The sequence below is a fragment of the Vibrio sp. 1CM24A genome (assembly GCF_023161725.1).
Classification (GTDB): Bacteria; Pseudomonadota; Gammaproteobacteria; order Enterobacterales; family Vibrionaceae; genus Vibrio; species Vibrio coralliirubri.
Map to the genome: position 1 here is coordinate 304,097 of NZ_JALNTS010000006.1, position 57,671 is coordinate 361,767.

Consider the following 57,671-nt stretch of genomic DNA (forward strand, 5'->3'; position numbering starts at 1 on the left):
GGTGAGTCACTTTATCAGCAGGCTCGTAGTAAACGTCATAGCCAGCCAGTTGGATGGTACGAATACCCAACTTATAAGCCAACGAGATCGCTTTCTCCATATGGATAACCGCTTGTTCACGAATCGCCGGATCTGCTGAACCGAATGGGAACTTACGATGCGCGCTTAAACACATGGACTGCAACGGTACACCGTGCTTTTCACAAAGACGACGCAAGGCATACACTTCTTCGTCATTCCAATCTAATCGGCTGCGACGCTCGTCTGATTCGTCTACCGATATCTCAAGAAAATCAAAGCCGAGTTCTTTGGTTTGCTTAAGTTTATCTTCCCAGCTGAGTTCGTTAGGTAGGGCCTTTTCATAAAGCCCTACACGGTGGCGTAACAGGTTTTGATACATAACGCCTCCTAGTTCCAGTAACGGTCGATCTGAGCTTTTAGCGCTTCTACTGTCTCTTTACCTTTATCGCCTGCAAGTGCGCGGCCTGCGATAAAGGTTTTCGCTTTAATGCCTTCAAATAGGTAAAGGTCTTCAGGCACGATGCCACCTGTGATAGAAAGCTCGATGCCCATTTCAGACAATGCACGCATCTTCACAAGGTCTTCTTCTGTCCAACCCACACCGGCTAATTCAGCGTCACGAGAACGGTGATAGATAGCTTGAGAGATACCTAAATCTACCCATGATTTAGCGTCGTCCATTGTCCAATTGCCGTAAATTTCGATTTGGATTTCACCGTTAAATTCATCAGCGACTTTCTTACATGCACCAATGGTTGCGATGTGTGCAGCAGCAGAAACGGTAATCCAATCAGCGCCCGCTTCGAATGCCATACGAGCCAAAATAGCACCGCCATCTGTTGTTTTCATGTCGCATACAAGGATATGGTCTGGGTGATTCTTACGAAGCGTAGAAACCGCCGTCATCCCTTCTGCAAACGCCAAAATAGTGCCCACTTCAATCACATCAACAAAGCTTTCAACGTTGTTTGCCACTTCAATGGCAGCAGGAAGGTTTGTTTGGTCTAGGGCGATCTGAATCATTGGTTTAGTCATGTTGATATCCTTTAATTTGTTCACGTATTAGACGGGCTAAGCCATCATGGTTGTTATCTGTTGAGCACACGCGTTGAACGTGTGACTTGACGATGTCATCAGCATTGAGCATCGCTACGCCTAACCCGGCGTACTTGAGCATGGATATGTCGTTGTGGTTATCACCGACGGCAATCACGTCATCGGCTTGATAACCCAGTTCTGCGATGTATTCAGCAAGGCGTAGGCCCTTACTGTTACCTTTTGCAGCAAAGTCGATTCGGTTTGACCAAGAACGTTCACCGTTGAAGTTCTCTTCTATCCATGGGTGTTGCATTAAACGGTCTACTGAGTCTTGGCTACCTTCCACCACAAACTTCCAAACGTGTTCGGCTTGCTGAGCCGTTTCAATGAATGATTCCACTTGGTAAATTCGAGGGCGATGTTGCTCTGGTGCCGTTTCTGCCCAACTTTCCAATGCCAACATGTAGGCAAATGGGTTGTAGTGTGAGTACGTCATGGCATGCGTGATGTACATGACCATTTTAAGCTGAAACTCATCTGCCATATCGATGAAGGTCAGCGCTTTGTCTTTATCTATCGAGTTTTGAGTCAGTACCTTTTCAGTTTGATAGTCATAAACATAAGTACCGTTACAGCAGATGATTGGCGTATCTAGCCCCAATTCGTAATAGTAAGGTCGTGCTGCTGTGTGGTGTCGGCCAGTAACAATCACGACGTGACAACTTTGTTTGGCTTCTTGAATCGCCTTTTTTACTTCTGGATGAATCGTGTGATCATCCTTTAACACGGTTCCATCGAGATCTAACGCCAGCACTTTATACATAGATTCCTCTCACTTATTCCCTGAAGTCGGGCCTAATCAATATTGAAGCTACTTCGAATAGAAACGACTTACTTAAACGAAAGCCGATTTACTGTTGGCCGTAATAAGCATTTTCACCGTGCTTACGTAAGTAGTGTTTGTCGGATAGTTCTGGCTGTATTTTGATGCCACTATTCAATGTGCGTGTTGCTAACGCCATTGCCGAAACTTCTTCTAATACCACCGCGTTATGAACCGCATCGTTGGCATCTTTGCCCCAAGAGAACGGCGCATGTCCTGCAACAATCACACTTGGAACGGCCATTGGATCGATGCGACGTTGCTTGAACTCTTCAATGATCACCAAACCAGTGTTTTTTTCGTACTCTTCAGAAATCTCAGAGTGAGACAATCGACGTGTACATGGGATGTCACCATAGAAATAGTCAGCGTGAGTGGTGCCCAAGGCTGGAATATCGATACCCGCTTGCGCCCAAATGGTGGCACTGCGTGAATGCGTGTGAACAATGCCACTCACTTCAGGAAATGCTTTATAAAGCTCTAAGTGCGTTGCGGTATCACTTGAAGGATTAAGTTTCCCTTCAACAATGTTGCCTTCTAGATCGACGACCACCATATCTTCAGCTGTCATATCGCAGTATTCGACACCTGATGGCTTAATCGCTATCACGCCATTAGTACGGTCAAACTCAGAGACATTGCCCCAAGTGAATGTCACCAAACCGTATTTAGGAAGCTGCAAATTGGCTTCTAAGACACGTTGTTTCAATTGGCTATATTTAGACATATCGACTCCTTAAGCCGCTTCCGCTTGCAACAAAGCAGCATCAATTAAACGCGCGACTTCTTCTGGGCTTTTACATGCACGAAGTTTTGAGAAGTCTTCGTCAAATTCAATCAAGTTCGCGACTTGCATCGTCCCTTCGATGTGCTCTTCTGAGTCCTTACCCGCTAGCGTGATCAACACATCAACAGGCTCATCAACACCTTCAAAAGTGATTGGCGTTTCAAGCACGGTTAATGCAAATCCGGTGCGAATAACACCATCTTCAGGGCGACAATGAGGTAGAGCGAACGCATCATGAATACAGATATAAGGGCCTTCTTCGCCAATCGCTTTGGTAATCGCATCGTAGTAACGCTCTTCAGCCACGCCCGCTTTCACCAATGCGTCAGTACCTAGCTTGATCGCCGCTTTCCAGTCGGCTGCTTTTGCATTCAGTAGGATAGAGTTATTCTTGATAAGAGATTCTTTTAAGTTCATGTTATTGCTCACTTATATAATTGTTTTTATTGGCTCAGCAGTGCGACACCACTGAGCCGTTTTTAATTATTTATGGAAGTTGTTCTCGATGATGGAAACAAGTTCGTCGCCGAAAGTTTTCACCATAATCATGTTCTTAACCGCTAACTGTTGCTTACCTTCCGGCAGACCCGTGATCTTCGCTGCAAGAGCAACCGAAGTAACGATGATGTCGAATGAACCAAGGTGTGATTTGTAATCAGTGATGGCGCTGTTAAAGGTCGAGCTTGGGATGCCTTTCTTGTCCAAGTACTCTTTGATTTTCTTAGAGCACATCATTGAAGAACCTTGTCCTGAGCCACAGCACACTAAGACACGAACCGGTTTCTGGTCAGCTGCTGGTGAGATTCGAGTTTCTGATGTTGTAGAAGCAGATGGTGCTTCAGCGGTTGCTGTCGATTGTTGTGGAACCGCGACTTCAACCTCAATGCCTTCAGGCGTTACTGCGGTCATTGTTTCAGCAGCAGCTTCTGCGTCTTCTTCAGCTCGTAGTTGCTTAGAAGCGAAGAACATGTAAACACCAGCCAGAGCCAAAATCACAAAGAAGAACATGCTAGAGCTAGAGATACCTTGCATGATTGGCGGGAACACAAGTGCCCAGTCAGCCATACCCATCCAGCCGTTAAACTCAGTACCAGATTGAGCAAAGATATGAATTGCCCAAGCCGAACCAACCACTTCGATGATGCCCATCACGAAACAGATCTTCATCACCGCTTTCCAACCACCAAAGTGGTTAGCAAACACACCAATAGTTGCGTTCGAGAAGAACATTGGGATAAAGCCAGGAATGATCATGATTGGTGCGTCAAACGCTAGCATTGCAAGAACAGCGGTGAATTGACCCACTGCGCCCCACATGAAACCAAATACCATTGCGTTAGGAGAGTAGGCGTAAATAGCCGCACAATCGATTGCTAAAACAGCGTTAGGAATAAGGCGTTGAGAAATACCGTTAAATGCCTCGGACAGTTCCGCAACGAACATGCGAACACCAGTAACGATGACTTGAATGGCAACAGCGAATTTCAAACCAGTTTCAAAAATGTAGATGAACCAGTGCGTTTTACCTGCCATGTCCTGAAGGTTATCAAGACCAAATGAAAGAAGGATGATGCCGAAGAACGCAGTCATTACAAGTGTGGTCGCTGCAATGCTGTCGTGGAAAATGTGTAACCATTTAGGCAGTTTGATGTGGTCAACACTGTCATTCTTGTCACCAAGTTTCGGTGCAACTTTGGTCGCAACCCATGACGCAAACTGTTGCTGGTGACCAATTGAGAAACCCGCACCGCCAGTCACTTCTTGAGTCGGCTTGAACATGATGTTTGAGGAGATACCCCAGTACAACGCCATCAATATTGCTGAATAAATAATGGTTTCCCACATACCTGCACCAAGCACGAAGTAGAAAACAGCAATGAGGCCAGCTTGCTGGAACATGATATGCCCAGTTAGCATGATGGTTCTGATACCCGTAATACGTCGGAAGGCAACAAGTAGAATGTTTAGCCCAAGAGCCAGTAATACTGCATACCCAACCCAAGAGTAATTGTCGCCCATGGTTTCCATGGTGGACATCATGGAGGTGTAAGGGTCAATTACCGATCCCGTTAATCCATGTATTTCACTCATTTTTTCAATAACCGGTTTAAAACCCGCTACCAATGTTCCTGCACCTACCTGCACTATCATGAAACCAACGATGGTTTTAATAGAGCCGGAGATAACAGTTGTTGCGTCACGTTTTAGAAGGATGTAGCCGAGACAAGTAACAAGACCGAGTAGCAACGGTGCTTTGGTCATTACCTGACTGTAAAAAATATAGAAAATATCGTATAAGAATTCCATATCTTTACCCCTGATTGATTTTTAATTTTAATGATTTATAGGATGTGATGATTCTAGTTTTGCTCACGAACTAGACTTTACCAATCAAAAGTAATCATTCAATGCTCACTTGTGATTACTTTGATTTATATCAATTAACCATACTTAGAATGTGCTTAATTGAGCTTTAGATCACACGTCAAAATAATAAATACAACAAAATCAACAACTTATAAAACATTGTGATTAAGATCTGGTTTTTATAGCGATGTGGTTTGACAATCATGATGGTGATTATTAGAATCAAAACAAATCAAAAGTAATCATTAAATTGTCACAACGACAAAAAGAGTGATAAATATGAATGAAGTACAAAGACATAACGGCATCTTGTCGCTATTAGAAGATATGCAGACAATCAACGTCTCTCATATTATTGATAAATTTAGCGTTTCTCCTGCTACTGCTAGACGCGATATCGCTAAGTTAGATGAAGTTGGCCGACTTAGAAAAATTAGAAATGGTGCGGAACGAGTAGAAACTCAGAAGAGAAAGTGGTCACCACTGAATATCAACAGCACTGAGTTCTATGAAGAGAAATCAGAGATTGCTCAAGCAGCTGCAGGGCTTTGTCAGGCTGGCGATACAGTCGTGATCAACTGTGGTTCGACGGCCTTTCTACTCGGTCAGCAATTATGTGGCGATGACGTTCAAATCGTAACGAACTACTTTCCACTCGCAAGCTACTTGATCAACGAAGATCATGACGATGTCATCATCATTGGTGGTCAATACAACAAAGCGCAGAACATCTTTCTAAACCCTGCCCCTAATTCATTAGGCGGCTATGCGGGAAACTGGATGTTCACCTCAGGTAAAGGCTTAACGGATGCCGGGCTGTACAAGGCCGACATGTTAACGGCCGTAGCCGAACAACAAATGCTCGAACAGGTCGATAAGCTTGTCGTCGTGGTCGATAGTTCAAAAGTTGGACAACGTACCGGAATGCTCTTTTGCAGCACCAAGCAAATAGACATCGTCATCACCGGTAAAGACGCCAATCCCGAAGTCGTAAAACTGATTGAAGCTCAAGGGACGCAAGTCATCCTAGTTTAAATCGCAGGGCTGACTAGCCCACCAATAATAATAAATTTAGCTCAGTGCCTTAATCCAAATTAAGGCGCTCGGCTCCCTACATCCAAAATTAATCAAATTATTGAAATAAAAGGTATTATCATGAGCAATGTAAACGAAATCACTCGCGAGTCTTGGATCCTAAATACATTCCCTGAGTGGGGCACATGGTTAAATGAAGAGATAGAGCAAACTGTTGTTCAACCAGGTACGTTTTCTATGTGGTGGCTTGGCTGTACAGGTATTTGGCTAAAATCAGAAGAGGGTGCAAACCTATCAATGGACTTCTGGTGTGGTACTGGTAAAAAAACACAAGCCGTTCAAAAAATGAAAAACCAGCACCAAATGATGCGTATGGGCGGTGTGGAAGCACTTCAACCAAACCTACGTACTGCGATCTTCCCATTGGACCCTTTCGCTATCAAAGAGATCGATGCAGTTATGGCGTCTCATGACCACGGCGACCACATTGATATCAACGTTGCAGCGGCAGTTCTACAAAACTGCGGCGACCACGTTAAATTCATTGGCCCTAAAGCGTGTGTTGATTTATGGATGAAATGGGGTGTACCAGAAGATCGTTGTGTTATCGCGAAAGTTGGTGACGAAATTAAGATCAAAGACGTCAACATTAAGGTTCTTGATGCATTCGACCGTACTGCTCTAGTGACACTTCCTGAAGGAACATCTTCCCTAGACAAGGAAATTCTAGACGGAATGGACGACCGTGCAGTGAACTACCTAGTAGAAACAACAGGCGGTTCAGTTTACCACTCTGGTGATTCTCACTACTCAAACTACTACGCTAAACACGGTAATGACCACAAGATCGACGTTGCACTGCTTTCTTACGGTGAGAACCCACGTGGCGTAACAGACAAAATGACATCTTCAGACATTCTTCGTGCTGCTGAGTCTTTGAACTGTGAAGTAGTTGTTCCGTTCCACCACGACATTTGGGCTAACTTCCAAAATGACCCGCGTGAAATCGAAATGCTGTGGAACATGAAGAAAGAACGTCTTCAATACGGCTTCGCACCTTTCTTCTGGCAAGTTGGTGGTAAATACACATACCCAACAGATAAAGGCCGCATGCACTACCAGCACTTCCGTGGCTTTGCAGACATCTTCACAAATGACCCAGAACTGCCATACCGCGCATTCTTGTAAACATTAAGAAAAGCACTAACTAGGGAGCAATGCGCTCCCTTTTTTTATCATCGAATAAGGATGTTGATATGGTATTACGTGAGTTCAAAAAGCATTTCAGTCGTGGCGACCTGAAAGCAGCAATTGGTGTCGTGTCCCCTGGAGCTAATGGTTATTACTTAATGGTAAAAAGTCATAAGTGGGGAGTAAACAGCTTTCTTGAATCCGACAGAAAAATGCAACCCAGGGTATTCAAGACTCAACAAGCTTTGTTGAACGCCGCTAAAGCGATCGGTTTTTCCTACCACTCGATTGATATCCAACATTTATAATCAAGATGGTCAGATATTGGGTTGATTAGGTTATCGGTGTCGCTTCGTAAAACAACCCAACATTCAGAGCCTGAATGCCACAACTCCAAAACCATCTATTTATCTACTCGACAAAAATAATTCTTACAATTAAGCGTTTATATTCATTAATAATATTGGCGGCGGGCGGCATAATAGCCGCGAATCCATTCAAAGAGTTAGGTTATGTTCTACAAGCGTCTTTTGGTATTGGCTTTACCGCTTACTTTTGTGTTTCCCACCCATGCTGAAACGTTTGGTGAGCGAATGGCGCGCATCGAACAAGAGAATGTACTGGCGAAAACCATGAGTGAAGAACAAGTAGAATTGATACAAAAAGTCGTACAGACCAACCACTGCGCTAAAGTGGCGTTAACTCATCACCAACGTATTTTGGGTCAATATAAGGTTGAGACATCTTCTTCTGAGTTATTCGTAAAATGGCGTCAACTCGGTAAGCAGTTAGACGCTCAATACGAGACGGATTACCCCGGCTACCCTAAGCACGCTTTTCAAGAATATCCTGCGGCGTCAGGCAAAGTCGATGGCTACCTTTTTGCTCTAATCGACAATGGTTTAAACGAGCAATCGTGGATCGCCAAAGAGTTCAAACAGTGTAAAAAGAATAAGCTCATATCCCGAACCTAAATTCTAGTCTGCTCTGGTTCGAGAGTACTCACTCGCATTGATTCTAATAAAGTAAGAAAAGCCCTTCATAACCGCCAATTTCTATTTCACTCACATACTCACCAACGTTACCGTTAGCATCAACAGGTTTCATTGGAACATCCAGCGCGATGGTGAGTTTTGCCGCGTCATAAAAGCTCGGATTCTTACCGTGGAAATCCGTGCGATACAACACACGACCATTGCTGAACTCTCTCGCTAACACCATGTCCTCAGGACCACCAGCAACCACCTGATTTTCAGATTGATATATAAAGTACGTGAACGTCGGTAGAACGTGAGTCATGCCATTGGGCAGATCAGCATGCACCATTTCGTTCATCGAGGCATCGCCAACGATGGTGTAGTCAGCGGGCTGAGGTGTCGTTGTCGATAGCATCAAAGGAATCGGCTCGAAGCCTTGTGGGATTTGATGACTCGGCTCTCCCAAATCAACGGCCAATAACGAACTTGGTTGGTAGGCGATATTTTTAGGGACACCACTTTGCCAGAAAGTGTCAGCCGTCGTATTGCCACTTCCATAGACGTAACCATTGTTCCACTGATTAAAGTAGCTATGTTGAGCGTGTCGATTGAGGTGGTAGATCGCTAGGGTCGAGTATTGGTCTTGCTTCCAATTCTCTTCACTATTTCCAATATACTGAACTCGCCCATAACGCGTTGTCGCCTGAAAAATAACACTTTGCCCATTGTAGGCGAGCGCAGAGTTATCCCAGAATTTAGAGATTCCCGAGTAACCACTAAACCCAGTAGATGGAAAAATGTAGTGCTCTCGTAAATACAGAGATCCCGCCTCGCTAAGATGAGACTGTCCATTTCGACCCAGTAAGTTCGCCGTTCCGATGTTCAATCCAATCGACGCATCACTTTCTAAAGCAGATAGATTTTTCAGAAACGCTGAAAATTGTTGTTTATAGAGATCATCCGCTTGATTCGAATCCGCAACTGCTCCTAACTCTTGAACATGCCCGCCAGAATGAACATAGAACTGGTTCGAACCAATGAGTTTATTTGTGTCGTCGTTATACGCACCATTCAAACCTTGGCTTGCCCAGCTTTGCTTGTAGTAGCGATGAATAGCAGATAGATAATCCGCGTTTGCGACGTTCGTTAGCGACCAAGATGAGTTAGCGCTCCACATTCGACCAAATGGCACCACTCTTGATTCCCAACGAAAACGCGCTGTCGCGTTCTTATTGGTTCGATTTCGATACTCGCTTGGCGACAAATAATTATCGCCATCTAGGTCTGCAGACACATCAAAGCCGCGGATTTTTCGCCATTGGCTTATAGCATTGCCGTCCGGCGTTGTAATCGGAGCGTCGGTTAACTTGACGGTTGGAAAACTGTTTTTCAGTTTTACTTCTTTTAAACGCGGCCTGTCGTCGGCGTTCTCACTTTGCCAACGAACTCTCACAACGTATAAGCGCCCACCATCTCTCAAAAAGGTGGAGCCAAAATACTGGCCGCCGCCATAACTCGCACCACTGCCATCATGAGTCGTGGCTCTTACCCAGTTATCCGGAAGGTTCCAGATCACCGATTGGTTTTTGGTCATATTGAGCGTTTTGTCTTTCTTTACATCGAGCCTTTCCCACTGTGAAACCCTTCCGTGATAATCAATAGCCGTTGGGTATTCAATCCAGAATTCGCCGTTGCCAGCAAACTGTGAGAATTTAAAGGTCAGCCGTTCGAACTGCTCAGCATGATAGACATACAAAGCCCCACCCTGTTCGAAATTCTCAAACACATCGGCATCCCACGGAGGCTCTTGATACAGCCAAAAGCCAGCATGGTCTTCACTGGCTGTATAACCCAAGAGCATAGGTTTTCGGTTTAAAAGGGTCTTTTCGCCGTGAGTTTTATTAACTTCGGCAATGACAGTATCTTCAGAAAAGTGCAGGAAATAGTCTTCGAAATTGAGGCCTTCTAACTCAGCTTGGTTACGGAGATCGTTCTCCAACCAACCCGAGTTCATCGCCATGACTTGGTTGTACATATAACCAATTGTCGTAGCCCGCTCATTGTCGGCTTTGTCGGCATAAGCTCCGAACACAATATCACTGTTGGAAATTTCCCAATCAATGACGGCATTCGCAGATAGTGGGGAGCCCGAAAGATCGACACCCGCTTCATGTTGCCCTGGCAGCACAACTGCTGTACCAACAGCAAAAGCGTAGCCAGCGATTAAACATGACGGTATGAGTGCGAGCAGCCCAGAAATGTAGGTTTTCATGATTCAAATTTCCTAATCGATACTGTCATGCCTTAAATCGCAAGACGAAAAGTCAGCCAACTTACGTGTCAATTTAGGAATCAAAATACGAAAAAAGTATCGACTACATGGCAGCATTGTTCAAGTGCTCGTCTGTCTTGTTTCATCGGTGGCAAGTAAAACGAGCAAATGCCGATTCAAAATCAATGCATTAAGGAAAAGATAAATTTTTATGATTTTAATTTTATTTGGAAACCAAGTTTATCCGGCTAACGAGAAATCAGCTCAGATTTTCTCAAAATGAGAATAATACGGTTTGGAAGATGGGAAGTTATCAGAGCCTAGAACTCAGAGCATGACTTGGATTTGCTGTATCGAATCTCAGTTTGAGCGCCACAATGTTGAAACTCAATTTGGATAGGCTGTCTAAACAAGAACGATGACAACGCTCCTTAAAGCCTCTTGTTCCACTTCCCTTGATGGTCACGATCGCAGTTTTCTTGCGTATCGTAGCTCACATACTTATCGATATTCTTCAGTTGAATTCCAACTTGATTGAACGCTTGTTGAATAGCCCCTGAGACACTTTGCTTGCCTTCACCACTTAAGAAGTTCGTTCTATCCTGATTGGTATCGAATACACAGACAATTTTCAAACTTTGCGGAAAAGAGGAGAAGTTGACCGAGTGAGTCACCCACAAAAAACCATCGAAGCCTTTCAGCGTGTCTTCACAAACGTCAGTTAACACGTCTCTGATTTGATTCTCGATTTTCTTATCTGATTTACGCATGCGGTAAAGGTCCTATTTAACACCTTAAGAAATAAGGTTTTTCGGTCAGTTTAGTACTACCTGATATTGGACACTGTGGCGGTTTCAAATGCAAAGTATTTATCGGGAGATTCGACTAGAAGATATAGAGGAAACGCCTCATGTTTGATCGCTTACGAGGCAATCAAACATGAGGCGAATATAGAATTTACGAAGATGTTAGCTCGCCGCTTGTTCCCAATCAGTTAATAACTTCATGATCACGCGAGAGTCTTGGTGGGTTGCCATTGGCGCAGCAAGTTGTGTGTCACCTTGCTCAACCGCTTGGCGGATATTACGCACTTGATAATGGAAACCATCGCCTTGCGCTTCGACTTTCACTTCACGTGTCGACGTCTCATAGACCTCTACCGTAAACGTGTTTTCTGCCGTCGGTAACCAAGGGTTAGTATCTAACGTAATGCAGCCTTTGCTACCTAGAATAGTAAAACCATGCTTTAAGCCGTGGTCTTCAGCAGTATGGATTTGCGCGGTAAAGCGGTCATTGAAACGCATCATCGCCGACGATTCACAGATATTGCCATCTTGGCCTCGTCGACCGATTGCTGATATCTGCACATCATCGAACACACTCTCACCAAATTGCTGCTGCGCGACAGAGTGAATCAGCGACATTGGGTAGCAGCCAAGGTTGTACAGCGCGCCTTTACTTGCAGGGTTCACGAACTGATCAATCGCCGCAACGTAGGAACCTTGGATTGAGCGCACTTCGCCAATCTCACCGGTTGCTAATTCTTGATGAAGCTTGGCGATAAGTGGATGGTTTAGATACATCAAACCTTCTGCAAAGAATACGCCCGCTTCTTTCACGGCTTGTAAAGCTTGCTCGGTTTTTTCCATATCTACCGACAGAGACTTCTCACACAAGATCGCTTTGCCTTTTTGAGCCGCTTTAATCACATACTCATGATGGACATGGTTTGGCAGAGCAATGTAGATAATGTCGACCGACTCATCTTCAATCAAGGCTTCATAGCTGTTGAAGGTTCGTGTTGGTTGGTATTGAGCAGCAAACTCGTTAAGTGTTTTTTCAGTACGACCAGCAACGGCATACAACTCGCTTTGAGCATCGCCTTTAATCGCATCCGCCATTACGCCTGAGATAAAGCTGGTTCCTAGGATTCCCCATTTCATGGCTCAAATCTCCTGCTCTTGTGTTTTGATAGGTCCACGTTGCGTTTCAAATGCTTGCACTAATTCCGTAATATCACGCTCAATAAACGCTTGGGTATGAGGCATCACAAAGTGCTGATTGATCGCCTCGCGGTTTACATATTGCTCAAGCAGAATCACACGATCGCTTTGGCTTTGATCATAGGTTGCAATCGCTTGTAGGCAGCCTGGCTCGCTTTGCATGTCTAAACAAAACTGTTCGATAGCTTCGATCGCAACAGATCGCTCTATGTTAGTTTTGATCTTAAGTTCGGCAGTAACAAAGATGGTTTCGTTCATTTGAGGCATTTCACGCTCTTATTTTAGTTAATTATCGGTTTGCCATTAATATAATTAACCCCTAATAATTGATAAACTCACCTTTTGTTTATTATTTATCAACCAAGAGTGTTCAATGGATAAGTTAACCAGCATGAAAGTCTTCGTCTACGTGGTGGAACAAGGCAGCTTTCGTAGCGCCGCAAACCACTTCAACCTGTCGGCGACCATGATCAGTAAGCATATCCATTCCTTAGAAACCAGTCTGAACTCTCAGCTGATCCACCGCACCACGCGTAAGCAATCGTTAACCGACTCAGGGCAGCTTTACTATCGTGAGTGTAAGCGAATTCTCGAAGACATCAGCAATGCAGAGAACCTGATTCAAACCTTGGAAAATCAACCGCAAGGCACGGTAAAAATTAACTGCCCTGTCACCTATGGGAACAAGGTACTTGCCCCTATCGTGGCTAAATTTCTCGCACATCACCCAACCATCAACGTTGAGCTGATGTTGAATAATGACCTTGTCGACCCTTATTCATCCGACATTGACCTGATTGTGCGAATTGGCGACCTGTCCGATTCAAGCTTGGTCGCAAGGTATTTAGGGGATTATGAGATGTGTTATTGCGCGGCGCCCGATTACCTTAACCAACATGCTCAGATCAGAGTATTAGAAGACTTGGCACAACACCCATCGCTTGGGTTCAGTTACAGCAGCCAAGCCCCTCACGCCACTCCGAATAAAGAACGTGTACGCTTGATGTCGAATAATGGTGATGTGTTGCGATATGCCGCCCTACAAGGTGTGGGCGTGTTGTTACAGCCGACTATCTTAGTCGCAGAAGAGATTGATCGTGGAGCGTTATTGGAAATTCTACCCGGTATGGCGCCGTTGCCTAAGCCGATTCACTTACTCTACAAAACCAAACAACTGTCGTTGAAGAACCGAATCTTTGTCGAGTTTTTATTAGCCGCTCTTTCTGAGTAACTAAGCGCTTTCTAAACAACCAAGACCGCTAGACTGTTTGCCAATGGCTCATCAAGCGCTTGCCAAGATCGGAAGGTGTGGTGTTATGGACGATCATCTCATCACATTGGTTAAACGCCATGAAGTGTTTAAGTTCTTCGCATAAGGCATGAATCAATGACTCATGAGTTTTAACGCTGCCTTCAACAACCAAGTTACGAATATTGAGTAAACGGGTCTTCCTGTCGACCTTGCAATCCATTCGCGCCACCAGCTTACCTTGCCACAGAATCGGCAAACTAAAGTAACCAAACTGACGCTTGGCCTCTGGAACATAGCATTCTAGGAGGTAGTCAAAGTTGAACAATGATTGCATTCGCTTTCGTTGAATCAGCAGATTATCAAACGGAGACAGTATCTTTAGCTTCGTTCTGGAAAGGGGCAGATTCAGCAGATCAAAAGCACCTGGCAGGACATAGTAATCAGAGCCTTGAATATCTACTTTCAGAACCTGCTTATCTTCAAGCATCTGTTGGAGTGCTTTCTGAATCAAAGGCTTTGTGTTCTTGAGTAGGTAACTCATTTCCGACGCTATTCCAACTCCGTTAGCCTCTAAATAACGTGTTATCAGATGCTCGATGTACTCTTGTTCTGTCGGCTCAGAGGTATCAATGCCACTCGGAAAAACTCGCTCGGTAAGGTCATACACCTTATGAAAGTTTACTCGACTTGGCACCATTAAGTCGCCTTGCATGAATAAGGTTTCTAGTGCTTGCTTGGCCGGTTTACCGCCCCACCCGCCGGGGTTTGGCCTATCCCCTTCAAAGTCTTTCGCCATCAACGGCCCTTCATTCTCAATTCGCTTGAGAACATGAGCCATCAGTGCGTCGTCTTTTTTATACCAATGCTTGAGCTTACCGCTCGCAAAACCATTCTTGCGATGTAGGCTGAAGCGGTAATCACGCATGGGTAAATAAGCGGCGGCATGCGACCAATACTCAAACACCTCTCGACGCTCTAACAACTTATCAAGATGGTTAAGTTGGTAGTCTTGATTGCGATTCCACAACGTATGATGGTGGGCTCGCTGAATCACGGAAATGGTATCAATTTGCACATAGCCAAGGTTTTCAATCGCAGACAACGTGTTCGCCAAAGCGCCACTATTACGTTGCTTCTTAGGTGGCAACTTCTTAGGAGGCAGCTTTTGCGAAAGCAATACCAGTTTTTGCGCTTGAGCGAGTGACAGTGATTCCATGAAATTCAGACTCTAATTGATAGCAATGATCCGTTTATGATTCAGCAATAAGCTCTTGAAGAATCTGCTTGTAGGTTTCTACCGTCTGCGCGCCCGTTACTGCACTCTTACGGTTGAACACCACAGTAGGAACCGCAGAGATCCCCATGCGTTGCCATTCAAACTCTTGCGCTTCAATTTGCTTCAAGTTGTCGGTGTTCTTTAGGCGCTTCAGTGCCTTCGTTGAGTTTAGCCCAACCGCTTCAAGCTCTTGTGCCATGACTTCAAGGTCAGACAGGTCTTTCTGCTCTGTGAAGTGAGCAGTAAAAAAGCGTAGCTTTAACTCAGTCTGTTTACCGTGCGCTAGAGCAAAATCGAGCAGCACATGTAAGTGGCGTGAATTCACCATTCTCATGCTGTCATAGAAATTGAAATCGAACCCAACCGCTTGGCCACGAGCCGCAAGCTGTTCACGTGAACGTTGGCTCTCTTCTGCGCTAGAACCGTATTTTCTCATGATATGGTCACGCAGGTTTTCGCCCTCTTGCGGCATATCAGGATTAAGCTCAAACGGCTGCCATTCAAGTTCAATCTGTTGTTCTAAGCCAAGTTCCGCAACGGCTTGCTCTAGATTTTTGTAGCCGACCACGCACCAAGGGCACATCACGTCAGAAATAATATCAAGTTGAAGTTTCTTGCTCATCGTCATTCCAAATATCGTTATTAAGGCGTATTCAATTCAAAGTGAATACCCATCTTTCTGATTAGATTACAACAAGCTGAACACTCGTTCAAATTTAACTCAATACAACAGCAGCCAACAAAAAAGCCAACTCATTTTCACGAGTTGGCTTTGATAAAAATCGAATCGAGCTTAAGAGCGTTACGCTAGCAGCTTCTCAAGCACTTGGAATACACCTGCATCAACGTTACTTGGCGCGCCAAAACGAGCGATCTCTTTCAGCTTTGGATGTGCGTTTTCCATCGCGTAAGAGTGGTAGCTCTCTTTAAGCATTTCCAAGTCATTCAGGTAGTCACCAAAACTCATGGTCTGCTCGTAAGTGAAGCCGAGTGTGTTTTGTAGATGTTTAATCGCCGCGCCTTTTGATGCCTCAGCATTCATCACATCCAACCAAATTTTCGCACTGACAACCACTTGGTAGTTCTCACCAAACTTGGCATTAATGCTTGGGTTCACTTTCTCTTGTGAACCGTCGAAGTGGCAGATAGCGACCTTAATAAAATCATCTTCTACCGCCAGTAAATCTTCTACTTGCTCACGACGGTGGTAGTACTTAGAGATCTCCGCTAGAGCACGCTCATCTTTGGTTTCAATGTACGCCGACTTTTTACCACATAGCACCACATGTGCACCTTCAATGGCACGCGCTTCTTTAATGATGTCTTTGATGGCATCAGTATCAAGTAAGCAGCTGTAGAGCTCTTGGCCTTTGTGCATCACTAATGTGCCGTTTTCAGCAACGAACATCATGCGATCTTTTAGCGGGGCAAAGGTTTCCATCAAGCTGTAGTACTGACGACCCGATGCCGCAGCAAAAATAATGTTTTGAGCTTCTAGTTGCTCATAAAGATTGAAGAATTCCGGGTCTAACTTTCCGTGTTCATTAAGCAGAGTGCCGTCCATATCAGCAGCGATAAATTTGATGTTCTGTTGTGGCATTTCAGGGCTTACCTATAAGTAAAGATTAAAGTGTAAATTATGATTTTTCGTTATCTTGTGTAACGGTTATGCGTTCGATTATATCGTTAGAGTAGCCAATGAATGCAATGCTTATTTCTGAGCTCTAATAATTCGCTTCAAATGTGCTTCAAACGCAAAACTGAACGGCCCGACATACCGCTTTGAATGATTGAGTCCTACATACCTGAGGTGAACGAAAGCCCTCAAGACTATACGCTCCTTAAACTCTATCACTCTGTTTTTGACTACTGTAATCATGATTCTAGCTATCACTTCGACCTTGTTTTGCGTCGTTACCATCAAGTTTCTAATCACACTCGCCAATTTAGCGCGCCATCGCGTTCACATTATGCCTAAAATTTCGCTGAACCGAACCAAATGGCCAACCGTGTCCATTATTATCCCTGCGAGAAATGAAGAAGATAATATTGAAACCAGCCTCAGTTCGCTAATGAAGCAAAACTACCCAAGAGACAGGTTTGAAATCATCGTAGTTGATGATTTTTCTACTGATTCGACAAGGGCCATTGTTGATACGCTCATCGACACATCGAGTGTTAACGTTCGTTGCATATCGGGAAGAAAGTTACCGCCCAATTGGCTAGGGAAAAGCAACGCTTGTATGGTGGGATCACAGCAGGCAACGGGTGAATATTTGTATTTTATCGATGCTGATACAAAGTCTGAACCCTTGATGCTACAGAGCGTTATCCATTTCGCCTCAAGACACAAAACGGATTTGCTGTCGTTCAACCCTAGACAAGCATTCACATCAACCGTTGAGAAAATCACCTTACCCGGCATATTTCTTTCAGTCGCGTCTTACATGAACTTCAAAAACGCAAACGACAAGTCAAAAGCAGACGCCATTGCTAACGGCCAAGCCATGTTGTTTACACGAAGGTCATACGATGCGGTAGGTGGACATACTGCGGTAGCCAGCAAGATATCCGAAGACATCGCTTTTGCAAAACTCATGAAGATATGTGGTTTAAAAGCTTTTTGGGCTTTTGCAGACGAGCTCATGAGCACTCATATGTATTCAGACTTTGGTTCGATTTGGGCGGGTTTCTCCAAAAACATGAATCTTATTGTAAATTGCCAATCAAGATTCCAAGTACTTGGTACATTCATCAAAACGAATATCATTGCATGGGCTGTCCCGGTGATGCTGCTGGTATCAACTCACCATTTCATCGGCGACCCTTCATCATTCAACGCCTATTCCTTAGCGATCAATGCTCTGATGTTGTTCGCTTCCATTGTCACTTATCTTATTTTGGTCAAAGAGCTCTTTATACCAGCTCGCTATGCGCTAACCGTGCCTTTGGGGATTTCGTTGCAAAGCTTGTTGCTTCTCAACAGTTATCGCTTATCAAAGAACAATAAAATCACTTGGAAAGGGCGAGCACTGTCATGATCAGTAAGATTCTAACTTTCGTTATGATTGCGACGTCTTTTTCAGTATTGGCGTCGGATGTAAATGAGTGGAAGCTCGTACGTAATAAGAAAGGCATCGAAGTCTACAATCGAAAAATCGAAGGTAACGATTTTAAGGAATTTCGTGCAGAAGCCGATATCCAAGCCAACCTTACCTCAATCATCGCTTTGTTTACGGATACTTCAGTAGGCACTCAATGGGTAGAAAACATTGATGAAATGGAAGAGATAGAACACTTTAGCGAAGTACACACGGTCACTAAAACCTATACAAAAGCGCCTTGGCCCGTCTCGGATCGTGAAGCCATTGTCGAAAACTTTATCGAGCAAGATCCAGACGCATTAACCGTGATGATTACACAACACGGCAGACCCAATTATAAGCCTAATGACGACAAACGCATCGTCAGAGTAGCTCATTTAGAGTCGCGATGGGTTCTCACACCACAGGACAACAATGCAACCCATATTTCTTATCAAGTGTTGAGTGACCCAGGAGGAGCTATCCCATCTTGGTTAATCAATATGGTCGCCGTATCTCAACCTTACAACACGCTTCGTGGGTTATCAAAAATGTTGGATTCTGGTGAATACACCGATCGTCGCCTTGATTTCATCGAAAACTACACGTCGCTTTAACAATACAATGAATATTCTAGAGGTCTATCTTGTGAAACTTCCACTCTCTCCTATCGCAGCAATATTACTTGTAGCATCAAGTTCAGTACTTGCTAATCAAATCATTGTCGATACTAAAGGTGTTGATAAAACACAGTATCACGCCGATCTGTATGAATGTGAGCAATATACTCAACAAGTGAAGCCTGAAGAGGTCGATTCTCTTGGCAGCGATATTGTCGGTTCAACCGCTAAGGGTGCAGCGCTGGGCGCGGTTGGTGGGGCAGTCTCTGGCGGGAGTGGCCATGATGGCGCAAAAATTGGTGCTGGCATCGGTATTATCAGTGGCGCTTTAAAGCACGACGCTCAAAAAAGACAATCCGCCGAGCTATCTGAGCAGCAGAAGTTTCAAGTTAATCGTAACTGCATGATCAATCGAGGCTATACCGTGCTCAACTAGAGCATAATCCAGAAAGTAAAATGGCATTTAATCGACATTAAACGCCATTTTACTTGGTTGAGCCATCACTAAGTTCAACCACCATAACTAAATCGTCCGTTAAAATCGGACCGAATTGACACCGAGCATTGACCCTTATATAAAATGGGCTTACTATTAATCGTCTTTTAACGATTATGGAAAGCGAAACATCAATATGAACGAAACTTGCTCTACAACTGGTGGCTGTGCTCTACCAATCGGACATGGTGATACCGAAGCTGAAAAGCAAATGGCAGCTCTAGCCAAAGCGCTCGCTCACCCGGCAAGAGTTCGTATATTGAGTATCCTTTCAACGCTAGAAAAATCGGGCGGCTGTTTGAACAGCGACTTGGTTAGCGAATTAGGTTTAGCGCAATCGACAGTATCAGAGCACCTAAGAATCTTGAAAACCTCTGGCTTCATCACTGCTGAATCGATACCACCGAAAATGTGCTACCGCATTAATCGAGGTAATATTCAGCAATTTGAATCGCTAATCGACACCATTTTGAAATAGATTCATCGCGCTTAGTTTGTCGAATACAGAATAAACTAAGCGTATTTTTTTGTTTTTTAATATCGCTTTTCGACGATTAACGATATCAACCAAAGAGAAAATATCATGAAGCCAAAATTAGGTTTTCTAGATCGCTACTTAACACTGTGGATCTTTATTGCCATGGGTCTTGGTGTATTGCTTGGCACCCTATTCCCACAGATCGAGCAGTGGAACGAATCTATGTCTATTGGTACCACCAACATTCCGCTTGCGATTGGCCTTATCTTAATGATGTACCCACCTCTGGCTAAGGTTAACTACAACCTGCTAGGCACCGTGGTAAAAGATAAGAAAGCGATCAAACTATCTTTGATCATGAACTGGCTTGTTGGCCCAATTCTAATGTTTGTATTGGCACTGACTTTCTTGGGTGACCACCCAGGTTACATGGTCGGCGTGATTCTGATTGGTCTTGCTCGTTGTGTGGCGATGGTTCTAGTTTGGAACGACATCGGCGGCGGTAACAAAGAGTACGGCGCGGCATTGGTTGCTCTAAACAGTGCATTCCAAGTGGTGAGCTACAGCTTTATGGCGTGGTTGTTCATCAGCGTTCTTCCACCAGTATTTGGTTACGAAGGCATGTTGGTTGATATCTCGATGATCGACATTGCACACAGTGTACTTATCTACCTAGGTATCCCATTCCTAGCGGGCTTCCTAAGCCGTAAGATCCTTGTGTCGATGAAAGGCGAGCAGTGGTACAACGATGTGTTTATTCCACGTATCTCTCCAATCACACTGATTGCGCTACTGGCGACTATCGTTCTGATGTTCAGCCTAAAAGGCGAGATGATTGTAGAACTGCCAATGGACGTATTGTTGATTGCGGTTCCACTGACTATCTACTTCACAGCGATGTTCTTCATCAGCTTCTTCATTGGTAAGAAGATGGGTATTGAATACGACAAGAACGCATCAATTGCATTCACAGCGACAGGTAACAACTTCGAGCTAGCGATTGCCGTTGCTATCTCAGTATTCGGTATCAACTCAGACCAAGCGTTTGCCGGTGTTATCGGTCCACTGATTGAAGTACCTGTGCTGATTTACCTAGTGAACGTGGCGCTTAAGATGAAAGACAAGTACTACAACGGTCAGACGGTTAAACCTAGCGTATAGCATCTACGTCTGCACCTAGAACTAGAACTAACAAAAAGCAGCATCACTTTGAACAGAAAGGCTCACACGTTAAACGGTGAGCCTTTTCTTTATTCAGTTTCGTCTAATAGGCCTTTCAATGCTTGTTCAAGCCAAAGTAATGCAGGACCTTTTGAGCGTGTTTTAGACAGAACAAGATCAACGGGCGGTGACCATGTTTTGTGATCGAATGAGACATTAATCTCCACTAAACGCTGCTTATTCAGTTCCTCTTCGACAAGGTGCTTGGGTAAATATGCCCAGCCAATATCGCTGCCGAGTACCATCTCTTTGATAACAATAAAGCTGTTTGACCACCATACCTTTCCGGCAATCAGTGGAAACTGATCCATCACCTTACCTTTGTCTCCCCTCAACATTAGTTGACGATGCGGGAGTAAATCAGAGAGTTTCGCCACACCTGTTTTTGCGAGCGCATGACTTGGATGACACACAGCAATAAACGGTAAGTGACCGATAAAGCAAGGCTCAGAACCGACATCAAAAGCCAAGTTGGTAAACATTAATCCAATGTCGGCTCTCTCTTCGATAATCAACAGATTGACCTCAGTCGTGGTACACGCAACCAATTCAACTTCCGTCGCTGGGAATTGATGACTGAACTGACTAAGGATCTTAGATAGATTCGGGACCAATAATGAATCATCTAATGCAATTTTGATGAGCCCCTCTTCACCGCTACCCATCGCGTTAACCGTCACATTCAGATCTTCAACCTGCAGCACGATCGCTTTCACCTGTTTAAATAACTGCTCGCCCGCTTTGGTTAGTGAAGGCTTTCGAGTCGAACGATCAAAAAGCTCAACATTAAAATCTATTTCAAGATTGCTGATGCCTTGGCTCACCGCCGACTGTACCTTACCCAGTTGACGAGCACTGGCAGAAAATGACCCTAATTCAACGGCATACACAAACATTTTCAGTTGTTCAATGTTGTACATTCGGTGTCTCCCAAAACTTACTATCACTATATGTGATGCTAACTATCTTTATATTATCACTTAAGAAGATATTATCTAGCCAAGTCATTAGCCCATCGGCGGCTATTTAATCGTAAAGAGAGTTAGAAAAATGTCACATAAAGAACGCATGTTGCACATGGTGCTATTTGAATTGGTTGCTTTGGTTTTGATGGCAGGGCTTGCAACCTATATTACAGGAAACGGCGCAGGTGAAATGGCAGGCTTAGCGCTCGCAATATCATTGATAGCGATGGCTTGGAACTACGTTTACAACTATGGCTACGACAAAATTTACGGAGCTGACCGAAGCAAAAGAACTAAGAAAACACGTGTCTTGCACGGATTAGGTTTTGAACTTGGCTTGATGACAGTGACTCTACCTGTCTTGATGTGGGTTCTACAACTCGACTTCCTAACCGTACTGATCATGGACATCGGCCTAGTGATTTTCTTCGTACTTTACGCGATTGCGTTCAACTGGGCATACGACTCGGTTCGAGATCAATTGGTAGCGAAAGGAAAAGTGGCAGCTCTGGTTTAGAGCTGCACACATTCAAATAAAAAGGGGCTAACTGGTAATCAGTCATCGTAAAAAGGAGAATAAATACGATGACCACATAAGCATAGACGGACGGGTCACATATCAGTTAGCCCATGAGTTTACTCTAACAATCTAAGCTGTCATGCGCCTGACATGACAGCAGTTAAACTTCGATGAATCAGTGAGTGATGTGGGGGAACAAATCACTCACGATTTATTAGCTCACCATGAACAGAGGCACGTTGGTTTTACTTAATAATCTTCTGGTAACGCCACCCAGCATCTGTTGATGCATCTTCTTATGCGCAAGCGCGCCAGCCACTATCAAGTCAGCATGAAACTGCTCTGCATGAGCAAGGATCGCTTGAGGCGTTTTTATTCTGCCCTCTTTAAAAGAAATGCACTCCACTTCGATGTTATGCAGCCCCAAGTAGCGCTTTAAATCTTGTTGGTTAGGCTTTTTGTTGAGTGAACGTTCACTGGTTACCACCACGATGTTCTTTGCTTTTCTAAGCAGTGGCATCGCAGCTTTCACAGCCCTCGCACCCGGATCATCGCCATTCCAAGCAATCATAATGCATTCTGGGTTAAAGATTTTCTGTTCACGGGGCATCAATAAGATTGGGCGACTGCCATGTTCTATCGCCACGTCAAAACTCACGCTACTTTTGCCATTGAGCGGTTTAGGGATAATGATTAAGTCAGACACTTTACCGCGCTCAGAGACTACATCCGCTCGATAACCCGTTAGATTATGCCATTGAGCACTCACGTGTTTATTGGCCTCATTCATCACTAGGTTATCACTGTCACACAACGGTACTTCGAGCTTGTCGCACAAGGTAGTGAACTCAAGTTCAGACTGGTTCATGTCTTCTGCAACGTAGTTATTCACTAACTGGTCGATACGGCTTAACCACTTACTCGGTAACAGTTGTCGCTCTTCTGGCATCAACTGTTGTGGGCTAATTTGAGCGTGTAACACATCCAAATGTGCACCAAAATATTGTGCAATGCTCAGCGCGCCTTCTAACCTTTCAGCGGAGTTTGCCGTAGAAGCGAAGGGCATAATAATCGTTCGAATCGTCATAATTACTTTCCTTCTATTAACCAATTGGCCAAGGCAGGTTAACGGTTTCTTGTAGTAAGCCTATCGGCAAATCCAATACCATTAGGTGAGTCAAACCCAGTAAGAAACCGGTGGCAGCAACGGTAACCGATGCTGAACGCATCAAGCTCAGCCCAGCTTTACTCATCAAGAACAAACAGAAGAACGCACTAATAGAAATCACATAGCCCACAAAGTAGCAACCAAGGATCAATGCGCCTAGCCAATACAGGTAGTGCATCATGCTGATACTGTTGGTATCAAAGGCGTACCCTTGCTCATACTCATTATCGAAATAGACAGCATCGCCTTCTGGTTTGGTCAGCAGTTGGAATAGCACCACAGCAGATAGCACCCACATAATGCTGGCAATGATAATAGTGAACACACCACCTAAGAAGCTCTGTTGGTAGCCGTCATAAATACCATACATAAACGCGATATTAACCAAAGCAGCGAAGATAACTTGAGGCTTGCGGTTACTGATTCTCACTGAAGGTTGAACCGTTTCAGTCGAAGGGTCTTGTGCTTCACTTTGCGTGTTTTTCTTCACGCTTTGACGCCACATGAAGAACAAAGAGAAAATCGTCAACGCACCAATGATCATCACGCCAGGGCGCAGTAAGAACGCAGCACCGTCAAACTGCACGGCTTGATACAGGTAGGTTTCCATACCATTGGCCAGTACAAAACCAATCAAGAATGCAGGGCGAGGCCAGTCGAAACGCTTCATCAACACACCCAGCGTACCGATGCTTAATAGCGTGACTAAGTCGCCAAGGTCGCGTGTTGCTTGGAATGCAGCGAAACAAATCACCATCACCATGAATGGAGCAAGCAAGGTGTAGCGAACCGTGGTCAGCCTAGCGACCCAAGGTGAAATCAGCATACAAGCGCCAGCACCGAACACGTTCGCTAATGCCAAAGACCACACGATAGTGTAAGTAATATCAAGGTCAGTACTCACCATCGCAGGGCCCGGTTCTAAGCCAACCAATACCATGCCACCGAGGAATACCGCCATGCTGCCAGAACCCGGAATACCAAATAACAGCGTAGGGACTAAACCACCACCTTCTTTAGCATTATTCGACGACTCAGGCGCAATCACACCACGCACATCGCCTTTACCGAATTCAGGATCTTTCTTAGTGGTTTGCACCGCATGACCATAAGCGATCCAGTCCACTACGCTGCCACCAAGGCCGGGAAGTGCACCAACAATACAGCCAATCACACTACAACGCAGCGCAAGCCATTTGTTTGCAAGGAAGTCACGAACACCCGCAGACCAACCTGTGCCGAGTTTACTTGCACTGGCGATTGGCTTGTTCTGACGCAGCAGATCGATAATCTCAGGAAGCGCAAAAATGCCTAAGCCAACCACAACCAGAGGAATGCCATCCATTAGGTAGAAGTTGTCAAAGGTCATACGATATTCGCCAGTTGCAGGAGCACTGCCGACACTGCCAAGCAATACGCCCATGCCACACGCCGACAAGCCTTTTACCAAGCTCTTACCTGCCAGTGCACCGACCATGCTCAAACCTAACAAGGTCAGCATGAACAACTCACCGGAACCAAAAGCGAGGATCACCGGTCGAGCTATCAACACAAAACCGGTCAGGATCACCGCGCCAAACAGGCCACCAAATAGCGATGACGTAAACGCAGCAGATAACGCACGAGCCGCCTCGCCTTTTTTCGCCATAGGGAAGCCATCAAGCACGGTTGCTTGCGAGCCACTTGAGCCCGGAATACCCATTAATACCGAGGTAAAAGTGTCAGACGTTGGGATAACCGCAACCAATCCGATAAGCATTGCCAAAGCTGATATTGGATCCATGCCATACAGGAATGGAAGCAGTAGTGATAAGCCGGCAATACCGCCAAGCCCCGGAAAGATACCAATCGCGAGACCCAGTAACACACCACCTAACATAAAGGTAATGTGCTGGACGCTTAATATGGTTTCCAGTGCAGCAAAGAGTTCGTTAAACATCGTTGAATCCTTTCTATCATGAGACTCACTTTCGCTTCGTTTACCACCGCTTACCTATCCATGGATGTCAAAAGCCCTACGGTTCAATCCGTATAAGCCACGTGCTATTGGAGTTTGGCGCTTACTTTTTTACGTAGCGATATAAAAGTTACGTACGATATTGAAATGACGTAACAATATAAAAGTGAGATGAAAAGGCGTGAGCCACGATCTTGCGCCGCGGTCTCACTGCCAGTTAGTACTGAGCGTTGTTAAAACTCATGTTTTCTTGGGCTTCTGGATAGCCTGTTTAGAAACGGGTGTTGTAGTTTGTGGTCAGCCAGTTTCTGACCCATTCAAGGTTGCTTTCATCAAGCGACAAGGCAGCGTTTAGCGCTAACTGTGCTTGTTCGCCAGTCAATTGCGGGTAATCACCCAAAACTTCGACTGCGCGATTTTGAAAATCGGGTTGAGAGACTAATTCAGAAGCCGATGCGCGCCATGCAGCAACTGTTTCTTCTGGCGTCGACTTAGGCACAAAGATCATCTTCTGAGCGGCAAACCCGGCCATAAAGAATGAGCGCCAAACCGCATAGCCTTGTGTTTCTGCTTCTTCAGGGTGGAACATCTGGTACACCTCAGCGAAGTGAGGAAGCTCTGGGAAGTTAGGGTCACGTTTCAACTTGCCGTCTTCGCCCAATACACCGAAGCTAAACAAAGGAATCGCTTTACCTTCATTGACTAACGGTGTCACTTTGTCGATGTAAGATGAGCTGGTTTGAGAATCGATATTCACTTCGCCGCGCTCGAATGCCAGTCGACCCGCACCACGCCCTTGCATGCCGAAAATCGCTTGTACCTCCAAACCAAGTAGATCCATGGCTAGCAGTGGAACCAAGTCAATTGAGGTCGCACCTTGGCTTGCGTATTGAAACTTGATTTGGTCTTTCTTATCGAAAAGATCTTGTACGTTCTCGATGCCCGTTTTAGGCGAAACATACACAACGCCGCCAGTTGGGGATGCGAGAATCACGCTCCAATCGTTGTAGTCGTAACGAACTCGGCGATCTTGAAGAAGATAGGGATATTGGGTTGATGCCGAGCTTGCAAAGATGTTGAGGCCGTTGTCTTTCGCACGGCGAGCAAATTGGTTAGCGCCTTTTGTTGAGCCGCCACCCGGAATATTTTTCACCACCACTACAGGATTGCCCGGTAACGATTGAGACAAGTAAGGTGCATAGAAACGCCCCCATGTATCAGTACCGCCGCCCTCTTTGTAAGGCATCACAAACTCGACACGCTCACCTTTAAACGAAACCTCTTCGGCTTGTGCGTGATGAGATAATGCCCCCACGCCAAGTAGCGTGACCAAGAGTGATTGGCAAACTTTTAACTTAGACAGTTTTTGAGTCATAAGAAAAGAACCGTTCGAGAATAACGAACCCTTAGTAGATAGTTGTGTATTGCCGGGTAGTTGTACGTTCAGCATCGTGCCTCCTAATATCCATTTACTGCGTGTTGCCTGCAGCTGGACTGTTTTTTGTGGTTTCTGACAAATTAGTCGCCGAACCTGTCATCCAACTGACACGCTCCATTTTGATAACAAAAGTGTTACAAAGATCGCCCTTTCAGGCACAAAAACAGAGCAGAGCGCGCTGAAGTGGTGCAGAAAATCTCTCGACTTGAAGGGGCTTAGGGGAACCGTTTAAGGATAAAAAGAATATGAAGGTGAGAATAAAAAATCGCCAGCCCAAAGGTTAGCGACATGAAATAGCTAATAAAGCAGATCAAGATTAGAACGTCGGGTAAACCTGACCTTTGAACAGCGGGCGAGCTGTGCGCACCAACGCCGCTTGACGAACCGCAGGCTCAACGTCCCCCGGCTCTACTTTGATATTGACTTGGATTTGTCCACTAGGGTGCTCAATAACGACCGTTTCAGAGTTAATGCCTTGGCACACTTCATGGGCGATTGTTCCCGGGATCATGCAAGCCGCCGCCACACAAATCCCTCCGGTAACAGCATGACTTGCATGGCAGTTGTGTGGCACAAAGTATCGAGAGGTAATGTGTCCACCATACGTTGGTGGTGATAACAAGGAAACCTTAGGCACCACACTCCCCGTCACATCGCCCATACCCATTAATCGGCCTGCCGCTAATCGGATAGACTCAATGCGCTCTAATAAAGGAGCATTTTCATCGAGTTGTTGCTTGGTTTCATTGCCCGTTAAGCCAAGATCTTGAGCATTAATGTGTACCATAGGCACTGCCGCGTCTAAACACGTCAATTCGACGCCTTCGACCTCATCACGCACCTTGCCTGTAGGAAATAGCTTGCCTGTTTTGGAGCCTCCGACATCTAAGAAGTTAAGCAAAACAGGAGAGCCAGTTCCGGGAACACCGTCCACACGCACATCACCGTCATAACGTAAATGACCATTTGGGCTTTCGGCGGAAACTTCAATAATCGTATTGGTATTGATGTTTCTGACACGCAACATGGTCGATGGACTGCTCAACTTAACCAAATTATTTTCACTGGCGAACGCCACGATTCCAGAGAGAATATTGCCGCATGAGGGGCGAGTATCGACTTCTTTTTCTTCAACGCCAACTTGAGCAAATAAGTACTCCAAGTCGGTACCTTCTTCTGAAGATTTAGAAACAATGGCGACCTTGCTAGTCAACGTTGTTCCGCCACCAATACCATTAATTTGCTGTCCCTCACCAGAGCCCATAATACGCACGAGCAGTTCATCTCTTTCTTGCTCACTTTCAGGCAAATCACTGGCTAGGAAGTATGCACCTTTCGATGTGCCGCCGCGGATCAACATGCAGGAAATATTCTCATTCATGACCGTTTTCAACCTCTTACTCTTGAAGTGAAAGAGCAAATCCATGCTCATTTGTGGACTTCAAGAGTAAAAAACGAAACTGTCATGCAGCTGACTCGGTGACATTTAGCAGGGGCAGACAAACCAACATTTGGCTCAGTCGGTTCAAAGGTAGAATAACAGAGGGTTAATACCGAGGCTAAAACTGACCTGAACTGAAATAAGAATAAGGCTAGTCGTAGCTTTTTAAGGCACTCTCCCATTCCGTAATCACTAACGATTTTTTGCTTTGATCTGAGAAGATCAACAAGCTGACATCTAATGGCAAAGGCTTAAGTTGATTCGCAAACTGTTCACGTAAGACAACCGCGGACTTTGCACTTTTAATATCGGTACGCACTGGAGGCATGTTGGTTTCTTCTGCCATTAGCTTCTGTCCTGAATAGGAAAACAGATAATCGATAAAGGCTTGAGCTTGTGCTGGCCGCGGAGTGGTTTTGTTGATAAATGCAGTTCGAATAACCACAGGGGTGTAATCATTCGCAGCCACAATCACCACATCTTTGTGCTTTGATTCCCATGAGTTCGCATACGAGCCCATGATGTTGTAGGCAATCGAGATATCGCCATTGGTCAACGCCTTGAGCATCGAGGCGGAGCTATCAAAGGTGCGCGCGTGATGAAGATTAAACAGCTCTAAAAACTGCCCGTAGTTACTGGTTTGTGCTCGTTCAAAGGACCAAAGTAAATAACCGATACCCACATCTCGAATATCAAACAACCCTATCTTCCCCTCCAGTTCATCACTATGCTGACGAATAAAACTCAGCAACTCAACACGACTAAGCGGGACTTCTTTGCCTTCAAGAAAAGCTTGATTAAACACAATCACAGCAGGTTCATAGCTAAAACCAAACAACTCATTTCGCCATTGGCTCCAGTGCGGAACAATACCCGATTGAGAGCCATAGCCCGGCACATTGATTTGGTAAGGTAATGCGTAACCATCATTAACAAGTCGCAATTGTAAATCCATCACCGAACTGATGGTGATGTCGGGTTGATCCGGCTTTTGGTCTCGAATATGAGCATCTAATACATTGCTGCTCATCGCTTGATAGCGAACCGTAATATCTGGATTTCGACGTTGAAAGTCATCGAGCAGTGGCTTCATTTCTGACAAGTAAGCCGCCCCATAGATTACCAGCACATCTTCGTTGCTATCACCTTGGTTGCTATTGTCTTGGTGGACAGAGTTTTGATGAGCAGGTTTTTGATGGACAGGGTCTTGTTGACCAGTAGCTTGATTGGCTAATGCGGTGGCACCCGTAACAAACAAAGCGCTTGCTAACAACACAGCCGAGCTCAGTCCTGTTACCCAAGTTAGAACGAACTTGATCATAAAACCTCCCACCAATAAGTATGGGGGAACTGGATTTTCACCGTAAGGCCACCGTTATCCGTTTCATTTGGGTTTGTGTCTTCTAAGCTCAAAATCGCGTTAGATTTTTGGGCAACATCCAAAGCAATGCTCATCCCTAAACCTGTGCCTTGGCTTAGTGCATTTGGGCTACGATAAAACATCTCGAACACATGGGGTTTATCTTGCTCATCAATACCGGGCCCAAAATCACGAACGTACAGCACGGCTTTACTTCCTTGTTGCACCAACTCCACTTCGATAGTGCTGCCTTTTGGTGAATACTTGATGGCATTTTCGATGAGATTAGTCAGCATCTGAGTTAATGCAAAGCTGTCGCCTCGAATGTGAAACTTCAGTGATTCGATGTAGCTCAGTTCGATGTCTTTGCTCAATGCATTCATCACTAAACCACGGCTGGTTTGCTTCACCAACTCATTAAAATCAACCTCTGTGGGCTCAATACTTTGGTAGCGATGGCGAATCGTCGCGTGGTTCAACAACTGCTCCACGGTACGCTCAAGCACTTCACATGCGCCAGTGACTTTATCTAAGTAATCGAGTGTGTGGCTGTCATTGGCTTTGCTTTTGGCAAGTTCGATTTGAGCTTTAATGCCAGCGATTGGCGTCTTTAATTGATGGGCTGCTTCGCCGGTAAAGTTCTTAAGGTTGGTTAAGTTCTTATCGAGCTGAGACATAAACACATTGATGGTATCGACCAAATGCTCGACCTCTTCCGGCGCATCGAGATTAATAGGGGTTAAGTCGAGATTCGATCGCCTCTCCATCTTATTGTTGATCTCATTGACCGGCTTGAGCACCTTTACAATCAACACAAAGATGACCAATAGTGCACTTAGCATCACCGCGAGCAGTAGCTTAACCGCGTGGTCCGAGAGCTGCTTCTCCCATACTTGCCTCGCTTGTGTGGTTTGCCCCACAAGCACGTAAATGTTTTGCGGCCCTTCACGGGTATTCATGATGCGACTGACCAAAGACAAACGCACCCATTCATCTTTAAAGGTTAAGTAAAAATAGGCAGCCTCTGGTTCGAGTTTTATCTGATATTGCTCGATTTGGTCACGCACTAATTGATCATCAAGCAATTCTTTATAACCCGTGATGTAACCTGACTCCGATGAATTCGGAGAACTCGCAACCAGATAGAAAATCTTATCTCTAGGGGAATCTGCGAGTGATTTGAAGGCCGCGGTGGGGATGTCGACACTGAATGTTAAACCATTAAAACGAACCTGCTCTATGATCTGCAGGGCGGCGTTATTCAACTGGCGATCGTAAAACATCTGAGTGGTTTGATAGGCGTAGCGCTTTACCGCAACCAAAGTCAGCAAACTAATCAGGCACAATAGACAGGTCGCAGAGAACAATAATTGAAATCTCAGCGATTTTGTTCGAAAACGAAAGCGGACAGATTGGGTCAGTGCCGTCACCTAAAACTCCTAAGCTCAGTCTTCGACTTTATTGAGCACGTAACCAAGGCCACGCAGGGTTTTGATCTCGACATTGCTATTGGCTAGCGCCTTCCTCAAACGACCAACGTAGGTTTCAATCGCATTAGTATTGGGTGGGTTATCAAAGTTATATAAGTGGTCGATGATCTCTTCTTTGCTCATCACACGATTGAGGTGGTTCAGGAAAATTTCTAATAAGCGATATTCACGCTGCTTAAGCTCAATGACCTCGCCCTTCACTTTCACAATGCAACCTGCACTGTCGAACTCAATGTCACCAAACGTCACTGTGTTCTGATCGCTGCCTTGACGACGTCGAACGATCGCGCGACAGCGGGCTTCCAACTCACCAAAATCAAAAGGCTTAGTAAGATAATCATCAGCGCCTAGATCCAAAAGCTGAATTCGGTCAAATACTTCACTGCGCGCGGTAAGAATGAGAACAGGGGTATCAGACGATTGGCGAATACGTTTGATGATCTGCTCACCCGATTTATTGGGCAGGTTTAGATCGAGAATCACTAAATCAAAATCGGTGTGGCTGATCATGGCGAACGCGACAGCCCCATCGTAGGCACAATCAACACCATGACCTAGGTCGATAAAGCGCTGTTCTATTGCTTCACTGATCAAGCGATCATCTTCAACTACCAATATTCGCATCTTATCCCCCCGCTTAAAGAAGACGATTGTTCTCAAGTATGATGGCAATTTCAATAACAAAAGTAACAATAATAAAACAAAGTACAGTACCACATCACATTTAGAACATTCTGTTCAGTACACAAGGTAAAGTGTGTTAAATATCATCAAGCTACGTCTAATAATCCACCACTCACGAAGTAGCATCACAAATCCAAACATAAACTCCTCGTACCAGTTGTGCATCCGTTTACATACAGGTAGTTTTAGCGACCTCGAAACACATCCATTCGAACAATGACGTTCATGCGAGCGTCTTTTCCGAGCAAAAGTGTTCGGATTAACATTTCAAGTGACTTTAATTAACAATTTCATGCTCAAACGCTCACTTTTTATGTTCGTTTATTTTCGAGTTCGCAAATTTATGCACAATGCACGTGCTAGATAAGCAAAACTAAAAAGGACTCGAACATGACAACAAACAAACACCCTTCTTTATTCGGGCAATGCTTGGCTGAATTTATCGGTACAGGATTGCTCATATTCTTCGGCGTTGGCTGTGTAGCTGCACTGGTACTAACCGGTGCGACATTCGGACAATGGGAAATCAGTATCATCTGGGGCTTCGGTGTTGCGATTGCAATTTACTGTACTGCCGGCGTGTCAGGCGCTCACATCAACCCAGCGGTGACGATTGCACTAGCCATGTTCCATGGCTTTGATAAAGCGAAAGTGCTGCCTTACATCATTTCGCAACTGCTTGGCGCATTCTGCTCTGCAGCACTGGTTTACAGCCTGTACAGCAACCTATTCACTGACTACGAAATCGCACACAACTTCGTTCGTAGCAGCCAAGACGCACTATCAACTGCTGGTATCTTCTCGACCTACCCACATGCTTCACTCTCTTTCTTCGGCGCTTTTGCTGTGGAATTCGTGATTACTGCAGTGTTGATGTTTGCCATCTTGGCGTTAGGTGATGAGAACAATGGCGCATCTCGCGGCGCAATGAACCCGCTACTAATCGGTATTCTTATCGCAGTTATCGGTGGTTCTTTAGGTCCACTGACTGGCTTTGCAATGAACCCTGCTCGTGACTTCGGACCAAAACTGTTCGCTTACTTTGCAGGTTGGGATTTCGCGCTAACAGGTGCTCGTGATATTCCTTACTTCATCGTACCAATCCTTGCTCCAATTGCGGGTGCATGTTTTGGTGGCTGGTTGTACCCACGTGTTATCGGTGCTTACCTACCTATTGAAGGCCAAGGCTGCACAATTCCAAACCAATGTGAAACAGAACAAGAAGCTGAACAAGCTCAAGCTTAATCACTAAGCGCCCCTACATTTACTAAAATATAAATAACAAAAGAAAAAGGATTCTTACCATGACCGAGCAAAAATACATTGTTGCCCTAGACCAAGGCACCACAAGCTCTCGCGCTGTAATCCTCGACCACGATGCAAACATCGTAAGCTCTTCTCAACGCGAATTTACTCAGATTTATCCTAAAGCCGGTTGGGTTGAACATGATCCAATGGAAATCTGGGCAACTCAAAGCTCTACATTGGTTGAAGCACTTGCTAAAGCAGGCATTCGCAGCGACGAGTTAGCGGGTATTGGTATCACGAACCAACGTGAAACCACCATTGTTTGGAACAAAGAGACAGGTAAGCCAGTTTATAACGCCATCGTATGGCAGTGTCGCCGTACAGCAGACATCTGTGAAGACCTAAAAGCACGTGGCCTAGAAGACTACGTACGTGACAATACAGGCTTAGTCCTTGACCCGTATTTCTCAGGTACCAAAGTAAAATGGATTCTAGACAACGTTGAAGGCGCTCGCGAAGACGCTGAAGCTGGCAAACTACTGTTCGGTACGGTTGATACTTGGTTGGTTTGGAAGATGACTCAAGGACGTGTTCACGTTACGGATTACACTAACGCGTCACGTACTATGTTGTTCAACATCAACGACCTATGCTGGGATCAAAAGCTACTTGATGAAATGGGTATCCCATCATCAATGATGCCAGAAGTGAAGCGTTCTTCAGAGGTTTACGGTCAAACGAACCTTGGTGGTAAAGGCGGTACTCGTATTCCAATCGCAGGTATTGCGGGTGACCAACAAGCTGCACTTTACGGTCAAATGTGTGTAGAAGCAGGCCAAGCTAAGAACACTTACGGCACAGGTTGTTTCCTTCTAATGAACACGGGCCAAGAGAAAGTAACATCAAAGAACGGCCTTCTAACCACACTGGCATGTGGCCCTAAAGGCGAACCTGCATACGCACTGGAAGGTGCAGTATTCATGGGCGGCGCATCAATCCAATGGCTACGTGATGAAATGAAACTACTGGCTGGCGCAGAAGACTCTGAGTACTTCGCAACCAAAGTAGATTCTTCAAACGGCGTATACGTGGTTCCTGCATTCACTGGCCTAGGCGCACCATACTGGGATGCTTACGCTCGCGGTACAATTGTTGGCCTGACTCGCGGTGTTAACTCTAACCACATCATCCGTGCAACCTTGGAAGGCATTGCTTACCAAACGCGCGACGTACTAGACGCGATGCAAGCGGACTCTGGCATCAAGCTAGCAAACCTACGTGTTGATGGCGGCGCAGTAGCGAACAACTTCCTAATGCAATTCCAATCAGACGTGCTTGATACTGAAGTTCACCGCCCTGAAGTAACAGAAGTAACGGCTCTTGGTGCCGCTTACCTTGCTGGCCTAGCGGTTGGTTTCTGGGACAGCATTGACGAGCTTCAAGACAAAGCCGTTCTTAACCGCACCTTCATGCCACACCACGACGAAGAGAAGCGTAACCGCCGTTATAAAGGCTGGAAACGTGCAATCAAGTGTGCACAAGTTTGGTCTGAACTGCACGATGACGACGAAGAGTAATACGGAGTATTCAGTTCATCGTTAATCATTAACCGTTGACCTAGGAACTCGAGCAATCTCATCGATTAGATTGCTCGAACCTCAACAAACGAAACTAAAAAGAGCACTATTTTGTGCTCTTTTTTGCGTTTCAGGTTCAAATTCCATGCTTTGACCAGCGTTTTTGCGGTTTAGACATGATTCCTTACCATCATTACTTCTCTCTTTTCATCAATTCGAGCACAATAGCGTGAGTTTATATTTTCGATTTTGACGCGCTAGAGCCCTTTGCGCGCAGGGAGTGGTAAGTTAAGTGAAGCAGATACCAAGACACCAGCAGATTGTAGATCTGGTAAAAACACAAGGATATGTGAGCACCGAAGAGCTCGTTGAAAAGTTCGATGTCAGCCCACAAACCATCAGACGAGACCTCAATGAACTGGCCGATAGCAACAAGATTCGTCGCTATCATGGTGGTGCAACCATTCCTTTAAGCTCGGAAAACACCTCTTATAACACGCGTAAAGCGCTTAACTTCAACGAAAAAGACGTGATCGCCGACGAACTGGTTAAGCACATCCCCGATGGTGCAACCCTGTTCGTTGATATCGGCACCACGCCAGAATCAGTGGCACGTGCACTCAATAAAAATCACAAACAGCTAAGAGTCGTCACCAACAACATTAACGTTGCGAGCATTCTTCTTCCGAACCCAGAGATCAAGGTTATCTTAGCGGGCGGCGAAGTGAGAAACCGCGACGGCGGCATCGTGGGTGAAGCAACGCTCGATTTCGTTAAACAATTCCGCCTTGATTTCGGAATCTTAGGTATCAGCGGCATCGACTTTGATGGCTCACTGCTCGACTTTGATTACCACGAAGTTCGTGTAAAACAAGCCATCATCGAAAACAGTCGCAGCATCTTCTTAGCCGTCGACCACACTAAGTTTGGCCGTAACGCGATGGTTAAGCTCGGCAATATCTCTCAGGCCCACATGGTGTTTACTAATAAGCAGCCACCGGAAGAGATTCTCAACATCCTTAAAGATTCGGCAATACCATTAGAAGTGATCGATACCGCTCGTCCTATGAGCGAATAAATCAAAACAAGAGCTCAGTGACGCCACTTTCTTAAATGAATCACGATTCTTTATAGAAAAGTTAATAAAGTAAAACTTGCTCGCTGTCACTGTCGCTTCTATGCTCGAATTAGTCTTATTTGAACCTCTGCTTTCATAAGCAGAGGTTTTTTTATGCCCAAATCACATAAAACGCGCATAAACGAAAATAATAAATGACCGCAAACGAAAGTTCATATAGGATTCAATTATGTTCTAAAATGCTCGTTCGCTCAGAAAGAGGTCAAAACCATGAGTGCTCAACAAAATAATTCAAACAACAGTACATCTTCCACTTTAGACTTGATCGTGATTGGCGGCGGCATCAACGGTGCAGGCATCGCGGCAGACGCATCAGGTCGTGGTCTAAACGTTGGCTTATACGAAGCAAATGATTTCGCATCCGCAACGTCTTCTGCCAGCTCAAAGCTTATCCACGGTGGCCTACGCTATCTTGAACATTACGAATTTCGTTTGGTTTCGGAAGCACTCGCTGAGCGTGAAGTCTTGTTAAGAAAAGCGCCTCATGTTGCTCAACCAATGCGTTTCCGTTTACCTCATCGACCATTTTTACGCCCGGCTTGGATGATCCGCTGTGGCCTATTCCTTTACGATAACTTGGGTAAGCGCACCACTCTTCCGGGAAGTAAGACAGTCAACCTAGCGAAATCAGGCCTACTGAAACCAGAAATGAAGACGGGCTTCGAATACTCAGATTGCTGGGTTGATGATGCGCGTATGGTATTGCTTAACGTGTTGGCAGCAAAAGAGAACAACGCAGAAGTACGTAACTACTGCCGTGTTGAAAAAGCGCACCGTGAAGGTGGTATTTGGCATGTGACGATCCTTGATGTGATGACAAACCAACGTTTTGAACGTAAAGCGAAAGCGCTGGTTAACGCAGCCGGTCCTTGGGTTAAGCAATTCTTTGATGATGGATTAGAGCAGGCTTCGCCTCGTAATATTCGTCTGATCAAAGGCTCGCACATTGTTGTGCCACGCATTCATGACGAACCACAAGCGTACATTCTGCAAAACAAAGACAATCGTATTGTGTTCATGATCCCTTACCTAGATAAGTTCTCGATCATCGGTACCACCGACCTTGAATACAAAGGCGACCCGCGTAACGTCGCAATTGATGATGTCGAAGTGGATTACTTGATTGATATCGTTAACCAGCACTTTGTTAAACAGCTTGGCCGTGAAGACGTGGTTTGGACATACAGTGGCGTAAGACCGCTTTGTGACGACGAATCTGATTCACCACAAGCGATCACTCGAGACTACACATTGGAATTGGACGCAGAGCTTGATCAAGCACCACTGCTTTCGATCTTCGGTGGCAAGTTGACCACTTATCGTAAACTCGGCGAAGCGGCACTTAAGAAGCTTGAGCCGCACCTAACCAACATGGGTGTGCCATGGACAGCGAACGACACGCTTCCAGGTGGTAACTTTAGTTGCAGCAGAGAGCAACTTGCGAAGATGATCCACACTAAATACCCTTGGGCATCTGAAGCGTTGTTACTTCGCTACGTGACTCAATTTGGTACTTACACGTGGAAGCTGCTTGAGGGCGCAAATAGCGAAGCTGACCTTGGCAGCCAATTTTCAAACGAAGCGCATGGCGTTTATCAAGTTGAGATCGATTACTTGATCAATGAAGAGATGGCGATGACTGACGAAGACATCTTGTGGCGCAGAACCAAACTTGGCCTGTACATGAGCGAATCCGAGCAGCAAGCAGTAACGGATTACCTAAAAGAGAAGCTACAAAGCAAGGTAGTGAGCTTTTCTCAAGTAGGCTAACCCCACCAGCTTAAACATGGTTCAAGAACATACTTAACAACGAAGCTTAGCGTCCCCCGCGCTAAGCTTTTTTATTGCCTGCTATTCCGGCCTAAGAACTCGATCAGATAAATCTCTCGATTGATCGTCTCCTTCGCACGGACTGAGGCTTTGTTCACTCCCCCATTTTCAATAAAAACTAAATAGTGTTTTATTAATCAGCTTGATTATCAACTTTACAAAAGATTGCTATTCTTTACCTCAACGAAACGACACATTTAGAAACGCTCACTATGTCAGCGCTTTAATAAGGAATCTATTCCATGCAAAAAGTTATTCTGATCACAGGCTCTACCGATGGTATCGGCTTCGAAACCGCAAAAGTACTTGTTCAACAAGGTCACCACGTTTTATTGCATGGACGTAACCCAAGCAAACTCAAAGACGTAGAGCAGCAACTTGTAGCTATCTCTGCTGAAGCAAAAATTCAAAGTTACGTGGCAGACTTGTCTGTTCTGGCTGATGTGGATGCGCTGGCTGACAAAGTAATTGCTGAGCACGATAAAATTGATGTACTGATTAACAACGCAGGTGTGTTCAACACTCCGAACCCAATTACTAAAGACGGTTTAGATGTTCGTTTTGTTGTGAATACCATTTCACCATACCACCTGACTAAACGTCTGCTACCTGTACTCGGTGCATCTAGCCGAGTGGTTAACCTGTCCTCAGCAGCACAAGCAGCAGTGAACATCGAAGCGCTAGAAGGCAAGAAGGCAATGTCTGATGGTGACGCTTACGCACAAAGCAAGCTTGCGATCACTATGTGGACTCGTGAGATGGCAAAAGAGTTAGGCTCTACAGGGCCAATGGTGGTTGCGGTCAACCCAGCTTCGTTACTAGGCAGCAAGATGGTGAAAGACGCTTACGGTATTGCAGGCGGCGACCTAAGCATCGGTTCTGATATTCTGGTTCGCGCATCATTGTCTGATGAGTTCGCACAAGCAGGCGGTCAATACTTTGATAACGACAACAACACGTTTGCGAACCCGCACCCAGATGCAATTTACGGCGATAAGTCGCAGCAAGTTGTCGCTAAAATTGAAGATATCATCAAAGCAACGCTTTCTTAATCGCGACGACTCATGCTGAGTTGATTTGCAAATCTCAATAAAAAGCCCTGTGTTTCTAATGTATTAAGTTAGAAACACAGGGCTTTTTCGTACAACGTTTGTCTCTACGTTTGTTCCCAATACGGCGGATTACCATAATATTCAGAGAAGTAGTCAATGAAGGCTCTCACCTTTGGCGCAAGTAACCTTGTGCTTGGGTACACAGCCCAAATCGCAGGTTCTGAGGTTAATGGGTAATCTTCTAATATTTGAATCAGTTGACCGCTTTTCAGTTGCTCATACGCACACCAATTCGACGTCACCGTGATACCCATACCACCTGAGGCTGCGTCACGCAGTGCTTCTCCGTTATCTGCTCTGAACGACCCCGATGCCTTAATCGTCTTAGGCCCACCTTCAGTTTTGAAGGTCCAGTTTTCTAAACCAATCAAGCTGATACACTGATGATCGTTAAGATCTTGAGGAATGGCTGGCTTACCGTATTTGATTAAATAATCAGGTGATGCACACACAATACGTTTGTCTGTCGCCAATTTTCGGGCAATCAGTGTCGAGTCTTTCAGCTCTGAGATACGAATTGCGATATCAAAGCCGCCCTCAACAACATCCACCATCGAATCTGATAGTCTGAGATCGACTTTTAACCCAGGGTAGCGTTCTAAGAATCCTGGTAAAGCAGGAACAAGATGCAAACGCCCAAAAGACGCAGATGCGGTAACTCGCAGCGTTCCGGTTGGAGAATCACAACCCACACCAACCGCGGATTTGGCAGCATCGACACTCGATAACACTTCTTCAGCATGAGGTAAGAATGCTTCCCCCTCTTCGGTTAAAGAGACCTTACGAGTGGTTCTGTGGACCAAGCGAACGCCTAAATTGTCTTCCAGCTTACTGATGTGTGAGCTGGCAACTGCAGGTGATAAACCAAGCTCTTGCCCAGCCATGCTGATGTTATGCGTGGAAGCTAAACGAACAAACAATTTGAGGTGTTCAATATTCATGAGATTACCAATAAAATCTTAAAAATCGTGTACCAGTAACCCTCATTATGCGTCATTCACATAACAATACAACGTATTAACTCAGTTGAATTGTGAAGATGTTATTGAACCAAAACGAAAAAAACTCCCGAAGGAGTTTTTTTGTCTAAGTCTGCAATTCGCCATTTAGCTAATCAGCAAAATTACTAGCTCAACTAGCCAGTTAAACGTGCATGCAGTGCATCTTTCAGTACAGAACGATCATGTTTCAGTTGGTGCATCGAGCCGTCATCAATGGGTGAATCTTTCAGCTCAAGCTTACGAATCTCTTTATCAAGGTTGTCGTACGTCTTCATGTCTGCTGCAAAGCCATCGTCAGTTTTAACAAGCTCAGCAATTTTATCTTTCATTTCAGGAAATTCGTGAACAAGAGAATGATTTTCACCTAGCATAGAAACCTCTTAAGTTGAGTAAAGTGATTGGTATTACGCATTCATTATTAACCTTAGCAAGGGAGTCAAATAACAAATGAGATCCAGTACACAGCATAGAATATAGACAATTCAGATTCACAAATTTACAACATCCACCAAGAAAATGGCTTTGCTGATTTTGAATTGTCTCAGTAACGGAAGTAGGTTTATGGCGATTATCTCGCCTCAAAAACACGACTCCTTTCGATTTTTGCTTAGCCTGCAACTATCGTTTTTAACTAAACGCTACCAAGCAAACGTCTGAATAACACTATCTTTAGCCATTGGGTTTGATGCTATCGCACGGTTCACCTTAGCCAAAAATTGCTCTCTTGAATCAAGCAGGAAACCTTTCTGAGTCACGATGTTATTGCCATGGTCGCCCCAATAGAAAGTGTCGATGTTTAGATTCTCAAGCAGATACTTTTCTTCTTCTAAGATCTGAAGTTGCGTCGGCATAACGAACTTTCCGTCTTTTACTTCTTGTTCCATCACGGTTCCTGGTTGAATGGCTAACGCCATTGGCGCTATCTGCTCAGGCTTCATAATGTTCAGTAATCTTGTGGTCTCGACAATATGTTCACGTGATCGATCGCGCCCACCAAGACCAAAGATGAACGACAATAAAGTTTCAATGCCGGCTTCTTTTGCCAGAGCCATACCTTCAAGCGCTTGTTCTGGCGTCATACGTTTTTTAATGTTGTCGAGTACAACCGCATCACCTGACTCAAGACCTGTATAAGCCATGGTTAAGCCTGCACTCTTAAGCTCTTTAAGTTCGCTTAGGCTTTTACGACGGAAATCGTTCAGACCACTATAAAGCGACACTTTTCTGCTTTCAGGAAAGGTATGACGAAGCTTATCCAAAATCTTAATAAGGTAATCCGTGCGAGCCGCCATCACGTTGCCATCGATAAGGAAAATCGATTCAACATAAGGATAGATCAGGCGCGCTTCTTCGATATCTTTAAACACATCTTCAATGTCACGAACCTTGAATCGTTTATCACTGAACATATTACAGAACGTGCACGTGTTGATGCTGCAACCTAAAGTGGTTTGAATCAGAATGCTCTTCGCCTCTGTCCATGGACGATATACTTTTCCCTCGTAATTCATATTGGTTTCTCCGGTCTATAAGCACGAGTGCGTGCTTGAATAAAACAGAGTTTATCAACACCAGTATTCATTGATAATTCGCAATATAGTCGAATCAGTTTTTAGATTTTAAATAAAATACCCTCACCAAACGGAGAGGGTATTTATGTACTGATAATGAAGAAAAGCTTCACCCTCAATCTAAGAGGATCGAGAAACTACTGTTTAGGTTCATATAAACTTGTAGGGACTTCCGTTTCACAACGCTCAAGATCATAATCTTGCGTAGTGCCACTATTACCTTGGAATCTCATTCTCACGATCATACCTCGCTCTACAAACCAGCGAAGATCTTGGCAAGAGTAACGATAGCTCGACTCCAAAATATGCGCGGTTGCCCATCGAGAGTTGCCCGGCAATGACGCAACATAATAAATCACACCATTTTCTGTAATCGTCATTCCTTTGATATCGCTTAGATGCTCGATAGCGGTATCAATTGTTTCTTGATCTGCGGTTGGTTGTAACTCTTCAACCGGGACAGTCAAACAGCCAGACAGAGCCGTTGTAGACAGACAAGCCAAAAAAATAGATTTAAATTTCATTTTTATTCTCATTCAATTACATAGCCAAAACAACACTAGGCCGAGATTCTATTCACGAGATAAATAAATGTGTACCGACACATGTATTAATTTATAAAAAATGTGACACAGAGTGCTTATTAAACTTTATTTTGGTCTTCCATAAAAAGAAAAGTTACTCGTAATTTGCTCTTAGAGAAAAATTAGCAACCTTATGAAATTTCTATACTTTTAACGGCACACCATCTCGCGTCAATAATTGGTACCACAAGTCAGCTGGTGTTTGTAGTGCGATCGAAAGACAAGCTTAATGATCTGAAAGTGAACTAAAAGTTAGTCGCTCGTCGCCAAACGCACTGCCGCTTCGGCATGAATAGCTGTGGTATCAAACAAGGGAACATCAGTGTGTTGCTGCTGAATCAGGAGGGCGATTTCAGTGCACCCCAGAATAACAGCCTCTGCACCTTGTTGGCCTAGCTTCTCAATGATTTGACGGTATACAGCTCGAGATTCTTCTTTTACTTCGCCGCGACACAATTCTTGATAGATGATGTTGTGGACTTTCTCTCGGTCACTCTCATCAGGAATCACCACATCGATACCAAATTTTTCGGTTAAACGTCCTTTATAGAAATCTTGTTCCATCGTGAAAGCAGTACCGAGCAATCCGACTTTCTTTACGCCCTGTTCAAGCAGCTTCTGCGCGGTGGTATCAGCGATGTGCAAGATAGGAATCGTGATCTTCTCTTCGATCTCAGCAACGACCTTATGCATGGTATTGGTACAAATCAGAATGAAATCAGCCCCGCCCTTCTCTACCGACAAAGCCGCGTCCGATAAGATATCTGCCGTCTCAGCCCAGCGACCTTGATGTTGTAGCTTTTCTATCTCATCGAAGTTCACGCTGTACATACAAACCTTTGCAGAATTGAGCCCACCAAGGGTCGCTTTAACGCCCTCGTTGATGGATTTGTAGTAGCTCACTGTCGACTCCCAACTCATACCACCGAGCAAACCGATCGTTTTCATTTTTCTATTCCTTTAATTTCTGACTATCCCGATTAAACCGTCATACATTGAAAATTTATAGTACGTTCTTGCTGAAAATGAGACGACGCCTTCGCTATTTCGCAAAAAAGGCTCGAATTAAAAATCCGAGCCTTTGTGGTTTTACCAAGAGAAAACTTGTCGTTAGTACACCTCACACCAATCTGATTTCATGTCGATCAGTGTCCAATCCTCTCTGGAATTCGCCTCATCTAGCGCTTTATCAAGCTTGCCAACATGAGACTTACGATCGTACTGCCACTCGCGCTCAGCATCAGTGTGATGAACAATCATCGCCATAGAGTTGGGTTGGCTCGTTGCCCATTGCATCATCGCTTGGTCACCGTCTGAGTTACCGACCGCTAGAATAGGTTTCTTACCGATAATATGTTGAATATTGGTCACCTTTCCGGCTTTGTCATCAATGGTCAAAATCGACGAGTCTTTGGTCACCGTTGGTTTGCCATCGTTGTAGCTGTAGTTGTATTTAAGCGCACTACCGATGATTTGCTCTGTAGGAATATTGTAAGCTTGTGGAGCCCATGCCCGCATGAAATCAACGCCTCCGCCCGACACAATATAAGTCTTAAAGTCATTATCTTGCAGGTAGGTCAGCATCTCTTTCATTGGCTGATAAGTAAGGTCTGTGTAGGCTTTGTTGAAGCGTTTATCTTTTGCTACCGTCAACCATTGCTCAACGTCTTGCTGGTATTGCTCAACAGTCATACCAGAATGTGTCGCCATGATGATTTTCAATAACCCTTCTTCACCGCTGCCCAGAACGCTCTCAATATCATTTTCAAGCACAAACTTAAACGGCGCTTCTGTTTTCCATTCAGGGTGCTCTGGCGCCATCTCTTTTACACGATCTAGTGCAAAGGCTAATTGGAAGTAGTAAGGCTTTTCCGACCAAAGCGTACCGTCGTTATCGAACACGGCAATGCGATCTTCAATTGCCACGAACGTATCAGACTGAGCTTGGGTGGCTTGCCCAACAAAATCGACAATAGCAGTTTTGCTCTCGCTGTCCTTCCAAGAAGGCAGCAAGTTGGGATCACAATCTTTAGCAAAAGATGAGAAAGAGAGACTGGATAAGATCGCGACAGATAAGAGGGTTATTTTCTTCATAGCAACTACCATGTTGTTGAATTAATTGTAGGGTTTAATTCAATTCATCCTAGTTGGTCTACTCTGATTTTCCACTTATGGACACTATAACTAATACTCATGTTGGTATTCGATCAGTGCCACAACAAAGACTGGCTGGGGTGCCCTACGACGTATTTATCGAGAATTTAAAAAGAGACAAACAAAAAAGCAGAACTTCAATTCCTTGAAGTTCTGCTTTAAAAGTTCATTACTGTTTACGCTCTGCGCTTCTTGAAAGCGTGCCAGCCAGCGCTGAGAATTGTTTTTACCACCACACTTAATGCGCTTAGTTTAGGGTCGGCGTTCTTGCCAGAGGCAATGCGCCACATCTGATGTTCATACCAAACCAGCCCGACCATCGCCATCTTGTCTAAAGCGGGTTTTCCTGTGGTTGGCACCGTTAGTGGCATGCCGTGGTTAGGGTCTTCAATTAACTTGTTAGGGAAATCAGGATCAACCGCCATTGTGCGTGCAATACCAATGAAATCGGTCGCCGAGGTGTTTAATGCTTCATTCATTGCTTGCGCGGTTCGAAAACCACCCGTGACCACCAGCGGTGTGCTGACGAGTTTTCTCGCCTTCACCATGTAATCCATAAAATACGCTTCACGCTTTACCGTGCTGGCCTTGATTGATTCAGCCTTATTCTTTGAACCCATCATTGATGGACTTTCATAGGTGCCGCCGGAGATCTCAATCAGGTCGATACCGTTATCACTCAATGTTTGCACAACTTGCATCGACTCTTCTTCAGTGAAGCCACCTTTCATGAAGTCGGCGCTGTTAAGCTTAATTCCGACTGGGAAATCGTCACCGACCTCTTTTCGAATCGCACGATAAACCTCAAGCACAAAACGAAGTCTGTTTTCGAGTGAGCCACCCCATTTGTCTTGGCGTTGATTGTGTCTTGAAGACAAAAACTGACTCACGAGATAACCATGAGCACCGTGGATCTGCACACCAGTAAAACCCGCTTGTTTTGCAAGCTTTGCACTCAGCGCGAACTTATCAATAATCGCGATTATTTCTTTTTCAGTCAGAGCTCGTGGCGTATTAAAGCCTTTTTCTAATCCGCGCTCTAAAGAGATAGCTGAAGGGGCAACTGGGCTATCACATAAGAATTTAGGGATTTGCTTACCTGGGTGATTCAGTTGCATCCATATCTGCGAACCATTCTGTGTTCCGGCACTCGCCCACTCACGAAATACGGTTAAGTCACTGCGCTCATCCAACACAACGTTTTTAGGTTCACCAAGCGCACCCCTATCGACCATCACGTTACCCGTCATGGATAAGCCAACTCCTCCTTGAGCCCAACGCTGATAGAGCGTGACTAAACCTTGCTTAGGGTTATGGTGTTTATCACCTAGCTGTTCACTCATTGCCGATTTGAACAGGCGATTTTTAATCACTTGGTCATTAGGAAGAGAAAAAGGGTCGTTGAGGCAGATTGGATTCATACGTGTGGTTACTTTCTTTGGTCTATATATTGCGTCCAGTATGCCCTATTTTATCCGACAGTTCTGAGCATTTAACGCCTATTTCGAAGCAAGTTTCTCTCAATAAAAAATGCCAGCGGCATAGCAGCTGGCATTAATCAATTATAAACAAAACCTTAAACAGGCGATTTAAGTCATCACTTTATCGTGGATTTTTTGACCTTAGTAAATGGTGTCGATTTCCATTTATCTGTTCTTACCTCTTCACCCGGCGTGTACATACGTAACACTGAATACCATTGGTGATCGGGGATAGGTAAGAAGTTAGGATCATCTTCATGCCCTTTTACATCGCTACTCATGTAAATGGTGTAGCTGCCATCAGCATTAGGCGTTAGCGTTCTGTCTCCACGGGAATGACGGTTTAACTCGTTTTTCTCCATCAATCGGGTTTCACCACTGTAGGCCGTGTATGACCAAAAACCACCCTCTTCTAGCGGTGGCGCATCGAAGGTCACCGTGTAATCATACTTACTACCGTCGAGCGCACCACCTTCACTATCGAAGAAGTCACCGCTGTACATAGTGTGTTTTGCAGGCAGCCCCCATTGGCCCATTAAGGTGCCGTAGGCGTGCTGAAAGCTTGGAACCTTAGTCATTTCATCGCGAGTGCCTAATACGTCACGTGAATCATCAAAGCCCGCATTAATGATTCGTTCTAGTCCGTCTTTTTGACCAGATTCGATCATACTAAGCTGCTCTGCCGTAAATGGATGATTGGCTTTGCCTAATTCAACATCTCCTAAGCCAATGTACTCAAACAGTTCAAGCAGCTTTTGGTCATGTGCCTTCATCGTTCCTTCAGACAGAATGAAATTGGTTCGCTCGACCCAATTAGAGTCTTCAGGATCTGGATACTCGCGCTCAATAGGAACTGGCCCTTTCTGACCTAAGTATTCCGACAACGTCCTAACATTCCATTGATCCATTAACTTTTGAGCAGTTGCAGAATCGTCACCGCCAAGGTCCATGATTCGACCCATCATTTTGACCAGCGGGTGCTCGACATAGATGACTTGATCGACACTCGCAGGCACTTCACCTTTCCACCCTTCAACTGCATACATGAAACTGCCGCCTTTTGTGCCTCGCTGTGGAGAGCCAAAAGCCGAGTCAGTAAAGTGCTGCATATTCATGGTATGAAACAACCAGTATCGATTGTCATCATGGTCTGGAATCGTAACGATGACAGGCTCTGCTGCTAGGTCCATCCAACCCATCAAATGTAACGTGTCATTGTTAATCGTCGGGTGCGCAGTGTAGGTGTCGTCAGCAAGTATTCGAATATTTTGGAATCGATTCAAAGGGTAGTCTTGCTCAACCACGGTTTTGTAAAAGTATTTGTAGGCTTCATCTATCGAATACGCGTACTCATAGGCAAGTTGTGCCAATAGCTGATTATCCTTTTTGAGCGACGCTAAACTCGCCATCTCAATGGGTAGAGTTTCCGTCTTGATCCCAATAGATGCGCTCGTCGGGTCCACGGATTGGCTCGCGAGTACCGGAGACGGAAGTGCAACCATGAAAGCACAAGTCAGTGCTGCCGCAAGTATGTTTTTTTTCATCATTTAATGTCCTAACTAAAAACGAGTACGGAAGGTGATCCAAGTGTTGTTGTCAGTATCACCACTAAAAATGATGATGTTGTCACTATCGACCTTGTAGCCCAGCTGCATTTCAGCAGAGAAATCTCGAGTGTTCTCACCATCCAATCCGTAGGTATATTGGGGGGCGAGTAGAAGATAAAATTGGTCAGCAAAATCGTACTTTAGATAGTTGATACTGCTGATGATTTGCGTGTCCTCAAACTTATTATTCTCCTCCCACATTTGTCCGTACGTTATGGCGCTATAGAGTTTAAATTTGTCGCTTAACTTGAATGCTTGCATCACACCAATAGAGGCGTAGTTCGATGTTAGATCGTCGTTGGAGAAGTCGTGTCCAGCATCAACAAATAAGCCGGTGCCCGTTTTCTTATTGGGTGTGAAGAATCGTGCTCGATAGTTTTCAAAGTTGTTTTTGCCTTCCAGCTTACCCAACACACCCCAATCGCCACGATTCACGCCAAACTGGAAGGTAGCGCCAAGCCCTTTATTGCCCGCAATAATTTCACCTCCCGTATAAACAGCCATTGGATCAGCCATGTCACTGGCAGGTTCTTCTTGAGCGGAAACACAAAATGCAAAGGGGATAAGCGCAAAGATAGAGAGTGTAAAAGTGGAAAAGGTGCCCGTGAGCAGACGTAACGGTTTCTTCATATTATTGTCCGATAGTAAGGTGCGCTTGTTACAGCACACCTTGTATTAGTCGTATTTGGCGTTAGTCAGCAACCACTGATTTGTCTGCCATACCAATACCACCGGCTTTCTGTCTTGGTGGAAACGCTTTGAGTGACTTCTGATATTCCGCCGCCGATTTTTGTAGCTTTGGTAATACCCAAGACTTCTCTTTCATCCATAAGAACCAACCACGAGTATCAGGGCTACGCTCGTAAGGATCAGCCTTGATGTTGATGAGCATTCCTAGTGGCCACTCTTCAGGAGGCGCAATCCACTCCGTTTTGGTTTTTAGGTGCACTTTCCAATCATCAACTCGGAACGCATTCAAATCTTGCTCGTTGTAGAAGAAGAACTCATGGCGTTGGCTCGGCTCACCTTTGGTCAACATATCCAGCTGGTTATAACCATCCAAGTGGACTTGATAACGCTCGCCGTTTAACTCTTTTCCATCAAGCAGTTCTTGCTTAATGTCGCCTTCACCCACTGCAGCCATAATGGTTGGCACCCAGTCTTCAGAAGTCATGAAGCCATCGGTGTATTCACCTTGAGGGATTTTATCTGGCCAGCTGACCAGCATTGGTACACGGAAACCGCCATCCCACGTCGTGCCTTTTTGACCACGGAAAGAGGCAGAACCACCATCAGGCCAATGATCTAGGTTTACGCCGTTGTCTGAGGTAAACAAGATTATCGTGTTATCAATTTCACCAAGATCTTCTAACTTATCGAGTAATACACCGATCTGGTCATCAAGTTCAATCAAGCCATCGTAATACGTGTTGATTTGGCTCGCGCCTTGATACTCAGGACGCACGTGTGTTTTTTGGTGCATACGAGTCGGGTTGTACCACATGAAGTAAGGTTGTTCGTCTTTCTCTGCTTCATGTCTATCGAGCCAATTAGTAGCAAACTCCAAAAATTCGCCATCAACGGTTTGCATGCGTTTAGAGCCTAAAGGACCTTTATCTTCAATCGTTTGCTTTCCAACCACACCAAACCTTGGGTCTTCTTGCATGTCCACACTCTCGGTAGCGATGGTGTGAAGAACATTACGAGGGCGACCTCTGAAGTTAGGGTCTGTTGGGAATTCCGGCTGTTCAGGCATCTCCATAACGTTGAGGTGGTAAAGGAAACCGAAGAATTCATCAAAGCCGTGCACCGTTGGTAAGTGACTGTTGTTATCGCCTAGGTGACTTTTACCGACATGCACGGTCGCATAGCCTTTGTCTTTCAGCATTTCGGCTAGGGTTGGATCTTCTTTTTGAAGGCCAAGTGAAGAGCCCGGCTGACCGACAGACGTTAAGCCTGTTCGGAAAGGATATTGACCTGTGATAAAGGCAGAGCGCCCCGCGGTAGAGCTGCCTTGTGCGTAGTAATCACTGACCATCATGCCGCGCTCGGCAATTCGATCAATGTTCGGCGTATCCACTGCGCCTAAACCGCGGTGGTAGGCAGACAGATCCGTTGGGCTCACATCATCGAGCATGATGGCAACCACATTGGGTTGGCTCGCTGCGTGTACATTGACGCTCGCCAGTACCGAGAGCGCCAGAGCGGATTTAACAAAAGACTTATACATTTATAACCCTCATTCACTATGAGTAAATCGCTGAAGTCACAACGAAAATTGTGCATGTCTCAGCGAACCATTGTTGAGGTAAATGGTATAAGAAAGAGGCCAAAAATGGCTTGATAGCCACTATTACAATTCTTAATAGTGGCCGTTAGAAAGGGGCGTTATTTAAAGGGAATAGTAGCGTGATGCTAGGATTGAATAATCGACGTGATTTCTTTTTGAAGCCAATCCGTGAACGGATTATTGCGGTTTGCTTGATGAGTAAACAGTGCCAATTCTCGACGATAGGTGTCTTTCAATAGTTCCGGCGGTAAATCGATACAACGATAAGAGTGATCAAGCAAATAGCGGCATTTAGACGATGTCACATAGATGAAGTCGCTGTCTTTAACGACCTCTAGCATCAAATTCATATTGTTGCTTCTCAGCCCGATGTGTTTATCTAAGTCATATTTTTTGATCAACATTTCCGTCTTGGACGGCTGAATGTAACCAGGGATCATATTGATACAGAGTGGGTATTCCAGAATTTCCTCAAGGGAATTGCCTTTAATTGGGTGGTCAGCTCTTAGCACCAACATGAACTTATCAAAACCAACTGGGCGTTCAGTCAGGGTTTTATTGACGTCCATAGGAAGATAGCTCACTCCCCAACACATTCGGTTGGTCTCTAGGGACTGCACGCCATTATCTAACCAAGGTGAGCATTGGAACGTCACTTGCGGCGCTTCTTTGGTCAGCTTCTTGATTAATGGCACACCCACTGGGATCAAAAGCGGGGAAGGCAACATGATTTGAACCTCCCCTCTTAAATCTTCCAACCCCCACTCATCATTGGGTATGTAAAGGTTATCTAACTGCTCTAATAGCAGAGGCAAGGTTTCGATAAGCTTTAAGCATTTTGGGGTGGGTTCAAGCCTTGCTTTATCTCGAACAAACAATTCATCATCAAATTGTTCTCTGAGTTTACGAAGCATGACACTGATCGTCGGCTGACTTACGTTCAAGGCTTTGGCTGCACTCACCGTTTGACGAGTTTCATTAAGCACCAAAATGAGCCGCAGTAAGTTTAGGTCTTTGGTCATGCCCTACTCCAAATGATTTAGAAAAGTGGAAAGTACGCTGGCGAATACCCTTTTTTCATCGCTTCTACCATAGGCAATAATTTGGGTAATGCGTGCCGAAAAAACACCTCATACCCTTGGCACAAATGATTCATCGGACTGCCATCTTCGGTTGTTGCTATTCTGTTTTTAGGACAACCACCTTGGCAGAGTTCAACAAAATCACAACGTCGACAAGTGCTGTTTAACTCATCATATTTGTTGGTGCCAAACGCGATTTGTTCTGGTGAGCTCGCCATAGTTGCAAGCTTATCACTGTTCATGGTGCCCAATTGATGATCTTGATACCCATAATGGTCACAACTGTAAACATTGCCGTCATGCTCAACCATTAATTGCTGTCCACAAGTCGCGCTGTGATGGCACATTTGGCTTTGGTAGCCCATCAACACCATTAAACAGTTTTCAAAAAACTGGATATACACTTTACCGACATCATTGGCGCTCCATGCATCAAACAAGTCACAAAGAAATTGCCCCCACTGCTCACCGGTTAACGACCAATCATGCCCTGTTCGTCTGTCTAACTCATGATCGATACAAGGCTGAAACTGCATGTAACCACTGCCATTTTCAACCAAAAACTGATAGATCGTTTTACCGTGTTTGTAGGTTTTATTGTTCACGACCGTTAACGTATTAAAATCAACATTGTGCTTCTTTAGGTAAGACATCCCACGCATTGTGCGTTCAAAAGACGACTCGCCATTTTTGTCGATCCGAGCGATGTCATTCAGAATATTGGGGCCATCGATACTGATGCCCATCATGAAATTATGTTTAGCAAAGAAACTCGCCCAGCGATCGTTAATCATGGTTCCGTTGGTCTGCATCGTATTCACGATGCGCTTTTTCGTCGCTTTGCTTGCCTGTGCTTTCATCGCCGTTTCATAGAAATCGAGCCCTCTTAACATAGGCTCGCCACCGTGCCAGATAAAATCCACTTGTTGATCTTTCATTGGCTGCGCGTCGATATGAGCACCGACAATTTGCTCCATCATGTCCAGAGACATTGACGATCTTTTATCGCCATCTTGTCTATTGAGATAATAGCAGTAGCTACAATCCAGATTGCACTGAGCCCCTTCTGCTTTAATGAATAAGCTAAAAGGATAAGTAGATGTGTTCATATCGATTCCCGTACTTTTTTGCCAACATATCAACCGAAAATCAATCAAACAATAGCGCCTCAAGCACCCTACTCGCACACGTCGTAGGGGCACTTCACCACCCTAAATCAATGTTAATTAAAACAACCACTTGAAAGGTAAAAAGAGACTATTAACATCCTTAATATCGGCTATTACACTCCTTAATCTCACTTGCTCATATGATAAATGCCTAATTCTGTTCCTACGATCTAAGGTGTTCCATGAGAAAGCTCCTCTATAAGAAAAGTGTACTGACCAGTTTAGTGTGTTCTTTGTCCAGTATTATCGCGATGCCATCCCTTGCCCAACAATCTATTAACCCTGAAGAAGAGCTCGCTTACAATCTCGGTGTTCAAGCATTTATCTATGGTACGGGTCCATTAACCGTGGCTGCAGTTAGGCAAACGACCACATCTGTTGATGCGCCGATGGACAACGCTATGGCACCATTGAATGAGATGGGTAAAACACGCGTTCTATCCGGACCTCAGGATAGGATTGTACCGACCGTCAACAACGATACGCTCTACTCACAAGCTCACTACGATCTGGATTTATCAGGTCCAATGGTGATTGATATTCCTCGCACCGATAACCGTTACTACATTGTTCAGCTATTGGATGCTTACTCAGATTCGATTGAAGATCTGCACGTGAAGAATGTAGGCGACCAAGGTTCAAAAGTGCTTTTGGTCAACAAAGGATGGGCTGGTGAAGTACCAGAGGGAATTGATCGTGTCGTAGAATCTCGCACTCCTATGGTTTGGTTGATTCAACGAACGGGCGTGTTTGGCGAGCAAGACCTCAATGACGCACTGGTTATTCACGATAAATTCCTCAGCTACCCACTCGATCAACTCGGCGCAGAGCATGACATCGTAGAACTCAAAGCTTCGACAGGTCGCATCCCACCCATGGCTAGGCCTGAAGGGTTAGAGTGGTATTCATTGATTGACCGTGAACTACGTAAAAACCCGATTCCAGAAGATGCTGCCATCGTTGATCAATTCCAACAAATTGGTATTGGAGGATCGACCCCCTTTAACCCTGAAGCGCTAACTTCAGCGCAGAAAAAAGGGCTAATGCGCGCGATTGAGTCTTCACAACAGATCATTCAATACGCTGGTCGAAGCATCGGTGATCTCAATAATGGCTGGTCGATGATGTACGAAGGAGGCCGTTACGGGAATGATTACCTGAGCCGAGCGAGCATCAATATGCGTGCGGCTGGTTTGAATGTGCCAGAGCGAGCACTCTACCCAAATCGATACACGGACTCGAATGGTGAGCAACTGTCGGGAGACAATCAATATCGAATGACCATGCCTGCCGATGCACCCGCTGACGCCTTTTGGTCTTTGACCATGTACGACGCTAAAAACCTGTTCATGGTTGAGAACTTCATTCAACGCTACTCCATCTCAACCAATCGTAAGGATGAGCTGAAATACGCAGAAGACGGCACCTTGCCAATATGCATTCAATACGTAAAACCGTCCGATCCAACGTGTAACTGGCTACCCGCACCTCAAGATGACTTCTATCTTCACATGCGCCTGTATGAGCCAACTCAAGCCGTTCTCGACAATGAATACCCACTGCCACAAGTTGAAAAACTCTAACCCCAATTAGGTCAATTAAGTCGATCAAGTCAATTGCCACGGCGTTCTTAATGTTCGCTCGTGGCAATTCGTTTTATCCCTAAATACATGACTCAAACTGCTAGCAACATAACTCATACACTGAAAATAAGGTTCTATTCTTGAAAACACCTTTCATCACACTGTCTCTGTTAGTAACAGGGATATTCAGCTCTCTTGCTCACGCGGGAGGGTTAAATCTATCTCAGATTGCGACCACTAAAAGCGTTGGTACGGCCGGCACGGGAAACGTAACCGCGAACGATGCATCCGCCGTGATCACCAATGCTGCGGGGTTATCTGCTATTGAAGAAAGCGCTTGGATTCTCGGCGTTCAATACCTTGATGTTGAAACCACTTTTGTTCGTGACGATAACTCGGCTTCGACCACAGGAAGCAGCACTGATATTCTCCCTCACCTGTCTTACGCATCAAGGTTAAATGACCAATGGGTCGTCGGCGCAGCATTACACGCAGCAGGCGGTACTGGCGTTGAATACTCACACGGCGTTGGCGCACACCCCGCTTTATTGATCAAAGAAAACAGCATTTCGGCACTCAACTTAACGTCCTCATTGTCGTATCAAGTTAGTGAACAACTGTCTCTTGGTGGTTCTTTAATATTGCAGCACGCAGCGCTTGAAACTCAAGCTTTGAACGGTCGCGAACTTCAAGGAGATAGCCTTGATCTAGGGTTCGGCCTGAGTCTCAATCACCACATCAGTGACAACACACAATTGGGAGTCAGTTATCAGGGCCAGTTTGATCACGACCTTTCCCTTGATAACGCCAACGCTTTTGGAATTAGCTCTGAACTGACGTGGGTTCGAAGCTTAAACTTAGGGTTGAAGCATTCATTAAATGAAGACTTAAACCTTCTACTCAGCTCCAACATGGAGACATGGCAAGATTATGATGACAAATACTCAACCACCTACTCTCTTGGGGTTGGTGTGGAATACGCATATGAGGATTGGTTGCTGTACAGCGGACTGAGCGGTGACACGAGCCCTGTAAGCAGTCAAAACAGGGATGTGTTACTCCCGCTCGATAAACAGTGGCGTATCGGATTCGGCGCTGAAAAGAAGATATCCAATGACTTACATCTAGGGTTGAGCTACCAATACCAAGATCTAGGCCATGGTGAAATTAATGCGGACTCAGGACTATTTCAGCCTTCTGGCAGCTATTCGACCAACAGAGTTCACTTCATCACTTTGTCTCTTAGCCACTAAAGCGAACTCTTGAGCGTTCCATTCTAGCTTCTAGCTTCTAGCTTCTAGCTTCTAGCTTCTAGCTTCTAGCTTCTAGCTTCTAGCTTCTAGCTTCTAGCAAGAAACAGTACAAAAAAGGATTGGCTGTGACAGCAATCCTTTTAAATTCATGAATATCATTCTGCCAACCAGAAAGGCTCCAACGCCCTTTACGCTCATGGTAATTGTCGTTATTGTGATTCTCTACGCCATCATCACAAGGACTGTCTGAGAGTTATGAACAGCACGATTGAAACTATTCTGGGGCACCGCTCCATTCGTCAATATACAAATCAACCGATTGAAAAAGCACAACTTGATGTGATTATTCAGGCTGGTCTTGCGGCTTCATCATCGAGCTTACTGCAAGCTGTTTCTATTGTGAGAGTGACAGACAAAGAGAAGCGCAAACTGTTAGCCGAATACGCAGGCAACCAAGCTTACGTTGAGAACGCGGCTGAGTTTTTAGTGTTCTGTATCGACTATCAACGCCACGCTCAGATTAACCCTGAAGTGAAAACCGACTTTATTGAACTGACCCTGATTGGCGCGGTAGATTCTGGCATCATGGCGCAAAACTGCATGCTGGCAGCTGAGTCTCTAGGTTTGGGTGGCGTGTACATTGGCGGGCTGCGTAACAGCGCACAACAAGTCGATGAACTGTTAGCATTGCCACAGCATACCGCCGTGTTGTTTGGGATGTGCTTAGGTCATCCGGCACAGCAACCAGAGGTGAAGCCTCGCCTCCCTGCTCACGTGGTGATGCACGAAAACCAATACCAGCCACTGAGCCTAGATGAAATTGCCAGCTACGATGATTCAATGCAAAGCTACTACGCGAACCGCTCAAGCAATCAGAAGCAAAGCAGTTGGTCACAACAGATCACACAGAAGCTGTCTGGTGAATCTCGCCCGCATATCCTGCCTTACTTAAACAGCAAGCAGCTGACCAAGCGTTAAGCCGTTAAGTGCTTGCAACAAACCACAGCAAACAGCAGTACAAACAAAAATGTCAGCGTAATATACGCTGACATTTTTATTTATCCGGAGGCGGCTAGCTTACAGATATTTCTCAATCGGTAACAGCTGTAGGAAGCCTGACTGCATTCGTTCCCATTGACCAGTGTCAGGTTCGCTGTCCCAACGTTGGTCGCCTGAATACCAATACACATCACCGTCTTCCAGTTCCAAGCGCCAACTATTATCTTCACTCATCGCTTGCTCAATGGTGTCAGCTAACGTTTCAGCAATCTCTTTATTCTCGATGATCAAAACCGATTCCGTATTGAGATAGGTGGAGCGCAAGTTGAAGTTAAATGAGCCAATGCTTGCGATGCTACGATCAAATACAACTGATTTAGCGTGCAAGCCATAAGCCGTCTCAGGCGCACATTTAGACACGTCTTGAGTCGATGCTTCACACAGCTTAGATTCTGGTTTTAGCTCAAACAGGTCGATACCATGATCCAGCATGTCGTAACGTCTGCCCGCATAAGCGGAGTGATTGGTCACCAGATCATTAGACGCCATAGAGTTCGTTAGCGCTTTTATCTCAACGCCCTTGTTGTTCAATACCTGCCACTCTTCAAGCTGACCATCATCGAATACAAGGTAAGCGGATTCCAGCAAGACCTCTTGTTTCGATTCGCTCGCTAATGTCCCTAGAAGAATCGCGGTCGCTTTCGGTTCATCGGTATTGTCTGAATCATCAGGGACGGGTTGATCGTAAACAAAACGAGCATTCACCCATGTCATCTCACCAATCACCTCTTTCAGTAAGCTATCAGCAGCCTCACGGTCTAATGGTAATTCAGGATAATTTTGATAATGCGGCACGACAATATTATCTATCTTTGAGAGATCAGGTTGTTCGTCATCACCCAGCATATCGACGGGGTAAGACCAACGACTGTTCCAGTATTCAACAAAACTGGTTTGGATGGTGTTAACTACCGAGCCCATGACTAATACATCGCGGTCTCGGAAATTGATTTCATCAGAAAGGTCAAAGTATTCATCACCAATATTACGGCCGCCCACCACAGACAAAGTGCCATCTACGGTAAACGACTTATTGTGCATACGGCGATTTAAGCGAGAAAAGTCACCGACAAAGCTCAGCCATTTACTAAAACCGCGGCGTGTTGGTGTTGGGTTGAAGATACGAATCTCGACGTTCGGGTGCGCATCCAGTGCCGACAGCAAACCTTCACGTTCGTTGAGGTTGATATCATCCAGCATTACACGAACCTTCACACCGCGCTCGGCCGCGGCTAACAAACGACTGGCTAAGTAACTGCCCGATTCGTCAGAGTTCCAGATGTAGTATTGAATGTCGATGGTGTGCTCGGCACTTTCGACCAGCGCTAATCGCTGTGCCAAGGCATCCCAACCAGACTCTTGCAGACGAACCGCAGTGGTGCCTTGCTCTAAAGCTTCAGGCTGAAATGCATTGGTTAGAACCGATAAAGTGCTGGGTGCAGGAGAGGTTGGCGGTTCTGTCGGGTGGTCGATGCCTTCAGGAAGTGAAGAACACCCACCTAAAACGGCGATTAAGATTAGCGTTAAACTGATGCGTTGGAGCACAGGCATGTATCTGACTTCCTTTTCACGATGACGTCTTTAGAAACTTTTCGTACAGCTTTTCAATGAACAAGCTATTCCGATCTATTCATTGATTATTACTGCTAAATCCTGAAATTTATAGGTAATTATCCAGTATAAATTTGAAGGTCGTTAAATTGGCCTACAGATCACTTAAGTTGAGTGAGTGCCAAACAGTATAAACTCAGCGGCTTTTCGACCATTTCAATGGTGAGCTCTGTTCGGTCTGGGTTACAGTTCAACGCCAAAGCGTAGCCGTGTAAATAATCCACCAGCAAGTCCAACGCATTTTTAGTTTGCTCTTTGGTTAACGCTAACGGGTTCAACACCGCTTCAAAACGTTCGC

54 protein-coding genes (2 of these 54 running past the window's edge) are annotated in these 57,671 nt (G+C 45.1%); 19 read left to right on the forward strand and 35 right to left on the reverse strand.

Annotated elements, in window-relative coordinates; genetic code table 11:
* The 6 genes from MSG38_RS15220 to MSG38_RS15245 form a co-directional block, all read right to left on the reverse strand.
* Positions 1-400, reverse strand: the 5' end (the start) of a protein-coding gene (locus MSG38_RS15220; protein WP_248402120.1) for an L-ribulose-5-phosphate 3-epimerase. It extends 482 nt beyond the left edge of the window; only the first 400 of its 882 coding nucleotides appear in the window; it begins with the start codon at positions 398-400; its stop codon lies beyond the left edge, outside the window.
* 8 nt (positions 401-408) lie between these two features.
* A complete protein-coding gene (locus MSG38_RS15225; RefSeq protein WP_248402121.1) occupies positions 409-1,056 on the reverse strand; it encodes a 3-keto-L-gulonate-6-phosphate decarboxylase UlaD in 648 nt (215 codons plus the stop codon).
* A complete protein-coding gene (locus MSG38_RS15230; protein WP_248402122.1) occupies positions 1,049-1,882 on the reverse strand; it encodes a pyridoxal phosphatase in 834 nt (277 codons plus the stop codon). The genes MSG38_RS15225 and MSG38_RS15230 overlap by 8 nt, the downstream gene beginning before the upstream one ends.
* An 88-nt stretch (positions 1,883-1,970) precedes the next feature.
* The gene (locus tag MSG38_RS15235) at positions 1,971-2,669 is read right to left on the reverse strand and encodes an L-ribulose-5-phosphate 4-epimerase (RefSeq protein WP_108117665.1); all 699 of its coding nucleotides are present in this window, start codon (positions 2,667-2,669) and stop codon (positions 1,971-1,973) included.
* 9 nt (positions 2,670-2,678) lie between these two features.
* Positions 2,679-3,146 carry a PTS sugar transporter subunit IIA gene (locus MSG38_RS15240; protein WP_017069724.1) on the reverse strand — a complete coding sequence of 156 codons (468 nt, stop codon included), beginning with the start codon at positions 3,144-3,146 and terminating at the stop codon, positions 2,679-2,681.
* Between the two features lie 66 nt (positions 3,147-3,212).
* Positions 3,213-5,036 (reverse strand): PTS ascorbate-specific subunit IIBC, encoded by a 1,824-nt coding sequence (locus MSG38_RS15245; RefSeq protein ID WP_248402123.1) that lies wholly within the window; start codon positions 5,034-5,036, stop codon positions 3,213-3,215.
* Positions 5,037-5,375: 339 nt separating this feature from the next.
* On the opposite strand from MSG38_RS15245, the gene ulaR reads away from it, so the two are divergent.
* The 4 genes from ulaR (at position 5,376) to MSG38_RS15265 (ending at position 8,296) form a co-directional block, all read left to right on the forward strand.
* On the forward strand, positions 5,376-6,131 hold the full coding sequence (ulaR, locus tag MSG38_RS15250) for an HTH-type transcriptional regulator UlaR (RefSeq protein WP_017064005.1): 756 nt from the start codon (positions 5,376-5,378) through the stop codon (positions 6,129-6,131).
* Positions 6,132-6,251: 120 nt separating this feature from the next.
* Positions 6,252-7,319 carry an L-ascorbate 6-phosphate lactonase gene (gene ulaG, locus MSG38_RS15255; RefSeq protein WP_017060922.1) on the forward strand — a complete coding sequence of 356 codons (1,068 nt, stop codon included), beginning with the start codon at positions 6,252-6,254 and terminating at the stop codon, positions 7,317-7,319.
* A gap of 68 nt (positions 7,320-7,387) precedes the next feature.
* A complete protein-coding gene (locus MSG38_RS15260) occupies positions 7,388-7,630 on the forward strand; it encodes a hypothetical protein (protein ID WP_017064006.1) in 243 nt (80 codons plus the stop codon).
* A gap of 204 nt (positions 7,631-7,834) precedes the next feature.
* A complete protein-coding gene (locus MSG38_RS15265) occupies positions 7,835-8,296 on the forward strand; it encodes a hypothetical protein (protein ID WP_248402124.1) in 462 nt (153 codons plus the stop codon).
* A gap of 43 nt (positions 8,297-8,339) precedes the next feature.
* Here the strand turns inward: MSG38_RS15265 and MSG38_RS15270 are convergent, their stop codons facing one another.
* From MSG38_RS15270 to MSG38_RS15285, 4 genes are all read right to left on the reverse strand, one after another.
* Positions 8,340-10,571, reverse strand: a complete 2,232-nt coding sequence (locus tag MSG38_RS15270; RefSeq protein ID WP_248402125.1) for a hypothetical protein — start codon at positions 10,569-10,571, stop codon at positions 8,340-8,342.
* A 431-nt stretch (positions 10,572-11,002) separates the two neighbouring features.
* Positions 11,003-11,341: a Fis family transcriptional regulator gene (locus MSG38_RS15275; protein WP_248402126.1), complete on the reverse strand. Its 339-nt coding sequence runs from the start codon at positions 11,339-11,341 to the stop codon at positions 11,003-11,005.
* Between the two features lie 198 nt (positions 11,342-11,539).
* The gene (locus MSG38_RS15280) at positions 11,540-12,514 is read right to left on the reverse strand and encodes a Gfo/Idh/MocA family oxidoreductase (RefSeq protein WP_248402127.1); all 975 of its coding nucleotides are present in this window, start codon (positions 12,512-12,514) and stop codon (positions 11,540-11,542) included.
* Positions 12,515-12,517: 3 nt separating this feature from the next.
* Positions 12,518-12,841, reverse strand: a complete 324-nt coding sequence (locus tag MSG38_RS15285; RefSeq protein WP_248402128.1) for an antibiotic biosynthesis monooxygenase — start codon at positions 12,839-12,841, stop codon at positions 12,518-12,520.
* A gap of 106 nt (positions 12,842-12,947) precedes the next feature.
* Here MSG38_RS15285 and MSG38_RS15290 point away from each other — a divergent pair, with 106 nt between their 5' ends.
* Positions 12,948-13,805: a LysR substrate-binding domain-containing protein gene (locus MSG38_RS15290; protein WP_248402129.1), complete on the forward strand. Its 858-nt coding sequence runs from the start codon at positions 12,948-12,950 to the stop codon at positions 13,803-13,805.
* A gap of 28 nt (positions 13,806-13,833) precedes the next feature.
* Here the strand turns inward: MSG38_RS15290 and MSG38_RS15295 are convergent, their stop codons facing one another.
* From MSG38_RS15295 to MSG38_RS15305, 3 genes are all read right to left on the reverse strand, one after another.
* Positions 13,834-15,042, reverse strand: a complete 1,209-nt coding sequence (locus MSG38_RS15295; RefSeq protein WP_248402130.1) for a crosslink repair DNA glycosylase YcaQ family protein — start codon at positions 15,040-15,042, stop codon at positions 13,834-13,836.
* Between the two features lie 34 nt (positions 15,043-15,076).
* Positions 15,077-15,724: a DsbA family oxidoreductase gene (locus MSG38_RS15300; protein WP_248402131.1), complete on the reverse strand. Its 648-nt coding sequence runs from the start codon at positions 15,722-15,724 to the stop codon at positions 15,077-15,079.
* Between the two features lie 180 nt (positions 15,725-15,904).
* Positions 15,905-16,702, reverse strand: coding sequence for a Cof-type HAD-IIB family hydrolase (locus MSG38_RS15305; protein ID WP_248402132.1), 798 nt, complete (start codon positions 16,700-16,702; stop codon positions 15,905-15,907).
* Positions 16,703-16,979: 277 nt separating this feature from the next.
* Here MSG38_RS15305 and MSG38_RS15310 point away from each other — a divergent pair, with 277 nt between their 5' ends.
* The 5 genes from MSG38_RS15310 to arsB all read left to right on the forward strand — a co-directional run bounded on the left by MSG38_RS15310 (position 16,980) and on the right by arsB (position 20,940).
* Complete coding sequence (locus tag MSG38_RS15310; protein WP_348983504.1) at positions 16,980-18,143, forward strand: glycosyltransferase; 1,164 nt, start codon at positions 16,980-16,982, stop codon at positions 18,141-18,143.
* Positions 18,140-18,802 (forward strand): START domain-containing protein, encoded by a 663-nt coding sequence (locus MSG38_RS15315; RefSeq protein ID WP_248402134.1) that lies wholly within the window; start codon positions 18,140-18,142, stop codon positions 18,800-18,802. Before MSG38_RS15310 ends, MSG38_RS15315 begins: the two co-directional genes overlap by 4 nt.
* A gap of 31 nt (positions 18,803-18,833) precedes the next feature.
* Positions 18,834-19,241: a glycine zipper family protein gene (locus tag MSG38_RS15320; RefSeq protein ID WP_248402135.1), complete on the forward strand. Its 408-nt coding sequence runs from the start codon at positions 18,834-18,836 to the stop codon at positions 19,239-19,241.
* A 196-nt stretch (positions 19,242-19,437) separates the two neighbouring features.
* Complete coding sequence (locus MSG38_RS15325; protein WP_081229294.1) at positions 19,438-19,779, forward strand: winged helix-turn-helix domain-containing protein; 342 nt, start codon at positions 19,438-19,440, stop codon at positions 19,777-19,779.
* Between the two features lie 105 nt (positions 19,780-19,884).
* Positions 19,885-20,940: an ACR3 family arsenite efflux transporter gene (arsB, locus tag MSG38_RS15330; protein WP_081229293.1), complete on the forward strand. Its 1,056-nt coding sequence runs from the start codon at positions 19,885-19,887 to the stop codon at positions 20,938-20,940.
* Between the two features lie 89 nt (positions 20,941-21,029).
* Here the strand turns inward: arsB and MSG38_RS15335 are convergent, their stop codons facing one another.
* On the reverse strand, positions 21,030-21,920 hold the full coding sequence (locus MSG38_RS15335) for a LysR family transcriptional regulator (protein ID WP_248402136.1): 891 nt from the start codon (positions 21,918-21,920) through the stop codon (positions 21,030-21,032).
* A 130-nt stretch (positions 21,921-22,050) separates the two neighbouring features.
* Between MSG38_RS15335 and MSG38_RS15340 the strand changes: the two genes are divergently transcribed.
* On the forward strand, positions 22,051-22,482 hold the full coding sequence (locus tag MSG38_RS15340; protein WP_048609883.1) for a PACE efflux transporter: 432 nt from the start codon (positions 22,051-22,053) through the stop codon (positions 22,480-22,482).
* A gap of 217 nt (positions 22,483-22,699) precedes the next feature.
* Here MSG38_RS15340 and MSG38_RS15345 read toward each other — a convergent pair whose 3' ends face one another.
* The 7 genes from MSG38_RS15345 to MSG38_RS15375 form a co-directional block, all read right to left on the reverse strand.
* Positions 22,700-23,572 (reverse strand): universal stress protein, encoded by an 873-nt coding sequence (locus MSG38_RS15345; protein ID WP_248402137.1) that lies wholly within the window; start codon positions 23,570-23,572, stop codon positions 22,700-22,702.
* Positions 23,573-23,588: 16 nt separating this feature from the next.
* Positions 23,589-25,592, reverse strand: a complete 2,004-nt coding sequence (locus MSG38_RS15350; protein WP_081229290.1) for a tripartite tricarboxylate transporter permease — start codon at positions 25,590-25,592, stop codon at positions 23,589-23,591.
* A 289-nt stretch (positions 25,593-25,881) separates the two neighbouring features.
* Positions 25,882-27,060 (reverse strand): tripartite tricarboxylate transporter substrate-binding protein, encoded by a 1,179-nt coding sequence (locus MSG38_RS15355; protein WP_248402138.1) that lies wholly within the window; start codon positions 27,058-27,060, stop codon positions 25,882-25,884.
* Positions 27,061-27,364: 304 nt separating this feature from the next.
* Positions 27,365-28,429 carry a 4-oxalomesaconate tautomerase gene (locus MSG38_RS15360; RefSeq protein ID WP_248402139.1) on the reverse strand — a complete coding sequence of 355 codons (1,065 nt, stop codon included), beginning with the start codon at positions 28,427-28,429 and terminating at the stop codon, positions 27,365-27,367.
* A gap of 211 nt (positions 28,430-28,640) precedes the next feature.
* Positions 28,641-29,810, reverse strand: a complete 1,170-nt coding sequence (locus MSG38_RS15365) for an ABC transporter substrate-binding protein (RefSeq protein ID WP_248402140.1) — start codon at positions 29,808-29,810, stop codon at positions 28,641-28,643.
* Positions 29,807-31,279 (reverse strand): sensor histidine kinase, encoded by a 1,473-nt coding sequence (locus tag MSG38_RS15370; RefSeq protein ID WP_248402141.1) that lies wholly within the window; start codon positions 31,277-31,279, stop codon positions 29,807-29,809. The genes MSG38_RS15365 and MSG38_RS15370 overlap by 4 nt, the downstream gene beginning before the upstream one ends.
* A gap of 15 nt (positions 31,280-31,294) precedes the next feature.
* Positions 31,295-31,963: a response regulator transcription factor gene (locus MSG38_RS15375; protein ID WP_016795398.1), complete on the reverse strand. Its 669-nt coding sequence runs from the start codon at positions 31,961-31,963 to the stop codon at positions 31,295-31,297.
* Positions 31,964-32,413: 450 nt separating this feature from the next.
* Here MSG38_RS15375 and MSG38_RS15380 point away from each other — a divergent pair, with 450 nt between their 5' ends.
* From MSG38_RS15380 to MSG38_RS15400, 5 genes are all read left to right on the forward strand, one after another.
* Positions 32,414-33,268 carry an MIP/aquaporin family protein gene (locus MSG38_RS15380; protein WP_048609888.1) on the forward strand — a complete coding sequence of 285 codons (855 nt, stop codon included), beginning with the start codon at positions 32,414-32,416 and terminating at the stop codon, positions 33,266-33,268.
* 59 nt (positions 33,269-33,327) lie between these two features.
* The gene (glpK, locus tag MSG38_RS15385; RefSeq protein WP_017064019.1) at positions 33,328-34,848 is read left to right on the forward strand and encodes a glycerol kinase GlpK; all 1,521 of its coding nucleotides are present in this window, start codon (positions 33,328-33,330) and stop codon (positions 34,846-34,848) included.
* A 292-nt stretch (positions 34,849-35,140) separates the two neighbouring features.
* Entirely contained in the window at positions 35,141-35,926 is a 786-nt protein-coding gene (locus tag MSG38_RS15390) for a DeoR/GlpR family transcriptional regulator (RefSeq protein ID WP_017096306.1), read from the forward strand.
* Positions 35,927-36,196: 270 nt separating this feature from the next.
* Positions 36,197-37,756 carry a glycerol-3-phosphate dehydrogenase gene (glpD, locus tag MSG38_RS15395; protein WP_248402142.1) on the forward strand — a complete coding sequence of 520 codons (1,560 nt, stop codon included), beginning with the start codon at positions 36,197-36,199 and terminating at the stop codon, positions 37,754-37,756.
* 302 nt (positions 37,757-38,058) lie between these two features.
* Entirely contained in the window at positions 38,059-38,868 is an 810-nt protein-coding gene (locus tag MSG38_RS15400; protein WP_248402143.1) for an SDR family NAD(P)-dependent oxidoreductase, read from the forward strand.
* Positions 38,869-38,972: 104 nt separating this feature from the next.
* Here MSG38_RS15400 and MSG38_RS15405 read toward each other — a convergent pair whose 3' ends face one another.
* From MSG38_RS15405 to MSG38_RS15460, 12 genes are all read right to left on the reverse strand, one after another.
* Positions 38,973-39,869 carry a LysR family transcriptional regulator gene (locus tag MSG38_RS15405; protein ID WP_248336196.1) on the reverse strand — a complete coding sequence of 299 codons (897 nt, stop codon included), beginning with the start codon at positions 39,867-39,869 and terminating at the stop codon, positions 38,973-38,975.
* 194 nt (positions 39,870-40,063) lie between these two features.
* The gene (locus MSG38_RS15410) at positions 40,064-40,300 is read right to left on the reverse strand and encodes a YdcH family protein (protein ID WP_017067743.1); all 237 of its coding nucleotides are present in this window, start codon (positions 40,298-40,300) and stop codon (positions 40,064-40,066) included.
* A gap of 267 nt (positions 40,301-40,567) precedes the next feature.
* Positions 40,568-41,440, reverse strand: a complete 873-nt coding sequence (locus MSG38_RS15415) for a radical SAM protein (protein WP_248402144.1) — start codon at positions 41,438-41,440, stop codon at positions 40,568-40,570.
* A 197-nt stretch (positions 41,441-41,637) separates the two neighbouring features.
* The gene (locus MSG38_RS15420) at positions 41,638-42,024 is read right to left on the reverse strand and encodes a hypothetical protein (protein WP_248402145.1); all 387 of its coding nucleotides are present in this window, start codon (positions 42,022-42,024) and stop codon (positions 41,638-41,640) included.
* A 312-nt stretch (positions 42,025-42,336) separates the two neighbouring features.
* Positions 42,337-43,032 (reverse strand): aspartate/glutamate racemase family protein, encoded by a 696-nt coding sequence (locus MSG38_RS15425; RefSeq protein WP_248402146.1) that lies wholly within the window; start codon positions 43,030-43,032, stop codon positions 42,337-42,339.
* Between the two features lie 162 nt (positions 43,033-43,194).
* Positions 43,195-44,178: an HAD family hydrolase gene (locus MSG38_RS15430; protein WP_248402147.1), complete on the reverse strand. Its 984-nt coding sequence runs from the start codon at positions 44,176-44,178 to the stop codon at positions 43,195-43,197.
* A 236-nt stretch (positions 44,179-44,414) separates the two neighbouring features.
* The gene (locus MSG38_RS15435) at positions 44,415-45,659 is read right to left on the reverse strand and encodes an NADH:flavin oxidoreductase/NADH oxidase family protein (RefSeq protein ID WP_248402148.1); all 1,245 of its coding nucleotides are present in this window, start codon (positions 45,657-45,659) and stop codon (positions 44,415-44,417) included.
* Positions 45,660-45,835: 176 nt separating this feature from the next.
* Positions 45,836-47,266, reverse strand: a complete 1,431-nt coding sequence (locus MSG38_RS15440; protein ID WP_248402149.1) for a DUF1254 domain-containing protein — start codon at positions 47,264-47,266, stop codon at positions 45,836-45,838.
* Between the two features lie 12 nt (positions 47,267-47,278).
* Complete coding sequence (locus tag MSG38_RS15445; RefSeq protein WP_248402150.1) at positions 47,279-47,956, reverse strand: hypothetical protein; 678 nt, start codon at positions 47,954-47,956, stop codon at positions 47,279-47,281.
* 61 nt (positions 47,957-48,017) lie between these two features.
* Positions 48,018-49,556 (reverse strand): sulfatase-like hydrolase/transferase, encoded by a 1,539-nt coding sequence (locus MSG38_RS15450; protein ID WP_017096312.1) that lies wholly within the window; start codon positions 49,554-49,556, stop codon positions 48,018-48,020.
* 185 nt (positions 49,557-49,741) lie between these two features.
* The gene (locus MSG38_RS15455) at positions 49,742-50,638 is read right to left on the reverse strand and encodes a LysR family transcriptional regulator (RefSeq protein WP_048610445.1); all 897 of its coding nucleotides are present in this window, start codon (positions 50,636-50,638) and stop codon (positions 49,742-49,744) included.
* 17 nt (positions 50,639-50,655) lie between these two features.
* Entirely contained in the window at positions 50,656-51,807 is a 1,152-nt protein-coding gene (locus MSG38_RS15460) for an anaerobic sulfatase maturase (protein ID WP_065675772.1), read from the reverse strand.
* Between the two features lie 242 nt (positions 51,808-52,049).
* Between MSG38_RS15460 and MSG38_RS15465 the strand changes: the two genes are divergently transcribed.
* From MSG38_RS15465 to nfsA, 3 genes are all read left to right on the forward strand, one after another.
* Positions 52,050-53,450, forward strand: a complete 1,401-nt coding sequence (locus MSG38_RS15465; RefSeq protein WP_248402151.1) for a DUF1254 domain-containing protein — start codon at positions 52,050-52,052, stop codon at positions 53,448-53,450.
* 140 nt (positions 53,451-53,590) lie between these two features.
* Entirely contained in the window at positions 53,591-54,703 is a 1,113-nt protein-coding gene (locus MSG38_RS15470) for an outer membrane protein transport protein (protein ID WP_248402152.1), read from the forward strand.
* Positions 54,704-54,958: 255 nt separating this feature from the next.
* Positions 54,959-55,681, forward strand: a complete 723-nt coding sequence (gene nfsA, locus MSG38_RS15475; protein ID WP_248402153.1) for an oxygen-insensitive NADPH nitroreductase — start codon at positions 54,959-54,961, stop codon at positions 55,679-55,681.
* A gap of 99 nt (positions 55,682-55,780) precedes the next feature.
* Here the strand turns inward: nfsA and MSG38_RS15480 are convergent, their stop codons facing one another.
* Positions 55,781-57,313 carry a phospholipase D family protein gene (locus MSG38_RS15480; protein ID WP_248402154.1) on the reverse strand — a complete coding sequence of 511 codons (1,533 nt, stop codon included), beginning with the start codon at positions 57,311-57,313 and terminating at the stop codon, positions 55,781-55,783.
* Between the two features lie 161 nt (positions 57,314-57,474).
* Positions 57,475-57,671 carry the 3' end of a TetR/AcrR family transcriptional regulator gene (locus tag MSG38_RS15485; protein WP_248402155.1) on the reverse strand. 367 nt of this gene lie beyond the right edge of the window, so the window shows 197 of its 564 coding nt (coding positions 368-564); its start codon lies beyond the right edge, outside the window — the gene reads right to left on this strand; the stop codon is at positions 57,475-57,477.

Bases quoted from the DNA above. Each gene is read 5' to 3' on its own strand.
- MSG38_RS15400 (WP_248402143.1), top strand. From the start codon at position 38,059: ATGCAAAAAGTTATTCTGATCACAGGCTCTACCGATGGTATCGGCTTC.
- MSG38_RS15235 (WP_108117665.1), bottom strand. From the start codon at position 2,669: ATGTCTAAATATAGCCAATTGAAACAACGTGTCTTAGAAGCCAATTTG.
- MSG38_RS15335 (WP_248402136.1), bottom strand. From the start codon at position 21,920: ATGTACAACATTGAACAACTGAAAATGTTTGTGTATGCCGTTGAATTA.
- MSG38_RS15275 (WP_248402126.1), bottom strand. From the start codon at position 11,341: ATGCGTAAATCAGATAAGAAAATCGAGAATCAAATCAGAGACGTGTTA.
- MSG38_RS15240 (WP_017069724.1), bottom strand. From the start codon at position 3,146: ATGAACTTAAAAGAATCTCTTATCAAGAATAACTCTATCCTACTGAAT.
- MSG38_RS15265 (WP_248402124.1), top strand. From the start codon at position 7,835: ATGTTCTACAAGCGTCTTTTGGTATTGGCTTTACCGCTTACTTTTGTG.
- MSG38_RS15440 (WP_248402149.1), bottom strand. From the start codon at position 47,266: ATGATGAAAAAAAACATACTTGCGGCAGCACTGACTTGTGCTTTCATG.
- nfsA (WP_248402153.1), top strand. From the start codon at position 54,959: ATGAACAGCACGATTGAAACTATTCTGGGGCACCGCTCCATTCGTCAA.
- MSG38_RS15420 (WP_248402145.1), bottom strand. From the start codon at position 42,024: ATGAAATTTAAATCTATTTTTTTGGCTTGTCTGTCTACAACGGCTCTG.
- MSG38_RS15325 (WP_081229294.1), top strand. From the start codon at position 19,438: ATGAACGAAACTTGCTCTACAACTGGTGGCTGTGCTCTACCAATCGGA.
- glpK (WP_017064019.1), top strand. From the start codon at position 33,328: ATGACCGAGCAAAAATACATTGTTGCCCTAGACCAAGGCACCACAAGC.
- MSG38_RS15305 (WP_248402132.1), bottom strand. From the start codon at position 16,702: ATGCCACAACAGAACATCAAATTTATCGCTGCTGATATGGACGGCACT.
- MSG38_RS15375 (WP_016795398.1), bottom strand. From the start codon at position 31,963: ATGCGAATATTGGTAGTTGAAGATGATCGCTTGATCAGTGAAGCAATA.
- MSG38_RS15450 (WP_017096312.1), bottom strand. From the start codon at position 49,556: ATGTATAAGTCTTTTGTTAAATCCGCTCTGGCGCTCTCGGTACTGGCG.
- MSG38_RS15315 (WP_248402134.1), top strand. From the start codon at position 18,140: ATGATCAGTAAGATTCTAACTTTCGTTATGATTGCGACGTCTTTTTCA.
- MSG38_RS15245 (WP_248402123.1), bottom strand. From the start codon at position 5,036: ATGGAATTCTTATACGATATTTTCTATATTTTTTACAGTCAGGTAATG.
- ulaR (WP_017064005.1), top strand. From the start codon at position 5,376: ATGAATGAAGTACAAAGACATAACGGCATCTTGTCGCTATTAGAAGAT.
- MSG38_RS15435 (WP_248402148.1), bottom strand. From the start codon at position 45,659: ATGAATCCAATCTGCCTCAACGACCCTTTTTCTCTTCCTAATGACCAA.
- MSG38_RS15465 (WP_248402151.1), top strand. From the start codon at position 52,050: ATGAGAAAGCTCCTCTATAAGAAAAGTGTACTGACCAGTTTAGTGTGT.
- MSG38_RS15445 (WP_248402150.1), bottom strand. From the start codon at position 47,956: ATGAAGAAACCGTTACGTCTGCTCACGGGCACCTTTTCCACTTTTACA.
- MSG38_RS15295 (WP_248402130.1), bottom strand. From the start codon at position 15,042: ATGGAATCACTGTCACTCGCTCAAGCGCAAAAACTGGTATTGCTTTCG.
- MSG38_RS15405 (WP_248336196.1), bottom strand. From the start codon at position 39,869: ATGAATATTGAACACCTCAAATTGTTTGTTCGTTTAGCTTCCACGCAT.
- MSG38_RS15360 (WP_248402139.1), bottom strand. From the start codon at position 28,429: ATGAATGAGAATATTTCCTGCATGTTGATCCGCGGCGGCACATCGAAA.
- MSG38_RS15260 (WP_017064006.1), top strand. From the start codon at position 7,388: ATGGTATTACGTGAGTTCAAAAAGCATTTCAGTCGTGGCGACCTGAAA.
- MSG38_RS15355 (WP_248402138.1), bottom strand. From the start codon at position 27,060: ATGCTGAACGTACAACTACCCGGCAATACACAACTATCTACTAAGGGT.
- MSG38_RS15415 (WP_248402144.1), bottom strand. From the start codon at position 41,440: ATGAATTACGAGGGAAAAGTATATCGTCCATGGACAGAGGCGAAGAGC.
- arsB (WP_081229293.1), top strand. From the start codon at position 19,885: ATGAAGCCAAAATTAGGTTTTCTAGATCGCTACTTAACACTGTGGATC.
- MSG38_RS15340 (WP_048609883.1), top strand. From the start codon at position 22,051: ATGTCACATAAAGAACGCATGTTGCACATGGTGCTATTTGAATTGGTT.
- MSG38_RS15300 (WP_248402131.1), bottom strand. From the start codon at position 15,724: ATGAGCAAGAAACTTCAACTTGATATTATTTCTGACGTGATGTGCCCT.
- MSG38_RS15225 (WP_248402121.1), bottom strand. From the start codon at position 1,056: ATGACTAAACCAATGATTCAGATCGCCCTAGACCAAACAAACCTTCCT.
- MSG38_RS15280 (WP_248402127.1), bottom strand. From the start codon at position 12,514: ATGAAATGGGGAATCCTAGGAACCAGCTTTATCTCAGGCGTAATGGCG.
- MSG38_RS15290 (WP_248402129.1), top strand. From the start codon at position 12,948: ATGGATAAGTTAACCAGCATGAAAGTCTTCGTCTACGTGGTGGAACAA.
- MSG38_RS15365 (WP_248402140.1), bottom strand. From the start codon at position 29,810: ATGATCAAGTTCGTTCTAACTTGGGTAACAGGACTGAGCTCGGCTGTG.
- MSG38_RS15270 (WP_248402125.1), bottom strand. From the start codon at position 10,571: ATGAAAACCTACATTTCTGGGCTGCTCGCACTCATACCGTCATGTTTA.
- MSG38_RS15285 (WP_248402128.1), bottom strand. From the start codon at position 12,841: ATGCCTCAAATGAACGAAACCATCTTTGTTACTGCCGAACTTAAGATC.
- MSG38_RS15380 (WP_048609888.1), top strand. From the start codon at position 32,414: ATGACAACAAACAAACACCCTTCTTTATTCGGGCAATGCTTGGCTGAA.
- MSG38_RS15345 (WP_248402137.1), bottom strand. From the start codon at position 23,572: ATGACGATTCGAACGATTATTATGCCCTTCGCTTCTACGGCAAACTCC.
- MSG38_RS15410 (WP_017067743.1), bottom strand. From the start codon at position 40,300: ATGCTAGGTGAAAATCATTCTCTTGTTCACGAATTTCCTGAAATGAAA.
- MSG38_RS15430 (WP_248402147.1), bottom strand. From the start codon at position 44,178: ATGAAGAAAATAACCCTCTTATCTGTCGCGATCTTATCCAGTCTCTCT.
- ulaG (WP_017060922.1), top strand. From the start codon at position 6,252: ATGAGCAATGTAAACGAAATCACTCGCGAGTCTTGGATCCTAAATACA.
- MSG38_RS15350 (WP_081229290.1), bottom strand. From the start codon at position 25,592: ATGTTTAACGAACTCTTTGCTGCACTGGAAACCATATTAAGCGTCCAG.
- MSG38_RS15425 (WP_248402146.1), bottom strand. From the start codon at position 43,032: ATGAAAACGATCGGTTTGCTCGGTGGTATGAGTTGGGAGTCGACAGTG.
- MSG38_RS15480 (WP_248402154.1), bottom strand. From the start codon at position 57,313: ATGCCTGTGCTCCAACGCATCAGTTTAACGCTAATCTTAATCGCCGTT.
- glpD (WP_248402142.1), top strand. From the start codon at position 36,197: ATGAGTGCTCAACAAAATAATTCAAACAACAGTACATCTTCCACTTTA.
- MSG38_RS15460 (WP_065675772.1), bottom strand. From the start codon at position 51,807: ATGAACACATCTACTTATCCTTTTAGCTTATTCATTAAAGCAGAAGGG.
- MSG38_RS15455 (WP_048610445.1), bottom strand. From the start codon at position 50,638: ATGACCAAAGACCTAAACTTACTGCGGCTCATTTTGGTGCTTAATGAA.
- MSG38_RS15230 (WP_248402122.1), bottom strand. From the start codon at position 1,882: ATGTATAAAGTGCTGGCGTTAGATCTCGATGGAACCGTGTTAAAGGAT.
- MSG38_RS15310 (WP_348983504.1), top strand. From the start codon at position 16,980: ATGATTCTAGCTATCACTTCGACCTTGTTTTGCGTCGTTACCATCAAG.